This window comes from Methanoregula sp. (assembly GCF_028679125.1).
Classification (GTDB): Archaea; Halobacteriota; Methanomicrobia; order Methanomicrobiales; family Methanospirillaceae; genus Methanoregula.
Map to the genome: position 1 here is coordinate 111661 of NZ_JAJRCG010000004.1, position 55974 is coordinate 167634.

At 56.4% G+C, this 55974-nt stretch carries 61 protein-coding genes and 1 tRNA gene (1 of these 62 only partly in view); 32 read left to right on the top strand and 30 right to left on the bottom strand.

Features of this window, described 5'->3' with window-relative positions:
- The 6 genes in view from argC to LUQ43_RS04570 are tightly spaced (at most 57 nt apart) and all read left to right on the top strand, a layout consistent with a single transcriptional unit that may run on beyond the window.
- Nucleotides 1–267 carry the 3' end of an N-acetyl-gamma-glutamyl-phosphate reductase gene (gene argC, locus LUQ43_RS04545; RefSeq protein ID WP_299964409.1) on the top strand. Its footprint begins 720 nt before the window's first position, so only the last 267 of its 987 coding nucleotides appear in the window; the start codon falls outside the window, past its left edge; it ends in the stop codon at nt 265–267.
- Between the two features lie 13 nt (nt 268–280).
- Nucleotides 281–772, top strand: a complete 492-nt coding sequence (locus tag LUQ43_RS04550; RefSeq protein WP_299964411.1) for a CBS domain-containing protein — start codon at nt 281–283, stop codon at nt 770–772.
- Nucleotides 773–1930 carry a bifunctional glutamate N-acetyltransferase/amino-acid acetyltransferase ArgJ gene (gene argJ / locus LUQ43_RS04555; protein ID WP_299964413.1) on the top strand — a complete coding sequence of 386 codons (1158 nt, stop codon included), beginning with the start codon at nt 773–775 and terminating at the stop codon, nt 1928–1930.
- A complete protein-coding gene (gene argB / locus LUQ43_RS04560) occupies nt 1930–2802 on the top strand; it encodes an acetylglutamate kinase (RefSeq protein ID WP_299964571.1) in 873 nt (290 codons plus the stop codon). Before argJ ends, argB begins: the two co-directional genes overlap by 1 nt.
- Nucleotides 2803–2859: 57 nt before the next feature.
- Nucleotides 2860–3267: a hypothetical protein gene (locus tag LUQ43_RS04565; protein ID WP_299964415.1), complete on the top strand. Its 408-nt coding sequence runs from the start codon at nt 2860–2862 to the stop codon at nt 3265–3267.
- Entirely contained in the window at nt 3264–4343 is a 1080-nt protein-coding gene (locus tag LUQ43_RS04570; RefSeq protein ID WP_299964418.1) for a cytochrome c biogenesis protein CcdA, read from the top strand. Before LUQ43_RS04565 ends, LUQ43_RS04570 begins: the two co-directional genes overlap by 4 nt.
- A gap of 28 nt (nt 4344–4371) precedes the next feature.
- Here the strand turns inward: LUQ43_RS04570 and LUQ43_RS04575 are convergent, their stop codons facing one another.
- Entirely contained in the window at nt 4372–4656 is a 285-nt protein-coding gene (locus LUQ43_RS04575) for a chorismate mutase (protein WP_299964420.1), read from the bottom strand.
- 98 nt (nt 4657–4754) lie between these two features.
- Between LUQ43_RS04575 and LUQ43_RS04580 the strand changes: the two genes are divergently transcribed.
- Entirely contained in the window at nt 4755–5405 is a 651-nt protein-coding gene (locus tag LUQ43_RS04580) for a peptidase M50 (RefSeq protein WP_299964423.1), read from the top strand.
- A 204-nt stretch (nt 5406–5609) separates the two neighbouring features.
- On the opposite strand, the gene LUQ43_RS04585 is transcribed toward LUQ43_RS04580, so the two are convergent.
- From LUQ43_RS04585 to LUQ43_RS04615, 7 genes are all read right to left on the bottom strand, one after another.
- Entirely contained in the window at nt 5610–6224 is a 615-nt protein-coding gene (locus LUQ43_RS04585) for a flavodoxin family protein (protein ID WP_299964425.1), read from the bottom strand.
- A 12-nt stretch (nt 6225–6236) separates the two neighbouring features.
- Nucleotides 6237–6851 carry a flavodoxin family protein gene (locus LUQ43_RS04590; RefSeq protein WP_299964427.1) on the bottom strand — a complete coding sequence of 205 codons (615 nt, stop codon included), beginning with the start codon at nt 6849–6851 and terminating at the stop codon, nt 6237–6239.
- Between the two features lie 123 nt (nt 6852–6974).
- Nucleotides 6975–7640, bottom strand: coding sequence for a DUF5591 domain-containing protein (locus tag LUQ43_RS04595; RefSeq protein WP_299964430.1), 666 nt, complete (start codon nt 7638–7640; stop codon nt 6975–6977).
- 82 nt (nt 7641–7722) lie between these two features.
- A complete protein-coding gene (locus tag LUQ43_RS04600; protein ID WP_299964432.1) occupies nt 7723–8367 on the bottom strand; it encodes a peroxiredoxin in 645 nt (214 codons plus the stop codon).
- A 13-nt stretch (nt 8368–8380) separates the two neighbouring features.
- On the bottom strand, nt 8381–8794 hold the full coding sequence (locus LUQ43_RS04605; protein ID WP_299964434.1) for a carboxymuconolactone decarboxylase family protein: 414 nt from the start codon (nt 8792–8794) through the stop codon (nt 8381–8383).
- A 3-nt stretch (nt 8795–8797) separates the two neighbouring features.
- Complete coding sequence (locus LUQ43_RS04610; RefSeq protein ID WP_299964573.1) at nt 8798–8923, bottom strand: desulfoferrodoxin FeS4 iron-binding domain-containing protein; 126 nt, start codon at nt 8921–8923, stop codon at nt 8798–8800.
- A 124-nt stretch (nt 8924–9047) separates the two neighbouring features.
- Nucleotides 9048–9299, bottom strand: coding sequence for a hypothetical protein (locus LUQ43_RS04615; RefSeq protein ID WP_299964436.1), 252 nt, complete (start codon nt 9297–9299; stop codon nt 9048–9050).
- Nucleotides 9300–9416: 117 nt separating this feature from the next.
- Here LUQ43_RS04615 and LUQ43_RS04620 point away from each other — a divergent pair, with 117 nt between their 5' ends.
- Entirely contained in the window at nt 9417–10010 is a 594-nt protein-coding gene (locus LUQ43_RS04620; RefSeq protein ID WP_299964439.1) for a flavodoxin family protein, read from the top strand.
- Between the two features lie 22 nt (nt 10011–10032).
- On the opposite strand, the gene radC is transcribed toward LUQ43_RS04620, so the two are convergent.
- Entirely contained in the window at nt 10033–10695 is a 663-nt protein-coding gene (gene radC, locus LUQ43_RS04625) for a DNA repair protein RadC (RefSeq protein WP_299964441.1), read from the bottom strand.
- A 161-nt stretch (nt 10696–10856) separates the two neighbouring features.
- On the opposite strand from radC, the gene LUQ43_RS04630 reads away from it, so the two are divergent.
- Nucleotides 10857–11360, top strand: a complete 504-nt coding sequence (locus LUQ43_RS04630) for a rubrerythrin family protein (protein ID WP_299964444.1) — start codon at nt 10857–10859, stop codon at nt 11358–11360.
- On the opposite strand, the gene LUQ43_RS04635 is transcribed toward LUQ43_RS04630, so the two are convergent.
- Nucleotides 11357–12727 carry a LamG domain-containing protein gene (locus tag LUQ43_RS04635; protein ID WP_299964446.1) on the bottom strand — a complete coding sequence of 457 codons (1371 nt, stop codon included), beginning with the start codon at nt 12725–12727 and terminating at the stop codon, nt 11357–11359. The genes LUQ43_RS04630 and LUQ43_RS04635 overlap by 4 nt on opposite strands.
- Before the next feature lie 108 nt (nt 12728–12835).
- Between LUQ43_RS04635 and LUQ43_RS04640 the strand changes: the two genes are divergently transcribed.
- Entirely contained in the window at nt 12836–13987 is a 1152-nt protein-coding gene (locus tag LUQ43_RS04640) for a Uxx-star family glutaredoxin-like (seleno)protein (protein ID WP_299964448.1), read from the top strand.
- Nucleotides 13988–14944: 957 nt separating this feature from the next.
- On the opposite strand, the gene tfrB is transcribed toward LUQ43_RS04640, so the two are convergent.
- Nucleotides 14945–16411: a fumarate reductase (CoM/CoB) subunit TfrB gene (tfrB, locus tag LUQ43_RS04645; protein ID WP_299964451.1), complete on the bottom strand. Its 1467-nt coding sequence runs from the start codon at nt 16409–16411 to the stop codon at nt 14945–14947.
- Entirely contained in the window at nt 16408–18036 is a 1629-nt protein-coding gene (gene tfrA, locus LUQ43_RS04650; protein ID WP_299964453.1) for a fumarate reductase (CoM/CoB) subunit TfrA, read from the bottom strand. Before tfrA ends, tfrB begins: the two co-directional genes overlap by 4 nt.
- A gap of 74 nt (nt 18037–18110) precedes the next feature.
- Here tfrA and LUQ43_RS04655 point away from each other — a divergent pair, with 74 nt between their 5' ends.
- The 3 genes from LUQ43_RS04655 to LUQ43_RS04665 all read left to right on the top strand — a co-directional run bounded on the left by LUQ43_RS04655 (nt 18111) and on the right by LUQ43_RS04665 (nt 21153).
- Complete coding sequence (locus LUQ43_RS04655) at nt 18111–19511, top strand: aspartate kinase (RefSeq protein WP_299964455.1); 1401 nt, start codon at nt 18111–18113, stop codon at nt 19509–19511.
- A gap of 4 nt (nt 19512–19515) precedes the next feature.
- The gene (gene purM / locus LUQ43_RS04660; protein WP_299964457.1) at nt 19516–20553 is read left to right on the top strand and encodes a phosphoribosylformylglycinamidine cyclo-ligase; all 1038 of its coding nucleotides are present in this window, start codon (nt 19516–19518) and stop codon (nt 20551–20553) included.
- 111 nt (nt 20554–20664) lie between these two features.
- Nucleotides 20665–21153 (top strand): GNAT family N-acetyltransferase, encoded by a 489-nt coding sequence (locus LUQ43_RS04665; protein ID WP_299964460.1) that lies wholly within the window; start codon nt 20665–20667, stop codon nt 21151–21153.
- 20 nt (nt 21154–21173) lie between these two features.
- On the opposite strand, the gene LUQ43_RS04670 is transcribed toward LUQ43_RS04665, so the two are convergent.
- Complete coding sequence (locus LUQ43_RS04670) at nt 21174–21584, bottom strand: hypothetical protein (protein ID WP_299964462.1); 411 nt, start codon at nt 21582–21584, stop codon at nt 21174–21176.
- Between the two features lie 104 nt (nt 21585–21688).
- On the opposite strand from LUQ43_RS04670, the gene LUQ43_RS04675 reads away from it, so the two are divergent.
- Nucleotides 21689–22156, top strand: a complete 468-nt coding sequence (locus tag LUQ43_RS04675) for a hypothetical protein (RefSeq protein WP_299964465.1) — start codon at nt 21689–21691, stop codon at nt 22154–22156.
- A 13-nt stretch (nt 22157–22169) separates the two neighbouring features.
- On the opposite strand, the gene LUQ43_RS04680 is transcribed toward LUQ43_RS04675, so the two are convergent.
- The 5 genes from LUQ43_RS04680 to LUQ43_RS04700 form a co-directional block, all read right to left on the bottom strand.
- On the bottom strand, nt 22170–22715 hold the full coding sequence (locus LUQ43_RS04680; RefSeq protein ID WP_299964467.1) for a hypothetical protein: 546 nt from the start codon (nt 22713–22715) through the stop codon (nt 22170–22172).
- A gap of 265 nt (nt 22716–22980) precedes the next feature.
- Nucleotides 22981–23835: a hypothetical protein gene (locus tag LUQ43_RS04685; RefSeq protein ID WP_299964469.1), complete on the bottom strand. Its 855-nt coding sequence runs from the start codon at nt 23833–23835 to the stop codon at nt 22981–22983.
- A gap of 511 nt (nt 23836–24346) precedes the next feature.
- On the bottom strand, nt 24347–24883 hold the full coding sequence (locus LUQ43_RS04690) for a ZPR1 zinc finger domain-containing protein (RefSeq protein WP_299964472.1): 537 nt from the start codon (nt 24881–24883) through the stop codon (nt 24347–24349).
- A complete protein-coding gene (gene sepF / locus LUQ43_RS04695) occupies nt 24884–25252 on the bottom strand; it encodes a cell division protein SepF (RefSeq protein WP_299964475.1) in 369 nt (122 codons plus the stop codon).
- A gap of 123 nt (nt 25253–25375) precedes the next feature.
- Nucleotides 25376–25873: an RNA-binding protein gene (locus tag LUQ43_RS04700; RefSeq protein ID WP_299964477.1), complete on the bottom strand. Its 498-nt coding sequence runs from the start codon at nt 25871–25873 to the stop codon at nt 25376–25378.
- A 181-nt stretch (nt 25874–26054) separates the two neighbouring features.
- Here LUQ43_RS04700 and LUQ43_RS04705 point away from each other — a divergent pair, with 181 nt between their 5' ends.
- From LUQ43_RS04705 to LUQ43_RS04735, 7 genes are all read left to right on the top strand, one after another.
- A complete protein-coding gene (locus tag LUQ43_RS04705; RefSeq protein ID WP_299964479.1) occupies nt 26055–26285 on the top strand; it encodes an LSM domain-containing protein in 231 nt (76 codons plus the stop codon).
- 11 nt (nt 26286–26296) lie between these two features.
- A complete protein-coding gene (locus LUQ43_RS04710; RefSeq protein ID WP_299964482.1) occupies nt 26297–26479 on the top strand; it encodes a 50S ribosomal protein L37e in 183 nt (60 codons plus the stop codon).
- Nucleotides 26480–26488: 9 nt separating this feature from the next.
- Nucleotides 26489–27910, top strand: coding sequence for an amidophosphoribosyltransferase (purF, locus tag LUQ43_RS04715; protein ID WP_299964485.1), 1422 nt, complete (start codon nt 26489–26491; stop codon nt 27908–27910).
- A 97-nt stretch (nt 27911–28007) separates the two neighbouring features.
- Complete coding sequence (locus LUQ43_RS04720) at nt 28008–28787, top strand: response regulator (RefSeq protein ID WP_299964488.1); 780 nt, start codon at nt 28008–28010, stop codon at nt 28785–28787.
- Between the two features lie 193 nt (nt 28788–28980).
- Entirely contained in the window at nt 28981–29493 is a 513-nt protein-coding gene (locus LUQ43_RS04725; RefSeq protein ID WP_299964491.1) for a class I SAM-dependent methyltransferase, read from the top strand.
- 134 nt (nt 29494–29627) lie between these two features.
- Nucleotides 29628–30434, top strand: a complete 807-nt coding sequence (locus LUQ43_RS04730) for a tetratricopeptide repeat protein (RefSeq protein ID WP_299964494.1) — start codon at nt 29628–29630, stop codon at nt 30432–30434.
- Nucleotides 30435–30625: 191 nt separating this feature from the next.
- Nucleotides 30626–32335, top strand: coding sequence for a histidine kinase N-terminal 7TM domain-containing protein (locus tag LUQ43_RS04735; protein WP_299964496.1), 1710 nt, complete (start codon nt 30626–30628; stop codon nt 32333–32335).
- 58 nt (nt 32336–32393) lie between these two features.
- Here LUQ43_RS04735 and LUQ43_RS04740 read toward each other — a convergent pair.
- Nucleotides 32394–32468: transfer RNA gene (locus LUQ43_RS04740), tRNA-Met, on the bottom strand.
- Between the two features lie 118 nt (nt 32469–32586).
- Between LUQ43_RS04740 and trxA the strand changes: the two genes are divergently transcribed.
- Nucleotides 32587–33000: a thioredoxin gene (gene trxA, locus LUQ43_RS04745; RefSeq protein ID WP_299964498.1), complete on the top strand. Its 414-nt coding sequence runs from the start codon at nt 32587–32589 to the stop codon at nt 32998–33000.
- A gap of 101 nt (nt 33001–33101) precedes the next feature.
- Nucleotides 33102–34916, top strand: coding sequence for a KUP/HAK/KT family potassium transporter (locus LUQ43_RS04750; RefSeq protein ID WP_299964500.1), 1815 nt, complete (start codon nt 33102–33104; stop codon nt 34914–34916).
- Nucleotides 34917–34965: 49 nt separating this feature from the next.
- Here the strand turns inward: LUQ43_RS04750 and LUQ43_RS04755 are convergent, their stop codons facing one another.
- Nucleotides 34966–35112 carry a hypothetical protein gene (locus LUQ43_RS04755; protein ID WP_299964501.1) on the bottom strand — a complete coding sequence of 49 codons (147 nt, stop codon included), beginning with the start codon at nt 35110–35112 and terminating at the stop codon, nt 34966–34968.
- 132 nt (nt 35113–35244) lie between these two features.
- Here LUQ43_RS04755 and LUQ43_RS04760 point away from each other — a divergent pair, with 132 nt between their 5' ends.
- On the top strand, nt 35245–35880 hold the full coding sequence (locus LUQ43_RS04760) for a LysE family transporter (protein WP_299964502.1): 636 nt from the start codon (nt 35245–35247) through the stop codon (nt 35878–35880).
- 110 nt (nt 35881–35990) lie between these two features.
- Nucleotides 35991–36299 carry a translation initiation factor eIF-1A gene (eif1A, locus tag LUQ43_RS04765; protein WP_363318489.1) on the top strand — a complete coding sequence of 103 codons (309 nt, stop codon included), beginning with the start codon at nt 35991–35993 and terminating at the stop codon, nt 36297–36299.
- Nucleotides 36300–36427: 128 nt separating this feature from the next.
- Here the strand turns inward: eif1A and LUQ43_RS04770 are convergent, their stop codons facing one another.
- From LUQ43_RS04770 to LUQ43_RS04795, 6 genes are all read right to left on the bottom strand, one after another.
- Nucleotides 36428–37219: a hypothetical protein gene (locus LUQ43_RS04770; RefSeq protein ID WP_299964503.1), complete on the bottom strand. Its 792-nt coding sequence runs from the start codon at nt 37217–37219 to the stop codon at nt 36428–36430.
- On the bottom strand, nt 37206–37604 hold the full coding sequence (locus LUQ43_RS04775; protein ID WP_299964505.1) for a hypothetical protein: 399 nt from the start codon (nt 37602–37604) through the stop codon (nt 37206–37208). The genes LUQ43_RS04770 and LUQ43_RS04775 overlap by 14 nt, the downstream gene beginning before the upstream one ends.
- Before the next feature lie 61 nt (nt 37605–37665).
- Nucleotides 37666–38028 (bottom strand): hypothetical protein, encoded by a 363-nt coding sequence (locus tag LUQ43_RS04780; RefSeq protein ID WP_299964507.1) that lies wholly within the window; start codon nt 38026–38028, stop codon nt 37666–37668.
- Nucleotides 38016–38513, bottom strand: coding sequence for a hypothetical protein (locus LUQ43_RS04785; protein WP_299964510.1), 498 nt, complete (start codon nt 38511–38513; stop codon nt 38016–38018). The genes LUQ43_RS04780 and LUQ43_RS04785 overlap by 13 nt, the downstream gene beginning before the upstream one ends.
- Nucleotides 38507–39598: a hypothetical protein gene (locus LUQ43_RS04790; RefSeq protein WP_299964512.1), complete on the bottom strand. Its 1092-nt coding sequence runs from the start codon at nt 39596–39598 to the stop codon at nt 38507–38509. Before LUQ43_RS04790 ends, LUQ43_RS04785 begins: the two co-directional genes overlap by 7 nt.
- 9 nt (nt 39599–39607) lie before the next feature.
- Nucleotides 39608–40201: a hypothetical protein gene (locus tag LUQ43_RS04795; protein WP_299964514.1), complete on the bottom strand. Its 594-nt coding sequence runs from the start codon at nt 40199–40201 to the stop codon at nt 39608–39610.
- Between the two features lie 370 nt (nt 40202–40571).
- Between LUQ43_RS04795 and LUQ43_RS04800 the strand changes: the two genes are divergently transcribed.
- Nucleotides 40572–43826 (top strand): VWA domain-containing protein, encoded by a 3255-nt coding sequence (locus LUQ43_RS04800; protein ID WP_299964516.1) that lies wholly within the window; start codon nt 40572–40574, stop codon nt 43824–43826.
- Nucleotides 43827–43952: 126 nt separating this feature from the next.
- Here the strand turns inward: LUQ43_RS04800 and hisG are convergent, their stop codons facing one another.
- Both hisG and LUQ43_RS04810 read right to left on the bottom strand, forming a co-directional pair.
- The gene (gene hisG / locus LUQ43_RS04805; RefSeq protein WP_299964518.1) at nt 43953–44825 is read right to left on the bottom strand and encodes an ATP phosphoribosyltransferase; all 873 of its coding nucleotides are present in this window, start codon (nt 44823–44825) and stop codon (nt 43953–43955) included.
- A 49-nt stretch (nt 44826–44874) separates the two neighbouring features.
- Entirely contained in the window at nt 44875–46140 is a 1266-nt protein-coding gene (locus LUQ43_RS04810; RefSeq protein ID WP_299964520.1) for a DUF1015 family protein, read from the bottom strand.
- 140 nt (nt 46141–46280) lie between these two features.
- Between LUQ43_RS04810 and rimI the strand changes: the two genes are divergently transcribed.
- The gene (gene rimI / locus LUQ43_RS04815; protein WP_363318486.1) at nt 46281–46826 is read left to right on the top strand and encodes a ribosomal protein S18-alanine N-acetyltransferase; all 546 of its coding nucleotides are present in this window, start codon (nt 46281–46283) and stop codon (nt 46824–46826) included.
- Nucleotides 46827–46934: 108 nt separating this feature from the next.
- Nucleotides 46935–48533, top strand: coding sequence for an amino acid permease (locus tag LUQ43_RS04820; protein ID WP_299964522.1), 1599 nt, complete (start codon nt 46935–46937; stop codon nt 48531–48533).
- A gap of 263 nt (nt 48534–48796) precedes the next feature.
- On the opposite strand, the gene LUQ43_RS04825 is transcribed toward LUQ43_RS04820, so the two are convergent.
- Both LUQ43_RS04825 and hmgA read right to left on the bottom strand, forming a co-directional pair.
- The gene (locus LUQ43_RS04825) at nt 48797–49567 is read right to left on the bottom strand and encodes a SagB/ThcOx family dehydrogenase (protein ID WP_299964524.1); all 771 of its coding nucleotides are present in this window, start codon (nt 49565–49567) and stop codon (nt 48797–48799) included.
- 87 nt (nt 49568–49654) lie between these two features.
- A complete protein-coding gene (gene hmgA, locus LUQ43_RS04830; RefSeq protein ID WP_299964527.1) occupies nt 49655–50932 on the bottom strand; it encodes a hydroxymethylglutaryl-CoA reductase (NADPH) in 1278 nt (425 codons plus the stop codon).
- Between the two features lie 26 nt (nt 50933–50958).
- Here hmgA and LUQ43_RS04835 point away from each other — a divergent pair, with 26 nt between their 5' ends.
- The 4 genes from LUQ43_RS04835 to LUQ43_RS04850 all read left to right on the top strand — a co-directional run bounded on the left by LUQ43_RS04835 (nt 50959) and on the right by LUQ43_RS04850 (nt 55566).
- Nucleotides 50959–51888, top strand: a complete 930-nt coding sequence (locus LUQ43_RS04835; RefSeq protein WP_299964529.1) for a class I SAM-dependent methyltransferase family protein — start codon at nt 50959–50961, stop codon at nt 51886–51888.
- A gap of 99 nt (nt 51889–51987) precedes the next feature.
- Entirely contained in the window at nt 51988–52935 is a 948-nt protein-coding gene (locus tag LUQ43_RS04840) for a 2-dehydropantoate 2-reductase (protein WP_299964531.1), read from the top strand.
- Nucleotides 52936–53039: 104 nt separating this feature from the next.
- Complete coding sequence (locus LUQ43_RS04845) at nt 53040–54419, top strand: SpoIIE family protein phosphatase (RefSeq protein WP_299964533.1); 1380 nt, start codon at nt 53040–53042, stop codon at nt 54417–54419.
- Between the two features lie 187 nt (nt 54420–54606).
- Nucleotides 54607–55566 carry a hypothetical protein gene (locus LUQ43_RS04850; protein WP_299964535.1) on the top strand — a complete coding sequence of 320 codons (960 nt, stop codon included), beginning with the start codon at nt 54607–54609 and terminating at the stop codon, nt 55564–55566.
- The last annotated feature ends 408 nt before the right edge of the window (nt 55567–55974 follow it).

Below are 55974 nucleotides of genomic sequence, written 5' to 3' on the forward strand. Positions count from 1 at the left end.
CCCATGGAGCAGAAAGAAGTGGAGAAACTCTACCACGATTTCTACCGGAATGAGTATTTCGTCCGGTACCAGAAGCCCATCCTTGCAGCTGTACGCGGGAGCAACTTCTGCGATATCATGGTGGAGAGCGAAGGAAGCCGCATCGTTGCCGTCTCAGCGATCGACAATCTCGTGAAAGGCGCCAGCGGTCAGGCCATCCAGAACATGAACCTGATGTGCGGCTTTGCGGAGAATGACGGCCTGACCGGAGCCGGCATGCTGCCGTAGGGAGGAGGAATCAATGCTCGTTCAGGACGCAATGACAAAAGATCCGGTTGTCTGTACTGCGGATACCCCCCTTCGGGAGGTTGTCGCGCTCTTCCGGAAACACCATATCGGCGGGCTCCCGGTCATGGAAGGAAAGGAGCTCGTGGGGATGATCACAGAATCAGACCTCATCTCCCTCCTCGAAACCGAACGGATCTCCGATGACCTCTGGCTCCCGTCGCCCTTCGAGGTCATCGAGATCCCGATCCGGGAGTATATCAACTGGGAGAAGACCAAGCACGCGCTGACCAACATCGGCGACATGCCGGCAAAGAAAGTGATGACCCACCGGGTGATAACAGCGACCGGGGAGATGGATGTGGAGGCTGCCGCAGCCCTCATGCTGAAGGAGGGTATCTCCCGGCTCCCGGTTCTTTCGGGTAAGAAGATCGTGGGAATCGTTACGAGGGCGGATATCATCAACGCCATCGGATCTGTATATTCTGAAAAAGAGAGCAGTGAATAAATGTCGTTCAAGAGTATCTGTGCTGTCCCCGGCGTCAAAGCATGGGGTGTAAAAGAGGGAAAGTTCGGCCTTGCGCTCATTGAGGCACAGGGCACGGCAGCCGGTGTCTTTACGGAGAATCTCGTGAGGGCTGCACCGATCGAGCTGATGCGGAAACAGATCAAGGCCGGAAAACTGGAAGCGGTCATCGTCAACAGCGGGTGTGCGAATGCCTACACGGGAAAACGGGGACTTGCCGATGCCGTTACCATGACGGAGTATGCCGGATCAGCGCTCGGGGTAAAACCCACGCGGGTCGGCGTTGCCAGCACCGGCGTCATCGGCCGGTATCTCGACCTGCCCCTCATCGAGCGGCAGAGCAGGGATGTTGCGCCAAAGCTGGTCCACACAGCGGAAGCAGAGATTGCCACCGCACAGGCGATCATGACCACGGACACGGTCCAGAAGCACGCGCTCGTGAAGAAGGAAGGATTCTCAGTCGGCGGTATCTGCAAGGGAAGCGGCATGATTGCCCCGAACATGGGCACCATGCTCGCGTTCATCTATACGGATGCAGAGGTGGGGGCAAAGCCGCTCTCTGAGGCCCTGAAGATGGCGACCAAACGCTCCTTCAACCGGGTGATCGTTGACGGCGACACAAGCACCAACGATATTGCGCTCTGCACGGCAACCGGTGAAGCGGGAAAAGTAAAGAAGGCAGAATTCTCCGCAGCGCTCGAAGAGTGCTGCCGTCTCCTTGCAATGCAGATTGCCGCTGATGGCGAGGGTGCATCCAAGCTGCTGCAGGTCACCGTCACCGGGGCAAAGAAGGAAGACGATGCAGAGAAGGTTGCCCGCACCGTCATCGAATCGCCGCTCGTGAAAACGGCAGTGTACGGCGAAGACCCGAACTGGGGCCGGGTCGTGGCCGCAGCCGGCCGGGCTGGCGTGAAGTTCGATCCGAACGCGGTCTCGCTCTGGATAAGCGATGGCAGCAAGAAGTACCCGCTCGTAAAGTCCGGCGAGATCATCGCCGACCTCGTTGCCGCCAAGAAAGCGATGCACGGCAGGAGCGTGATCTTCATCCTCGATCTTGCCGCAGGAAAGGCGGAAGCGACAACCTGGGGCTGCGATCTCACCGAGCGCTACGTGGAGATCAACGGCAGGTACACGACATGATGAAACGCGAAGACGTGCTCATGGAGGCGCTGCCGTACATCCAGCAGTTCCACGGCAAGACCATCGTGATCAAGCTCGGCGGCCATGCGATGGTCGATCCGGTGGTGCTGGAGAACGCGATCCGGGATGCCGTGCTCCTGCATTACGTCGGTATCCGCGTTGTCCTCGTCCATGGCGGCGGCCCGGAGATCAGCGAGAAGATGAAACAGCTGGGCAAGGAATCTGTCTTTGTCGGGGGCCTGCGGGTGACCGACCAGGAAACACTCGAGATCGCCCAGATGGTCCTGGTCGGCAAGATCAACAAGGGCATCATCTCCCTGATCTCCAAGTGCGGTGCAAAAGGCGTCGGGATCTCCGGCAGTGACGGGAACCTGATCATTGCAAAGAAGATGGATCTCCAGAAGGTCGAGGTCGGCGGCATCCAGAAGGAAGTTGACCTCGGGCATGTCGGCGAGATCGAGTGGATCGACCCCACGCTCCTCAACACCCTGCTCGACAAGGACTACATCCCGGTCGTCTCCCCCATCGCCATCGACAAACACGGGGGCAGCCTGAACATCAACGCCGATACCGCGGCCGGTGACATCGCCATCGCCCTCCATGCCTACAAGCTCGTCAACATGACAGACGTTGACGGCGTCATGGACAAGGGCCGCACAAAAGTCTTCCATAAACTGACCGTCCGCGAGGCAAACGAGCTTCGGAACTCCGGGGCAATCGGTGAGGGCATGATCCCCAAGGTGATGTCCGTTATCAAGGCCGTGGAGAACGGCGTCAGCTACTCCCATATCATCAACGGGAATACCGAGCACAACCTCATCCTCGAGCTCTTCACCCATGACGGTGTCGGGACGATGATCTCCCTCTCCTGATTTTTTGGGGCATTTTATTAACGTATGAGTTGTTAAACAGCTTACAGGATTTCCCCTATGGATAAGACCCTCAAAATTATTGCAGCCGTCCTTGCGGTTGTCGTGGTTGCCAGTATCGCCGTGCTGGCCACCGGGACATTAACCTCGTCCCAGAAACCTGCCGCAGCCGGAGCATCTGCCGGAACAATATACTTCTTTTATGGCGAGGAATGCGTCCATTGCCACAATGTGATGCCATTCATCCTCAATATGACAAAGAAATACCCGGAAGCCGATATCCAGCTCCTCGAAGTCTGGCATAACCAGACCAACAACCGGATCTTCCAGCAGGCACTTGCTGCTGCGGGTGAGACTACTTCGGGCGTCCCCCGGGTCATTGCCGGAACAACGGTCCTCACGGGAGAGGTGGAGATCCCGGAACAGTTCGAGAGCCTCATCCAGGCCTCTCTTAAAAAAAAAAGGTGAGTGACCCGTCTCCCTCAGGGAACCTCTCTTCCGCAACGGGTTCTCCGATCGTTGTCAGCACCCTGAAGGCCGTCTATTTTTACGGTGAAGGGTGCGAGCACTGCGAGAAAGTAAAGCCCGTCATTGCCAGCCTCCGGCAAAAATATCCCGATCTGCAGGTTGAAGCGCTGGAGGTATACCATAATGCCACCAACCAGCAGCGGTTCGTTGATATGAACCGTCAGTATAACATCAGCAGCTCGGGGATCCCGGAGATCTTCATCGGTACCCGTGCGCTCGTCGGTGATGTTGCGATCAGCGGGCAGTTCGAGGCAGCGATCCTTGCCGAGAAAGCCAGGATCGCATCGTGCAACACTACGGAGATCACCCCGGTTCCGGACGGGGAGTGCGCCACCGGTGCCATATCCCTGACCCCCCAGATGGTGATCCTCCCGGCCCTTGTTGACAGTATCAATCCCTGCGCCCTCTCGGTCCTGATCTTCCTTCTCATCCCGCTCGCAGCAGCAGCGAACCGGAGAAGAATCCTGTCCATCGGCGGCGCATACATAGCCGCGGTCTTCCTCTTCCACCTTCTCGTGGGGGTCGGGATCTTCTCGGTTGTCTCCCTCTCCGGCTTCTCGAAGATCTTCTCGCTCATCGGGGGGTCGCTGGCCATTATCTTTGGTATCATCACCCTCTCCGATGTGATACGGAAGCGCGAGACCTTCTTCCTCTCGGTCCCGAAGTCCGGCAAGGGGCTCCTCTCGCACTACAGCCGGATCGCATCCGTTCCCGCTGCGTTCATCCTCGGGATACTCGCCGGGCTGCTCGGGTTCTCCTGCACCGGCGGGATCTACATCAGCATCCTTGCCCTGATGAGCCAGAGCCTGACGGTGGCGGCCGGCCTGCCCTACCTTCTCCTCTATAATGTGATCTTCATCCTGCCGCTCGTGCTGGTAACGCTCCTTGTCGCGTACGGCATATCCCCGGAGAAGGCGGACACCTGGAGGACCGAACACAAACTGGCCCTCCGGCTCGTGATCGGGCTCATCATGATAGCCCTCGGGCTCGTGATCTTCCTCGGGTGGTTCGGGTAAAATCCCGTCCCTGTTTTTAAAAAAGGTTTTATCGCAGCTTGCCTTCACCGGAGCATTGCCGCTGGCGCTCCTCGCTCATGGCAATGAGGATCTCAAAAATTTTCCGGACGGCAACGGGATCGATCGTATGATCCACTGCCTGGCGGGAGACGGATTCGAGAACCACCGCAGTTCGTTTTTCGTCATGGATGGCAATTCCCCCCTCTCTCTTGACTTCCGCCACCCGGTCTGCCAGCTCCTGCCGTTTCGCAATCAGGCGGATGATGGCGGTATCCACCAGGGAGATCTCGGCCCGCACCTGTTCGAGGGACATACCATGTACATTTCCCCGCATTTGCATAAACGTAATGCTTACGAGCCAGAACGCCAAAGCAATTAACAATAGAAAATCCATCTGATCTGGAGTCTTGTATGTTTGAACGAATTTCCCGTCGCGAGGAAGCGGATCTCTTTGTTGCCTGGATGGCAATCGCCCTCGCGTTTACCATCATCAATCTCACGCCGTACGGCATCCTCGGGCCGGTTAACCCGGTCAGCCCGATAAGCGGCCTGATCTATTTCGCGATCGCTCTTTTTACCGTAGGTATCGGGTTCATCCTCCACGAGATGGCCCACAAGTTCATGGCCATCCGGTTCGGGTACTGGGCGGAGTTCGTCAAGGACAACTCCATGCTCCTCATCGCCATCGTGATGGCGGCGCTGGTCGGCTTTGTCTTTGCCGCCCCGGGTGCAACGGTCATCTACTCAAAGGACGGGCGGAGCCTCACCCGCAGGGAAGACGGTCTCATATCGGCGGCAGGCCCGGTCACAAACCTTCTCCTCTGCGGTCTCTTTACCGCACTGTTCTTCATTGCCGGTGGGATAACGGCGCTGAAAAGCGGCAATCTGATCGCCATGATCGGCCTTGCCGGTGTCCAGATCAACGCGATGCTCGCCGCGTTCAATCTCCTGCCGGTCAGCGTGCTTGACGGGCGGAAGGTGCTTGCATGGAACGCCCTGGTATTCATTGTCCTCATTGCTGCGGCATTCGGGACGCTCGTGGCCTCGTATTATCTCCTCTAATCCCCCGCAAATCTTTTTTTCTCCGAAGAAATCATCCGGAACGATCTGATATATCAGGGACATCTCCCGTTGCGATGACGAGGAATTACCGGTGCCCTGTCACGGAGCATCGCACTGCGCCCCGTCTCCCCCGGGGACTGGTGGCGTAAAATAGGGGGTCGTATACAAAGGGAAAAATGTTTTTCAAAACCGCACTTTTTTATTTCAGATGCCCTGCTGAGTTTTCAGTTTCTCTATCTCCGCAACAATTGTCTGCCCCTTCCGGAATGCATCGGCAAGAGCCGTCGGGTGGTTTTTGATCCCCTTGTGCTCATCCATGTTGTTGGCAACGATGTTGCCATAGTATTCGAAACCGGCATCATGGAAGAGGGCGGTGAGCGACGGGTATGCCCCGTCGAAGACATTGTCCCGGTTCTGGCCGGCAGTGGAGATGAAGATCCCCTTGTGCCGGGCAAGGTGTTCAGGAGAAAATTCGAGTGTCTTTGTCACGAACCGCCGGGCCCAGAGAAACTGGCCCCGGTCAATGAACCCCTTGAGCTGGGCGGTGATCCCCATGCTGTAGATCGGGGAGGCAACGACAACGCAATCGGCAGCCATCATCCTTTCAAAGAGCGGAATGGCATCGTCCTTAACGATACATTCGCCATCCTTGTGGCAGGCATTACAGCCCCGGCAGGCCGAGTAGTCGAGATCCTTCAAGACAACCTTCTCAACCACTGCCCCGGCCGAGCGTGCCCCGTCAAGGAAACTGTCGAGCAGGGTCTCGGTGTTCCCATGCCGGTGCGGGCTTCCCGATATTCCAAGAACGGTAACGGTCATGTCAGCATCACCTCAGGCTGCGAGCCGTTTCCTGATCTCAGCGATCATGGTCTTCCCGAGCTGTACTGCATCGGCCTGTGCGGTCGGGTGCGTCCCGATTGCACCCTTCTCGTCAACATGGTTGATCATCAGGTAACTGATATCCGCATCCCTGATGTCGATCACGTGATAGAAGCACTTGACGGACGGAATGGCTGCATCGAAGACATGCGGCCAGTCCTGTCCGGCGCTCGCGAGGAATGCCCCGAGCCGTTTCCCTTTCCGTTCGGGAGGAATGACCGGGAGCCTGAGCACGTACTTCCGCGACCGGAAGACCTGCATGCGATCGATCAGTGCCTTGGCCGGGGCAGCGATGCCCATGCAGTAGATCGGGGCGGAGAGGAGAATGATATCCGCATCGATGATCTTGTCGTGATAGATATCCATCCCGTCCCGCTGGATGCATTTATTCAGTTTCTCGCAGGCATTGCACCCGCGACAGATATTGATATTTGCCTCGGTGAGCGCAGCTTTTTCCACGGAGACTTCCGGGTCCTCTGCCATCGATGCGAGCACCCAGTCGAGCAGCATCTCAGAGTTCCCGTGCCGGCGCGGGCTCCCGGCAAAGGCGAGGACCTTGATTGTCATCACTCTCTTGTTGTCATCGTGCTGTAAAAAAGATGTGGATACTGCCGGTGGACTGGTGCGGGGAGGCCCCGGCATCTTTTCGTGAAGACGTGGTTCGAGAACCTCCACCCCCCACCAACGCCCTCACTCCCGGGTCTGGTCAGCCGGCCTGCCTGTGCTGTAGTGTGCATTCCGGAACCGGATCAGCTCGTCGCAGAACTCGCCTAAGTAATCATCCATGGAGAGGCTGCCCTCTTCAAAGATACAGTCCCCCTCCTCAATGACCTTGTTGATCATGTCCCGGGTGGGGAGGATGAGATCGATCTTCACGCCGGATTTTGCCGATCCCCGGATCAGCGCCTCGCGGAAGAGCCCGATGCAGTACGCGATCCGGAACGTGTACGTGTCCTTCGTCTTTTCAAGATACCCGGCAACGCGGTCGGTCTCGATGCGGAGGAAGTCCTCGAGAATTTTTTTGTCTTTGCACTTCCCGAGCATGTACTTGTAATGGGCGTACGGGTACATTGTTTCGAGTTCCGCGGGAACGATCCCGCAGGTGCCGAAGATGACAAGATGGTACTGCGGTTCACAAAAGACCTGCGAGATTACCATCCGGATCAGCTGGTGGCTCGGGCTGGCGCTGTACGGTTTCCTCACCGCACAGGGCATGAAGATGGCGATGTCCTTGTGCGCAACATCGTACTCGTCGATGATGTACCGGTACGACTGTTCGAACTCCGGGAGATAGAATGGCGGATCCGTGAGGATCGGCCTCGTGCTGTTCTTCCCCTCCGGTTCCTGATCAGCCATCGTCTTCCATACCAGATCGCCCCGGAAGCAGATGAAACCCGCGATCCCCCGGGAAGTAAAAATAAAATAAAAATTTCCGGAATTAAATGTTCTTGTAACAGAGGTACCAGTCCTTGTACTCGTACCCCTCGCTCTGCCTCTTCTCCATCTCGGCCGCGGTCTTTGGCGGCGCCACGACAACCTTGTCGCCCGGCTGCCAGTTGGCCGGTGTCGAGACCTTGTACTTGTCCGTGGTCTGGAGCGCTTTTACAAGCCGGATGATCTCGGGCATGTACCTCCCGTTCTGGAGGGGATAGTAGATCATGGCCCGCATGATCCCCTTGTCGTCAATGAAGAAGACACACCGGACCGCGGCGGTCGTGCTCTGGCCCGGGTGGATCATCCCGTACTTCCCTGCCACCTTCATGTTCAGGTCGGCAATGATCGGGAAGGGGATCTGCACTCCCATCTTCTCCTTTATATCGTGCACCCAGCCCAGGTGGGACGAGACGCTGTCCACCGAGAGGCCGAGCAGCTGCACATTCAGCGCTGCGAGTTCGTCATGGATGGCAGCGAATGCCAGGAACTCGGTGGTGCAGACCGGCGTGAAATCCGCCGGGTGGGAGAAGAGTACCACCCACTTCCCTTTCAGGCTGGAGAGCGAGATCGGGCCGTGGGTAGTCTCTGCCGTAAAGTCCGGGGCAGGCTCGCCGAGGACCGGGAATGAAATGCATTCCTCAGATTCCATCGCGGAGTCCTCCTTACTTCTTCATCACGTCATCGAGCTGGGCCTTGCCGTACACATAGGCAGGCATACCCGAGAGAAGGAACGTGACGCGGAGCGCCTCTTCCACCTCTGCCTTGGTGACGCCGATAGCAGCAGCACCGGCAATCTGGGCGCGGACCGCATGCTGATCGCGGAGGGCGGCGGCGATCGCAATCGCGATAATCTTCTTGGTCTGCTTCGTGAGCTTGCCATCATCCCAGATGTGGTTCTCGAACTTCATCACGAGATCGAACATCTCGGGATCGTTTGTCGTCAGCTCCCTGAAGAACTTCGGGACTTTCCCGATCTGCTTCTCAAGATGTCTGAGATCTTTTCCCGTTGCCGCTGCCTTTCCGGCAACCGGCTTCTTTGCCGGTGCCTTCTTTACCATCGGTTTTTTTACTGCCATTTTTTACTCCTCCAGTTGCATGGGTTCGCCGCAGCAGATCAGTTCTCCGCCGCCGGCTTCCTTTACAACAACCACATTTCCGCAGATCTCACACCTGAAGACCTGCCCATCCCTGGATACGTTCACCATAATGACTGTGCTCCCCTTAAGGTAATTCCTGGTGCCGGGCTCTGCACTGCTGCATTCAGCCGGCTGCTGCCGGAACCCGGCACCAGTGTTCATACCATGGTACCCTGCGTGAAAAAATAAGGAATTACAGGGATTTCTTACCGCGTTTCGGCGGGTGCATTGCATCTTCCGGCGTCTTTATGTCCGGGCGGATGTGGGTCATCGGGAAGCACTGGTACTCTGCGCAGGAGCATGCCGGACATTTCCGTAAGTCCTGCTCGGTCTTGTCGAGGGTCAGTTCCTTTCCGCAGTCAATACAGACATATTTTCCCGGGCCGACCTTCTGGCCTGCACTGTAGGTCTTCTCTTCAGTCAAACGTAACACCAAACGTTCCATTCACGTGGCAGATATATATGGATTGTGTTGATACCAATCCGGGCAGCCTGATCCACTGACGGCCGGAGCGGATACCACGGGCAAAACTATATGACCTCTTTTCCCTCCAGTTGTAGTATGGCCGGCAGGATTATCGGGATACTCGGGAGCCCCCTCCCTGAGGGAAATACAGCCCGCCTGCTGGTACAGGCGTTAAACGGGGCACGGGATGCCGGCTGCACCGTGGAAACGATCGCCGTATCGAACCTCTGTTTCGAAGACTGCCAGGAGATGTTGTTCTGCAGGGATCACGAGACCTGCATCATGGATGACGACATGCAGCAGCTGTACCCGAAGCTGCGCGAGGCAGACGGGATCATTCTTGCCACACCCATCATGTTCATGGGCATCCCCGGGAAACTCAAGTCCTTCATGGACCGCTGCCAGGTATTCTACATGGCGAAGTACGAGCGGAAAAATTCCCTTGTTCCTGCTGAAAAGAGGGCGAACCGAAGGGCACTCTTCATCTGCATCTCCGGCATGAAGGTCCCGGAGGTGTTTGTCGGTGCCAAGCTGACAACAAAGGCGTTCCTCGACATCATCGACTGCCAGTACGGGGACGAGCTGCTGGTCAGCGACATGGACACCCTCCGCGATGTCACGCAGCAGCCGGTTCTCATGGAGACCGCGTACGCCAGGGGCCTGGCTCTCGGTAAGGCACTCAACCCGTAATTTGCATTCTCTCTCACTCTTTTCAGACCAGCCCGCGTTCCCGCATGCTCAGGTGCCCTGCCTTCGTCACGATCAGGTGATCGATGAGCTGGATGCCCACGAGCGATCCAGCTTCCTTGAGCTGGGCGGTGATCGCGATATCCTGGGAGCTCGGCTCAAGGGAGCCCGAGGGGTGGTTGTGCACGCAGATGATCGATGCGGCCCTGTCCGTGATCGCATCGGCAAAGACCTCTCGCGGGTGGACGAGGCTGTGATTCAGGAGCCCGACCGTGATGACCCGGTTACCCAGCACCTCGCCCGCTCCGTTGAGGGTGATGCAGCAGAAGTGCTCCTGCCGCTTGTCCCGGAGGTGGGCGACAAGAGGGAGTATGTCGTCGGGCCTCGTCACCCTCCCACCCGCAGGTTCCGGTGCAAAATACCGTCGCCCCATCTCAAAACAGGCCAGGATCTGCGATGCCTTCGTAGGACCGATCCCCTCGATTGCCCGGATATCATCGTACCTGATCTCCTTCTTCTCCCGGAGGATCCCGCATACCTCTTTTGCGAGTTCCCGCACGTCCCGCTGCCGGGTACCCCTCCCGATGATCGCCTCCATCAGCTCCGTGTCCGAGAGTGCACCGGCACCTTTCCGGGCAATCTTCTCGCGGGGCCGGTCCAGGAGCGGTACATCTCTCATCTTCTTCATCGGCAAACGGTCTCCCTCTCCTTCATTTCGGGTCCACCCTCTCGTATGATAACGATTCACTTTTATTTAATTTAAATTATCCCGTTCAATTAATGATCACGTTTCCATCCAAGTGCCTCATAAAGAATATTTAAATGACCTCTTCTCCATACCATTTCAGTATGGCAACCATTGACAATGCAAAGGAGGCATTTGCCGGCGAATCGCAGGCAAACCGGAAATATCTCGCGTTTTCCGAGAAGGCCGCCGAGGAAGGATTCAGGAGCGTGGCAACGCTCTTCAAGGCAGCGTCTGAGGCCGAGGCCATCCATGCAAAGAAGCTGTTAAAGGTGATCTCGGCGGTTGGCACCACTGCCCAGAATCTTGAAGGGGGTATCGCAGGAGAGACCGATGAGTTCACTACCATGTACCCGGGATTCCTCAAAACTGCCGAGGAAGAGAAGAAGACCGATGCGATCCTCGCGTTCACCCATGCAATGAAGGCAGAGCAGGTCCATGCCGGGCTGTACAAGAAAGCCCTTGATGCCATCAGGGCGGGTCACGATCTCGGGAGAGAGAAGGTGTTTCTCTGCCCGGTCTGCGGAAACATCGAGCTCGGCAAGGCTCCCGACAAATGCCCGATCTGCGGTGTCTTTGCCAAGCAGTTCCGGGAGATCACCCTCTAATCTTTTTCTTCGCTCTTCTCACCGTTACCGGGTGTTTCTCCGGTCTCGTTGGATCCGGCGGGTGCCGGTTCCTGCTGATGGTTTGCAGATTTGCGCCGGTGTATCCAGATTGCGACCACCAGTATTGCTATCAGGGTCGCCCACGATGCTGAATAGATCACGATGCTGGGATTGACGAGCAGGGTCTTGGGGATGTCAATCGGTGGTGACGGGGGTGTTGCAATGCACTGGAACACGACCTCGACACTGGCCGGGAACCGGTATTCTCCGTCAAAATACCGGAGGTATACCGTGGCATTACCGGAGGGGATCACACCTTCTACCGGTGTATTGTGGGTGTTCGGGAAGGCAATCGACCGGTCAACGCGTTTTGTCCCGTCTGCGATCTCGACATACCATGCGTCCGGGTATGATGAAGAGAAGAGATCGCGTGCCCCGACTACCAGTTTCGATCCCGCCGGCACGGAAACCTGCACGGTCCCGTTGGTGGTTTTGTCGGGGAACACGAAGGTCCTGGTTGCCGTCTCCCCGTTATTGAGCTGTACGGAACCGGAAACGATCCCGGGGAACGTGGCGGTTGCATTCGCCGGCGCGGCGTGGATGGTTCCCGGCTCCGCGGAGCAGAGGAACCGGTCATCCATCGCCTGGCTGTATCCCAGTGCCGTATCGTAGATCCTGACCTCATCGAGCCCGCCCTTCAGGTATCGGGGACTGACGGTGTCCGGGAAGGTCTGCGTCCCGGCATCGGCCCCGAGAAGGACATAGTTGGCATACTCGTAGTGGATGTCGCCCGTTGCATTGACGCGGTTTCTCAGTGCCCCGTCAAGATAGATCTTTGCGGTCTCGCCGTCATAGGTTCCGGTGACATGATGCCACTGGCCGGGCGTGATCCCCTCGTGCTGTACCGGCACGGTGACCAGACCGGACTTCTCCGTATTGATGACCCACCACAGGTCGTTCCCGTCTCCGAACCCTAACCAGTACCCGCCGTCCTCATACGTGGAGATCAGCGTCTGGGGCTCGAACGAGTCCACGTAGAACCAGGTGGATACGGTGATCGCCTTCGCCGGGTGGTTCAGCGATGTGTGGGGGATGCTGACGTACTCCCCGGTGCCGTTGAACAGCAGTGCCCCCCCGCACCCGCCGCTTCCGGTACGTATGGCCCCGACCGTTGTCCCGGCGTTCCCGTGGCCGGATGCATCGAGGAGCGTGAGGCCGCTTCCCTCATTGAAGTCGAGATACAGGGCCGGGTTGGCCGGTGTTCCCGCTGCAGCGGAGGCGGCATGAGCGCTGCCGGCGAGAGCCAGGAGCACGATGCCAAGGGTGAGAATCTGCCGCATCCTCCGGACGAAGGGGTCGACGTACATGGTAGTTACCAATGGTGTATTTGGATTCGGTGAAAAAGAAGATTGCGATGGAAACGGCTTTTGTCCCTGTCAGTATGTTTATATTTTCCCGGAACCTTTTACGGGTTGATGAGCAAAGTCACCGTGTATTCGACCCAGAACTGCCCGTACTGCCGGATGGCCAAGGCGTTCCTTGAGAAGAACGGCGTGTCGTACGAGAGCATCGATGTTGGTGCTGATGAGAAGGCAGCAAAGAAGATGATCGAGCTCTCGGGGCAGCGGGGAGTCCCGGTCATTACGGTGGACGATAAAGTGATTGTCGGGTTCGATGCCCGGCGGCTCAACGAGCTCTTTGGCAGCACCGCTATGCCGGATGTCCATGATGTCCTGATTGTCGGTGCCGGCCCGGCGGGGCTGACGGCCGGGGTGTACTGCTCCCGGAAGATGCTCAATACCATGATCGTCACCGAGAATATCGGGGGGCAGGCGCTGGAGTCGTGGGCGATCGAGAACTACATGGGCTACCGGATGATCTCGGGCGAGGACCTGATGAAGAAGTTCGAGGAGCAGGCGCGGATGCTCCACATCCGGCTGGAGCTGGACCGGGTCGTCTCCGCTGCACGGGAAGACGACCTCTTCGTGGTAACGACTGCTTCAGGGAACAGGATACAGGCACGGGCGCTGATCCTCACGCAGGGGAACAAGCCGAAGAAGCTGGGCGTGGCAGACGAGGATAAGTATCTCGGCCGGGGCCTCTCGATCTGCGCTACCTGCGACGGCCCGCTCTACAAGGGGAAGCGGGTTGCGGTGGTGGGCGGCGGGAACGCTGCGCTCCAGACCGCACTCGAGATGAGCAAGCTCGCAGCATCGGTGATCCTGATCGTCCGGAGCACCATCAGGGCGGACCCGCTCTATGTTGAGAAACTGAACGCGATACCCAACATCATCGTGCACAAGCAGTCGCAGGTTGCGGCACTTCACGGGGACACGTTCCTCTCCGGCATCACCATCAAAGATGAGAAGGGCGCTGAACAGGTGATCGATCTCGACGCGGTTTTCATCGAGATCGGGTGGCTCCCGAACACGGAGATGGTGGAAGGTCTGGTGGACCTGAACGAGAAGAAGGAGATCATCGTGGATATCAATGGCCGTACCAGTGCGCCCGGCATCTTTGCGGCCGGGGACGTGACCAATGTCCGGAGCAAGCAGATCATCATCGCGTCCGGTGAAGGGGCGAAGGCGGCGCTTGAGGCGTACGAGTACCTGGGGCAGCAACGCTGAAGGAACAATGGGATCGTTTGCCCGGATTTTTTTGAAATTTTTTCCGGTTTTTAGATTTTCAACCGGGCTCTTTGAGAAATAAAAAATTCGGACAGATGATTCTGGAAATGTTTTTTGGTGCCGGGATTTTCCGGAGGTGCCTGAACCCTGTTTGCAGATCCAAGGCAGGACCCCGGATGGATCCCCTCCGGGTGGGTTCAGCCCCCCTTCCCCGACAGGGTTTACCGTCGGAGAACCTTCTCCCGGGGAGTACCTCTCCTGCCCAATACCCATGTTTTTCAAATCTGGCTCTTTTTGCCAAACAGAGTCCATTTTAACCGAATTTATCCGGCCCCTGAAATTTAGGGTAACCGAAAAACTTCGTAATTCACCTAAAACACCCTGCTAATTCATTTTAAATCGCGCTATACTCGCCCGGATTCCAAATTTTTACGCCGGAGGGGCAAAACTTCGTAATTAGACCCTGTGTAATTCCACGATCAGGGAGGGGAATGAGGTAAAACACGTGTTACGGGAAGGTGGATCGGTGGATCCGGAGTGATCCGTGATCCTGGACGATCGTGCAGAAATCCGTTATAAAAAAAACCGGGACTTAAAAAAAAGGTGATTAGGTAAAGTCCACCAAAAGTGCTATAAACCTGAAACAAAATTTTCATTACCGCTCTTGGGGGCTCCGGCAAGCCTCCGCCCCCGCCGCTCGGACATCCCCCGGTTGCGATAGTGCCGTATAACCTGTACCTGTGTGTGCCCCCAATTAAGGTAATGCCGAGGCATCGCTAATAGCGCCCCGTCCCCCTCGGGGGACTGGCGGCGCAAGAGGGGGGCTGTATTTTTGTGTTCTCTGGAGCGCAAATCTAAAAAAACCTGAATTGGCTCAATACTAACCATGGGTTAGTGGTGGACTTTACCTAACCACTAAAAAAATATTTCAAAAAATCCGGACTGCCGGACAGGATCTCATCTCTTCGATCCCGCGGCTTTCTTCCGGTCCTTCTCCCGGTACCCTTCCAGCAGCACCGTAGCAATATTTTTCACCGGCTTATCGGTATGCCCGGCAATGTGGAACTCGCAGAACGGGCAGGAGGTGATGACGATATCCGCGCCGGTCTTTTTGATCTCTTCGCCCCGCCGTTTGCCAAGCGCCGCCGCCTCGTCAGGGTTGCCGGCCCGGACACCGCCTCCCGAGCCGCAGCAGATGGATGGCATCTCCACGAGATCCACGACCTGCCGGATCAATGCCCGGGGCTGGTCGCGGATGTCCTGTCCCCGCATGAGATGGCAGGGGTCGTGGTAGGTTGCCTTGATCGGGAGCCGTGCCGGGGGCTCGATGCCGTACCTGGTCAGGAGTTCGTTGATGTCGATGACCGCAAACGGGGTCTGGTAATCCTTCTTGAGCGTAGTGCCACAGCCGGCGCACATCGTGAGCACGGTGTCGATGCCCCGTGATTTGAACGTCTCGATATTGCGGCGCTTGAGCTCATCGATATACGCGAGATTCCCGGTCCGGATGAGCGGCGAGCCGCAGCAGACCTGCTCCTTGGGGATGATGACCCGGATGCCGTTCCTCCGCAGGACCTCCATGGCATCGAGCGCCGACTGCTGCTGCCGGAGATTGTACATGCAGCCGACAAAGAACCCGACCGTTGCCTTCACCGGGCCATCGGGTTCGATGACACCCGGGACTTTCTCCAGGAACGATTCCGAAGTCCGGGGGATGCTCCGCCCGGTCTCCTGCACGAGTGCCGCGACCTCCATGTGCCGGGGCAGGGAGAGTCCCCGCTTGTTCGCGTGCGCCCGGAGTTTCTCGATCGCCTTTCCCGGTATCTCAATCGACTTCGGGCAGACCTTCCAGCAGGCCTGGCAGGTGGTACAGAAGAAGAGGCCGTCCCGGATTGCATCCGGGATCCGGTCGCCGCTGTCCCGCGGGTCGAGCACGAGCCGCATCTCCTGCCGCATCGCGGTCGGGCCGATGAACTTCGTCACGTCCACCGCGGGACAGACCGAGACGCACGAGAGACACTCGATGCAGTCCTTCAAGGGTTTTATCGCATCGATGTCGGCCTTCTTCGGGAGGACGACGTCCTTCTTCGGCAGCAGGGATGCGATCTGGTCGAGCCTCGGTATCAGGTCGGTCACGAGATCCTTCTTCACGGCAAGGTTCAGGGGCTCGATCGTGATCCGGTCCTTTGCCTCTTCCATGCAGGCAAGCACCGGCTCGCCGTTCACCCGCACCGCACAGCTCCCGCACTGGCCCGAAGCGCAGGAGTAACGGTACGAGAGCGTGGGATCAAGGGTGTCGTGGATCGCGTGGAGCACGTGGAGGACCCGGGCACCGTCATTGACCTTCACGGTGTAGGACTCGACGTGCGGCCCGGTGTCCTTGTCCGGGTCAAACCGCCGGATCCGCACGGTCAGCTCCTTCATTGCTTCCCCTCCCGGATCTCGATTCCTTCACGTGCACGTGACAGGAACGTATGGCCGAAGGGCGAGTGCTCCGCATCATGGGTCTGGACGATATCGGTGCGGACGTGCGCCCCCCGGGACTCGGTGCGGAGCAGGGCGGCCCGGCAGATGAGCGAGGCGGTGAGGCACATGTTCTCCAGGATGCAGCACTCTGCAAGGTTCCGTGGCGATGCCGCCCTGATGCGGGAGGGGGCGAGCTGCTTTACCAGTGCCAGCGTCTTTTCGAGATCGCCCGCGTTCCGGAAGATGCCGGCGCCTTCCCACATGGCGAGCTGGAGTTTCTTTCTGACCTGCGACGGGTTGATGGTGCCCGCGAGGAACCGGTTCAGCCGGTCCTGCTGTGCATCGACCTGCTGCTGGTCCACGATCTTCTTCCGCGGTGCGGCTTTCCCTGCCGACTCCCCGGCCCGTTTCCCGAAGACCTGCGTCTCGGCCAGGGCATTGCCGCCGAGCCGGTTGGCGCCATGCACGCTGCCGGATACTTCCCCGCAGGCAAAGAGCCCGGGCAGGGTAGTCCTGCACTCAGACGTGATCCGGAGGCCGCCCATGATGTGGTGGGCCGTGGGGGCCACTTCCATGGGGGTCGTGCGGATGTCCACGCCGAACTTTTTGAACTGTTCGAGCATCACCGGGAGGCGGCTCTCGATCTGCTCGCGGGGCAGGTGCGTGACATCGAGGTATACCCCGCCATTCGGCGTTCCCCTCCCCTTGAGGATCTCGGTGGCGATCGCCCGTGCCACCACATCGCGGGTGGAGAGTTCCATCCGGGCCGGGTCATAGGTCTTCATGAACCGCTCGCCGTTCACGTTCTTGAGAACCCCGCCTTCGCCCCGGACCGCCTCGGTCACGAGCCGTCCCCGGGCATCGTAGGGCTGTATCGCGCCGGTCGGGTGGAACTGGACCATCTCCATGTCGATCAGTTCCGCGCCGGCCCGGTAGCCCATCGCGTACCCGTCGCCCGTACCGCTCGACGAGTTGGTGGAGATATCGTAGACTTTTGTCCCCCCGCCCGTTGCAAGGATCGTGCTGTCCGCTTTGAGGAGGACAAGGCGGCCCTTCTCGTCCAGCGCCATGGCCCCGATGACCGCATCGCCATCTTTCAGCAGGTCGATGACCGTGTATTCCTGGAGGGTCTCGACATCCGTTGCAGCGAGACGGTCAACAAGCGTCATCATCATCTCGTGGCCGGTCCGGTCGCCCGCATAACAGGTCCGGGGGAACCGCTGGCCCCCGAACGGGCGCTGGGCAACTTCATCAGCATCCGTGAAATCGAAGACCGCACCCCACTTCACGAGATCGCCCATGCGCAGGGGCGCTTCTTTCGTCAGGATGTCCACGAGCTCCGGGTCGTTGAGGTATGCTCCGCCTTTCAGCGTGTCCTCGTAATGGCCCCCGCACGAGTCCAGTTCCCGCAGGACCGCGTTGTATCCGCCTTCCGCCATCGTGGTGCACCCTCCCTTCCCCACGATGGTCTTGGAGATGAGGACGGTCTTTCCAAACTGCGACGCCTCGATCGCTGCGCGGACGCCTGCACCTCCGCTCCCGATCACGAGCACGTGGCAGTCACAAACCTCATCTGCAAGCATCTTATTATTTTGTGGTCGTATAGGTACATAAATAAATGGCACGTCAATTGGCACGGCCGAAAGTGAGAGTGAGCATGAAATATCTGATGAAGTTCGGTGGGACATCGGTTGCCGATGCCCAGTGTATCCAGCGTGTTGTCGATATCCTGGAGAAACACCGCAAAGCAGGAGACGAACTCGCCGTTGTCGTTTCGGCACAGCGTGGCGTGACCGACCAGCTCATCGCGGTCGCGACCGCCCTTCCCACCGCAAAGGACAACTCCGCCATCGCCCCCCTGATCCAGTCGCTTTCCAAGCGCCACATCACGACCCTCGAAGGGGCAGCCCCCGATTACGTTGCAGAGGTCGGGGCGGATATGGAGGAGCACCTCATCAGGCTCCAGAACATCCTCAATGCGATCTACAACCTGCGGGAACTCACTCCCCGCTCGAAGGACTATATCATCTCGTTCGGCGAACGGCTCCTCGCCCCCATCCTCTCGGCCGCCCTGCGCCAGCGGGGTATCCCCTCGTCCGTGATGGACGGGTGCGAAGCCGGCATCCTCACCACCGCACAGCACGGGGAGTCAACGTCCCTTCCGGACAGCGACGAGCGGATCAAGCGCCGTGTCGGCCCCCTGCTCGGGAAGGAGATCCCGGTGATCATGGGGTTCATGGGCTGCACCCGGGACGGGATCCTCACCACGCTCGGCAGGAGCGGCTCGGACTACTCCGCCTCCATCATCGGCGCGGGAATCGATGCGGACGAGATCTGGATCTGGACCGATGTGGACGGGATCATGACCTGCGACCCCCGGGTGATCAACGATGCCCGCGTGATGACCTCGCTCTCGTACCTGGAGGTGATGGAGCTCTCGTACTTCGGTGCGAAGGTGATGCACCCCCGCTCGATCGAGCCGGCAATGCGGAAGAACATCCTGGTCCGAGTCAAGAACACCTTCAACCCCACCCACCCGGGCACGGTGATCGTAAAGAACGGCAAGCGGGACAACCGCGTAGTCAAGGCCCTCACGTACATCGACAAGGTCTCGGCGATCAACATCAACGGCGCCCAGATGATCGGCAGGCCCGGCGTGGCAAAAGCGATCTTCACGATCCTTGCCGACAACGAGGTGAACGTGCTGATGATCTCGCAGGGTTCGAGCGAGGCGAACATCTCGCTGATCGTTGACGAGACCCATGTCGCTGCCGCGGTAAAAGCTCTCGAAGAGCTGAAGAAGAAGTGCGTTGTCCGCGAAGTCTCGCACAACAATGATGTCTGTGCGGTCGCCGTGGTCGGGGCCGGTATGGCAGGGGCGCCTGGCACCGGTGGGCGAATCTTTACGGCACTCGGGAAAGCGGGTGTCAACGTGATGATGATCTCTCAAGGGTCGAGCGAAGCGAACATCTCGTTTGTCGTGAGCCAGAACGACGGCCCGCGGGCGGTCCGGGTGCTCCACGACGAGTTCCATCTCTCGGAGGAAAGCGATGAGTAAGACCATGGCAAAGAAACCTGCTGCAAAGAAAATGCCGGTAAAGAGACCGGCAGCGAAGAGCGCCTATGCCCGGGCCGGTGTGGATATCGATCTCGAAGCAACGGCGATCAGGGCCCTGATAAAGAACCTCAGCTACAGGCGGAAGGGGAAGGCGAAGATGATGGGCGCGGTCGGCCACTTCGCCGGCCTGATAGATTTCGGGGAGCAGGCCCTTGCCCTGACCACGGACGGCGTGGGCACGAAGATGCTCGTTGCCGATCAGCAGCAGGACTGGAGCACGGTCGGGATCGACTGCATTGCGATGAACGTGAACGATCTCTACGTGATGAACGTAGAGCCGATCGCGTTTGTCGACTACATTGCGACCGACAAGCTCTCCATCGACAAGATGGCCCAGATCGGGATCGGGCTGAACGAGGGCGCAAAGCAGGCGAACATCGATATCGTTGGCGGGGAGACCGCGTCCCTCAGGGGGCTCGTGAACGGCCTCGACCTTGCCGGCACCTGTTTCGGGATGCAGAAGAAGGATAAGATCATTTCTGGCGACAAGATCAAGCCCGGAGAGAAGATCATCGGCGTCCCGTCAACGGGTGTTCACAGCAACGGCCTCTCGCTCGCCCGGAGTGTTGTCGAGAAGTACGCGGGCTACGACAAGAAGTTTGTGGGAAAGAAGACCTTCGGGCAGGAACTCCTCACCCCGACCCGGATCTATGCCGAGAGCCTGAAGGTCGCAGCGACCTGCACGGTGCACGGCATGTGCCATGTCACCGGTGGCGGGCTGCTCAACTTCAACCGGCTCAGCAAGCACGGGTTCCGGTTCGATTCGCCCATCACCCCGCCCGCCATCTTCGGCTGGATCCAGAAGGCCGGGGATATTTCTGCGGTCGAGATGTACCGCACCTTCAACATGGGCATGGGGTATGCGTATGTGGTGCCGAAAGCGAGTGTGGCGTGCGTGCTGAAGATGGTGCCCGGAGCTCAGATAGTTGGGGAAGTCGTGAAGGAGCCCGGGGCGTTTTTGGGCGATCTTGAGATAACATAACCGAACGATCTTTTTTTAATCCCTTTTGGTATACTGCGTGGACCCGGCCGAAGGAGGCAACTCTTCAGATCGCAACGAATTCATACGAGAAACGAGAGAAGATTCTCACTCATGGTAGAATTTTCCCCGGTCAAGGACACCGATCTGGCAGCGATCCTGGAGATCTATAATCACTATATCCTGAATTCAACCGCGACATTTCACAGCGAGAAATTGTCCAGAAAAGATCTGAAAGAATTTCTCTTCATCTCCCATCCGAAATATCCATCATTTCTGATAAAGGATAATGACGAGACGATCGGGTATTGTTTTTTGACCCAGTACAAAAAGCGGCAGTCATACGACCGGTCTGCTGAACTGAGTATCTACCTGAAACCGGAATTCACCGGCAAAGGTATCGGCCCGGCTGCCCTGGGCCATCTTGAGGCAGCCGCAAAAAAGGCCGACATTCATGTGCTGGTCGGGACCATCTGCGGGGAAAACCAAGCAAGTATCCGGCTGATGGAAAGGGCCGGCTTTTCGAAGTGTGCCCACCTGAAAAACATCGGTGAAAAATTCGGAAAGGTTCTCGATGTCGTGGTGTACCAGAAAGAGATCTGAATTCCCATTAATTGAGAAAATTATTTTCCGGTCCTTGTTTTCCCTGCTTCATCCGCCACAACCCCAGCCGCGATCACCATGGCCGGAATTACAAGATATCTCAAACCGATCTGCGCTGCATAATCCGGCAGCGTCATCCCCAGCAGCCCGACGAGCACGATCAGATCCAGCACCCAGTTGGCGAGCAGCCAGACCATGCCGGTGACAACCGCCTCGCGTGTGTAATTCTTTTCAACCGGCCGGAAGCACCAGATGATCAGGATCGCGGCCGTGATCGATCCGACCACGATCATCAGCGACTTGAAGAGCTGTTGGTCGATGAGCAGCCCGTCTTTTCCATAGAACGGGATGGCGCAGACGAACGGGATGAGCCAGGTCAGGAAGGCGCCGATGAGACGGCGGCGCCAGATCGTATCGAATGTGAATGACAAGAGGAAACACCTGTGCTCAATTTCTCACCCTGCCGGACGATGAAGATGGAGGATTCGATCCGGAGCAATCGGATCGTTGTTGAAAATTTTTCATTACGATCACGATGGCAATTGAAAATTTTTTCCGGATCGATCGAACCCTGATGAAATTTTTTTCAGCAGACTTTGATGAAAATTTTCGGTCGGATCTCGATGTGCCATTCAAAAAGATCTTTGACGCTCCCGGGGCCTTTGCCCCCGCCGCGTGGGCGTCCCCCGGTTGCGATGATGCCGCATTACCCGGATACCATTTTGTAAAATATACGGAACAGGTAATTCCGGGACATCGCAAGCGCCCACGCCCCCTCGGGGCGGGCTGGCGCAAGGGGGGCGGATCTCCCTCGAAAGAATCTCCCACCGTCGAAAGACCCGATCCGGACCCCCTGTTTCTGTCCGAAATCAAGACCCCGGTCCATCCTAGCCTGAGTTATGCCCCTGTATTAGCGCTATTTGCGGATCATTTTTTACGACGTGAAAATGGTGAAAAAAGGGTACTTAGTCCCTCATTTTTCCGAATTAGGCCCTCATTTTAGGGTACTTAGTCCCTCACCTCTTTTCGGCAGGGGGATTCTCCGACGGTGATTCTCCAGAACAAAGGGGTGGGGATGCACCCTCTGAAAGGGGTATTTCTACCGACGGTGGGATCATGCCTCTGTCGGATCCCCCGACCCCGGTTCCCTCCCCTCCATTCCGGGTAACCGGTACTTCAGCTGTACCGGCATTCCCGTTAGCCGGGCCGGCAGTTCCCGGCTCACCGCTCTGCTGGATCTCTTCGAGCCCCGCAGTGGTCAACCGGAAGAAGCGGTAGGTCCCGTGCTTGGAGTAGACCCAGAGTTCCAGCCGGATCTGTTGCGATGGCGGGAACAGCCGGAGCTCGGCAATCATCCTGCGGCACACGAACTCGATCTCGCTCGCCGGCGCAACAATCTTTTCAATGCGCATGACCCGGACAAAGATCACGAGCATCACGGCCCGGATAAAAAAATCGCAGACACTGTCATGAGCGTACGTGACCCGCATTACGCAGCCGCGTTTCCGTGCAATCGCGACAGCATCATTGATGCCCCGCGTTGCCGGCCGGCCGCGGTTCATGGATGGGGCCTCTGTGGTTTGCTGGTGTTGATCATGGGGAGTGCTCCTGTGACGGGTGGCTGCGTGAATCAGTGATCGTGCCGGAAAATTTCATTGTGAGCGTAAGATATTGTATTATTTATTTTCGTAAGATAGATTTGGTTGGATCAATAACGTGATCAGAATCGCGATTGAAAATGTGAGCCGGTTTTACCAGACCTTGATGAAAGATTTGAGCGGCGGAGGTGAAGTTCGAGAGGGTGTAAAAAATATTTGAATATTTCAATCACTTATTTTGTTCTAATAAAAATCCAAGAGACAATCCTAACGTTTCAGATAATCCACCATTGACTAATTGAAAGAAAAACATTTTCTCTCTTCCATCTTTCTGAATTTCAACTCCATTATCATAGCAATTATAAGAAATAATTTTATTAAGTGGGATATTGGTTCCCTTTTGGCCGATAACCGGATGAAAAATTAATCTGGTATTTGTTAAAATTAGGTGTCCTCTTGATTTTTCGACTAATCTATCTTCTTTAACCATATGTCCTCGATAAGCCCCCACGCGATAACTTACTCCTTTTGCTACACGGAAAGAAAATCCATGTGATCCGCCAACATATCCAAGGTTAACAGATTTCATCTCTTTCCAAAAGGCAGTTGTAGCAAAATGTGCGGTCTCATTTTTCTTCAATACAATGGAGGCTGAATCTCCTTCAAAATGGACTACTGGGAGCTTTCCTTCATTTCGAATCATGTAAACATATTGATATGGGAGAATACGTTCATCATACTTGACATCCTCATTTGACAGATTCAATTGTTTTTGATAAGTGATCAGAGATTCAAGTTCGCCTTTGTCCAATTCTTTATCATTAGAAAAATTTTCCCATATTTCAGAAAAAATGCGTATTTGATCAGATTTGTGTGATTTCTTTAAAAAATCCATTTCAGGATCGGTAAGCGTTTTAGTATCAATAATTGTGTTTTTGATTCTAGTCAAATCACTCTGATATTGTGCTTCAATTTTTGCCCGTTCCGCTTTTTCTTTTGCCAAACAGGTATCACAAAGTTCTCTTCTTGAGAATCGTTGAAAAAAAGAAAATGGTGTACCACAATTTTTACAGAAGTTTGACATTTCTAAACCTCTATTTATTATAATGTCTAATTTTGATTGATGCTATAATATTTTTACTAATTTTATCGCAATCCCGTTAGAATCACAAATTGTGAGTAAAATTGCTCTCGCAATAGACGCGGCTAAAAATTTTAAGGGGATGTATTACGTTCTTTGGGGCTCCGTGCTGCTACACCCCCGCTGCGTAGGCATCCCCCGCGTTGCGATGACCCAGTCTTACCAGAACATATCATTCATAGGATGTGTTCTTGTTCTCTCACTCCGAGGCATCGCAACTGTGCCCCGTCCCCCAACGGGGGATTAGTGGCACAAGAAGGGGGCATCTGACTGATAATTTTCTCCACTCATCATCCAGCCGTACGCAGAGTTCACCACATCATCCATACAATTGCACGGTCCCTCCTTGTTGGGGGATCGCACGGGTACAGATCACTCGCGACAACGTCCCGTCACCGGAATACAAAAACAAAAAATCGTTCACTCAAAAAAAAGACGTGTCGGGTTTCCGCACCTACTCGTCTTCCGGCACATACTTTTCCTTCGTAACGCCATCGGCAATAATCCCGCTGTTGCCGCTCGGATCCTCAAGAATCAGCGTGATGGGGAACGTCCCGGTCTTCACCCGGGCAATATCCGCGAGGAGAGCGGTTGCGTTCTCCTTCTCTATGTCCGTGCCCCAGCGGAAGGCCCCTTTCACGACCTCCACGATCCGGTCGAGCACGCCCTCCACGTTCGAGACAAACCCCTGGCAGACGGGGCCGGGATCGATCCGGACGCCCAGTTCCGGGATCTCGATGCTGGCGCTCATGCTCCGGATCACGCGGACCGAGAGGTCGTCTTCTGTATGGATGGCCAGCGTATACCGCGCCGGCTCGTTGTGTTTTAAGAGCTGCGTATCGACGAACTTGTACCCGCACGAAGGGCAGATGGCGGAAATGATGAGGATATCGGAAAAATAAGGAATATTTTCTGTCTTATACAGGTATTCGATATCAGTATTGCAACAGGGACACGGACCCGGGACGACTACCTTCGTTTCTGCCTGCACTTATGCTCCACCGATCTTGTCGCGCGAGATCTTCACTGACATGGGGGTCAGCACCACGTAGCGCTGGTCGCCAAGGCCGATGATATCGCCATTGACATCCTTTGCCACTTCTTTTAGGTCCTTTAAGACGCGCTCATAGGAGATCTTGTCCATCTTCAGGCGGGAGATATCGACAATGACGATGTTGCCCGAGTAGACCTCGTCCTTGACGCGGGGGGTATCCTTGAGGTCGCTGATTGTCGCGATCTTGACGAGAAGAGCGGGGCTGCCGCTTCCGCGTTCCTCGTACGACGCGAGATCCAGTTCCATATAATCGTCGTCAGAGTGCGAAGCGCTCTTGCCAAGGAGGGTGTCTATGATCTTAACCATAAAAAAACTGTATGGTGAAAATTATTTAATAGTATCTATTTTCGGGCCACCGGATAGGTATTTCCTCCAAAAAAAAGGGCAAATCTGCGGTTTTTCCGCGCACTGGCCCACTATTTATCCGGGTCAGATTTCCATGTTCCAGATCTCGTCACCGACGTGATGGAACTTTTTGACCATTTTTCCCGCAGTTCCGGCACGCAGATCGGGCGCATCAAAGAGGGCAATCCCGATGGCAAGCGCCTTACCGTGCCGCTCATCGACGATCTGGACCGGGGCATTCGCCTTCACGTCATCCGTGCACGAGACGATCCCGGGGCGCATGATATCCGCGCCGTTCACCACGTACGGGATGGCGCCGGCATCGACCACGACCCGCCGCTCCGGAAAGGGGCACTGGAGAGCGCCCTTCAGCGTCGGGAAGACCCAGTCCTCCGTGGCCATCAGCATCGGCTTCTTGTTCACCATGAAGAGCGAGACATTCGCCGTGGTCTCAAGGACCTCGATCATCTCTGCGTGGAAGAGGGTTGATGACGGTCCGATCTGTTCTGCAAGGCGCGCCAGCAGGTCCTGCGCCTGGCTCTTCCGGATCGAATGGCGCTTCTTAACGACAATCTTTTTCATGGTTCTGCATCAACATTCAGAGCGCAGGCATGAAAAAAATTTGCATCCCGTTGAAAAAAATGCCTCTTTTGGCAGCAGGTCTCCTTCAGGAAACCTTATTGCTCTCAGGGGTCTACGGTATGTTTAAGTGATCCGCTCGCACATATATGTTACTCCAGAGCGATGGTAACAGGGTATTATTATGACCAAAAGGCCGTTGGATATTTTGGATCTGGTGCTGAACCGTCAGCCCGTTATTGTATCTCTCAAAGGCGGGAGAGAAATACGGGGCGTTCTCCAGGGATATGATGTACATATGAACCTCGTCTTAGACAAGGCCGAGGAAGTTGAGAACGGGCAGGTCCAGAAAGTAGGCACGCTCATCGTCCGTGGGGATAACGTAATTTATATTTCTCCATCACTCGAGCAATAAGGTGAATTAACATGACGAAAGGCACTCCATCAATGGGTAAGAGAAACAAGTTCTCCCACATCGCCTGCCGGCGCTGCGGGAAGATTTCGTTCCACGCCCAGAAGAAAGTCTGCTCTTCCTGCGGTTTTGGCAAGAGCACGAAGATCTCCAACTACAAGTGGCATTCAAAGCGACCAAAAACAGTAACGCATTAGAGTTGTACCATGTGTGGAATCGTTGGCATCGTGGATGCTGGCGGTGTATCAATCCAGCTCTACTATGCCCTGTACGCGCTCCAGCATCGCGGTCAGGAAAGCGCGGGAATATCTACATTTGACGGCACCCTGCTTCACAAATTCAAGGGAAGCGGGCTGGTTGCCGATGTTTTTTCCCCATCTGTTTTATCCGATCTGAAAGGTATGGTCGGTATCGGCCATGTCCGTTACCCGACAACCGGGTCAAACCTTCCCGAGAATATCCAGCCGCTGAACTTCCAGTTCCAGGATCATTTCATCTCCATTGCCCACAACGGGAACCTGGTCAATACCGGTGAGCTCCGGTCCGAGTACGAGAGTGCGGGCCAGATCTTCACGACCACGACTGATACCGAGGTCATTGCCAAGATCCTGATCGATGCGATCAGCAACGCGGGATCGGTCGAGGATGCGGTCAGCCGGTGCATGCACAAACTCGTAGGCTCCTACGCGGTGACCATCCTGATCGACGGGGTCATCTACGGTTTCCGGGATCCGCTGGGCATCAAGCCCTTCTGTATCGGGAAGACCGAGCACGGGTACATGCTCGCCTCCGAGAGTGTTGCCATAGATGCGCTGAGCGCGAAGTTTCTCCGGGACGTGAAGCCCGGAGAACTGATCCGGATCGATGCGGATGGTGTCCGGTGCATGCAGATCGCGGTGGCAGGAAAGCGTGCCCACTGTATCTTCGAGTACATCTATTTTGCCCGTGCCGACTCGATCATTGACGGCGTGCTTGTCTACGATGTCCGGAGAACGATCGGCCGGAAACTTTTCGAGGAAGACCCGGTGAAGGCAGACTCGGTCTGTTCGGTCCCGGACTCCGGGACGGCCTATGCGATCGGGTACGCGGAAGGGTCGAAGATCCCGTTTGTCGAATCTCTCATGAAGAACCGGTACATGGGGCGGACGTTCATCATGCCCACGCAGAAGGAGCGGGAGAGGGCGGTCCGGATCAAGCTCAACCCGATCCCGGGCCACCTGAAGGATAAGTCCGTGGTGCTCGTTGACGACAGTATTGTCCGGGGTACGACCTCGAAACGGATCATCGAGATGATGCGGGACGCCGGCGCCCGCGAGATCCACATGCGGATCGGCTCTCCCGCGATCAAGGCGCCCTGCTACCTTGGCGTGGACATGCCCACCCGGGGGGAGCTCATCGCGAGCAACAAGAACGAGGACGAGGTTCGGAAGTGCATCACGTCGAATACGCTCCACCATATCTCGCTCGATGCACTCACTGCGGCGATCGGGTTCGACCGCGAGAGTCTCTGCACGGGATGTCTCACCGGCTGTTACCCGCTCCCGATCGAAGGCGAGAAGGCAAAGACCTGCCAGATCAGTTTCGTGGACGAGACCGTCCAGTCCAAACTCGGGGCGTTTGAGGCATAGGCCTGCAGTTTTGCGGGATTATTGCCCCGATTTTAAAAAACCTTTAAACAATCAGAGATTGATAGTTTTGGAATAGCACGAACTTTTTGTGATACGCATGGCCCCTCCACCCCGCATCCTGATCGTTGATGATGATTCGATCATCACCCATCTTATCTCCACGATGCTCCAGAAGAAGGGGTATACCGTTATCGGGATTGTCACGAAGGGAGAGGAGGCGGTGATAAAAGCGGGGGAGCTGCACCCCGATCTCGTGATCATGGACGTCGGCCTGTCCGGGACAATGGACGGGATAGACGCTGCCCATTATATCTTCCAGCTCTTCCACTGCCCTGTCCTGTTCATCACGGGTATCTCGGATGAGGAGCGACTCGACAAGGTGAAGTACTCCCGGCCCTATGGGATCATCTTCAAACCGTTCACCATGATCGAGATCGCGACAAACGTAGAACTCGCCCTGTACAACCACACCAACCGGGTCGGGGCCAAGAATGAGTTTCCCGCGGGCGACCCGAAGAAGCTGGCCGATGTGCTGGAAGCCGTTATCGTGACGGACCGCCAGGGCCGGATCATCTATTACAACAATTATGCGGCGTGGTTCATCGACATTCCCAAAGAGAAGATCCTCATGAAGTACTGGAGGGAAGTGCTCATGCTCGTCCACGACCAGAGCGGCGAGCAGCTCAAGGATCCCATTGCAGAGGCCGCCAAGAACCAGACCGGCGTTGTGCTTGACACCCATACGGCGGTTGTGACCACCACCGGTAAAAACAGGAAAGTGCGTGTCTCGGTCCGCCCGGTCAAGGACGATCACGAACGGTTCCTTGCCGTCCTCTTCTCCATCAAGGAGAAGACGCCCAAACCCGGTGGTGTCTGAACACTGTTTTTTACGGCTGGCAGATCTTCATGGAGAATAATATCAGGTACGCGTTCAACCGTTTCGCACAGGAGATGCCCGGCGGGAGCATAGTATTCCGGATCTGCGGCAGTTTTACACTGCTGCGGTCTGGGCAGCAGAGTCCGGAACACCGGAGCCGGAGGTCCTCGATATCGGGGCGGGCACCGGCCTGATGAGTGCGTACCTGCTCGAAAAGTTCCCGCAGGCGCACCTGACGCTCATTGATATTGCTGAAAATATGCTGGAGATGGCCCGGCAGCGGTTTTCCGGCCGCGATCATACCCGGTATGTGGTGAGCGATTACTCCACGGGCGATCTGGGCGGACCATACACCATAGCCTGCTCGGCCCTCTCGATCCACCACCTCGATACCGAAGACAAGCGCCGTCTTTTCAGGCGAATCTATGCTGCACTCGCACCGGGCGGGATGTTCGTGAATGCGGACCAGGCGGATGGCGAGACCCCGTACTTCCGGGAGCGGTACCTGGAGTACTGGAACGCATTTTTCAGGACCGACCCGATGACGGCATCGCAGCAGGCGGAGATCATGAACCGCCGCGACACCTTTGATAAAAACGAGAAACTTTCGGACCAGCTGGTGTGGCTCCGGGAGGCCGGGTTTTCAGATGTGGATGTTGTGTACCGGAACCGGACATTCATGGTGACCGTGGCAAGGAAGAACTGACCGTCCCGGCGTCCCCCCACCCGGGAAATAACGGATGACCCTGCATACGCCGGTGGAAAATCATGCCTGCATTTTTTCTGACATCCGCATGACTTTATTATCTCCGGTCAATACCTATCAGACAGTGACCATTCATGACACCAATCCGACGTTTCCTGATAATCACGCTGCTCCTGCTCTGCCTGGTCCTTCCCGCAGTGAGTGCTGCCGCCTCCACGGCCGCTATTTCATCGGCCCCGGCAGTGACGACGGGTGTTCCCCCGTATAATGTCTCCGTCTACCTCGTCGACACCCGGGCAGCGGTTCTCGGGGAGAACTGGACCGAGGTCATACGAGTTACGACGCGCGGCCTCGCATGGTACCCGGAGAATGCCGATCTCCTCTGCCAGCAGGGATATGCCTACCGGAAGACGGGTCAGTACCAGAAATCTGTTGACACCGTGTCGCAGGCCATCCCGCTGGATCCAAAACCGGTCCGGTATGCGAACCGGGGATACGGGTACCTCGCGCTTGGCAATGATACCGCCGCCCTTGCTGATGCTGAGGCCGGCATCGCCCTCAACGCGACCTACCCGGTAACCTACGGGGTAAAAGCCCTGGCCATCAGTGGCATGGGGAAGAACCCTGAAGCCCTTGACGCAATCGGGACCGCTATCGCCCTCACACCCGATAGTGCCCACTACTGGCATGTAAAGGGGAGGATCCTGGCCGCTGAAGGGGACTGCGCCGGTGCCGCAGCAGCACTGGAAAAATCCATTGCGCTCGATCCCACGTACACACTGCCCTACCCGGGCTTTGGCAGTGCCGGTGAGAACCTTGCAGACCTGAACACTGCCTGCGCGAAGACAGCATCCCCGCAGGCGACAGCAAAATCCCCTCTCGGATGGATAGCGGTTGCCGGTGTTATCGGGGCAGTGATCGTAGCTGGTTCCCGGCGCTGAAGCGGTCTGCAAACCCGCCCGGCCGTGCAGGATAAGATCAAAACTGTTTTTTATCATGATGGAGAGAGTCACCAGATAACGAGTCTGGCATCTCCCGACCGGGCCGGATGTTTTCTGCGCACCTCCGAACTTCCCGGTAATGAGGGTGACTCCGGTAAGGAGCGGCTGCCACCACCCGTTCCGGTAATCCCATGGATATCATCACGATTCTGGTATTTTCCTGCCTCGCATCGGCAATCATTACATACGGTCTTGGCATTTCGGTTTATACAAAAAACCCGAAATCACCGGTCAACCGCCTCTTCCTTGCTGCAATGCTGACTGCATCCTTCTGGGCAGCCGGGGAGTTCCTCATCTGGCAGTCCACCGGCCCGGACGAGATCCGGTTCTGGCTGAAAGCGAGTTCCATCTGGCCGCTCGTTCTCGTTCTCACCCTGCATTTCGTTCTTGCCTTCACCCGCCACCCGCTTTCAGAACGCCGGAACCTGAAGTACCTCATTGTCTTTCTCTATATCCCGGCTGTTATCATCTCCCTCCTGGAGATCTTCACCGAACTGGTTTTCACCGTCACCTACCTGCCCGGCCGGGGCTACATCTATATTCCTGCAGTGGGCAGCCCCGTCTATTATGCACAGGCGGTCATGTTCTTCTGCCTCTCGGCATTTTTCCTGTATATCTGCATCTCATCCTGGAAGAACGAGGAGAAGAAGAGAGAGCGCGAGCAGATCCTCCTGGTGATGCTCGGTGTCATTCCCATCATGTTCTCCGGGATCATCTCCGTCCATCTCCTCCCCTACTGGGGCATCCATATCCCGAACCTCGTCTTTCTCGGGTTCGTCTGGTTCTCCCTCCTGATCACGTCGGCAATCATCTGGCGCGGGCTCTTCATGCTGAGCATCACGAGCGCGGTGACCGATATCATCCAGACCATGCCCGACAGTCTCATTCTTGCGGATGAAAACGGCCGGATCCAGGTCTCCAACCGGTCAGCAACTGCCCTGTTCCGTGAAATATCCCCGGACATAAAAAACCAGGTGATCGGCACGCTCCTTCCACGGCAGAGCGGTGAAGCCATACAGAATGCGATACGGGATCGGAGCACATTTACGGACATGGAGGTGGTTCTTGACACACGGGATTACCGCGTTGTGAGCATTGCCGGATCCCCGGTTATCGATCCTGACGGGAATCCCGGGGGCATTGTCCTGATCATCCGGGATATCACCGGCCGGAAGGCCACCGAGCGGGCACTTCGGCTGGTCAATGAGAAGCTCTCGCTCTTAAGCCAGCTGACACGGCACGACATCAACAACCAGATCCTGGCCCTGAACGGGTACCTGCAGCTTGCAAAAGAGAAGGCGGGTTCACCCGGCCAGGAACGGTATATCGCTGCCAGTATGAGGGTTGCCGGGAAGATCGAGAGCCACCTCCGGTTTTCCCGGCAGTATGAAGAGATCGGAAAACACGATCCCGTCTGGCAGCCTGCCAGGGGGCTGATCGAACAGGCAATCAGCGATCTTGCTCATGACGGGGTTGATATCCACGTCAATGTCCCGGTCGTGGAACTCTATTCGGATCCACTCACCGAGAAAGTATTCTACAACCTGCTTGAGAATGCCCTCCGGCACGGAGGGGACCACCTCACCACGATCCGCATATCTGCCGCAGCAGCCGATGGGGACCTGGTTATAATATTCGAAGACAATGGTGCGGGGGTTGCAACAGATGAGAAAGAGCAGATCTTTGCCCGGTTTTATGGGAAAAATACCGGCCTGGGACTTACGTTCTCCCGGGATATCCTGTCCGTAACCGATATCCACATCACCGAGACGGGGGTTCCGGGAACGGGGGCGCGGTTTGAGATTCGTGTACCTCCCCAGTCCTGGCGTTATGCCGGATAAATCGGAAAAACTCCATATCCTGACATGACTGTACCGGAGAAGACATTATCAAAAGAAGTAGCGAGGAATGGATTTGAACCATCGATCTCCGGGTTATGAGCCCGGCGGGATATCCTGACTACCCTACCTCGCTTCCTATCTATGGTCAGGACTATAATATAGTCGGCATCCGTTGATATACTTTACTCACCTCCCTCTGATAGGGGTATTTCCGCTAGGATTAAATCGGACGGCACCGGTATATTGAAACCATGGATGATGATCTCGTACGGTTACGGGAGAAACGGATGCAGGAGATGACAGAGAAGATGCAGCACGGTAAGAAGGGCGGAGTGAAGAGCAGCGTAGAACATATTGACGAGATGCACTTTCAGCAGTTCGTGACCACCAACCCGTTTGCGGTCATCGACTTCTGGGCGGAATGGTGCGGCCCCTGCCAGCGGATCGCCCCGATCATGGAGGAGCTCTCGATCGAGTTTTCAGGGCGGGTTGCATTCGGCAAGTGCAACACCGATGACAACCGGCGCCTCGCCATGCAGTTCAACATCGATGCGATCCCGGCAATGATGCTCTACTCCCGCGGCCAGCTGGTGGACCGGATCATCGGGGCATACCCCAAGGAAGCGATCCGGGAGAAGATCGTCCGGAAGTTCGGGCTCGATTAATCTCTTCTTCCCCGCGTGGTCATCCCCCGGCCGGCAGGTGAACCTGCACGGCGGGGACATCATCAAAAGGTTTACCCATTACCGGCTCTTACTATGAGGTAATGGGCGATACGGGCAGTCCCTCATCGAAGATTATCAAATCACTCGGCCTCGTCTTTGGGGATATCGGGACAAGCCCCATCTACACGATCGGTGCCATCCTCCTCTTCCTGCTGCCCACCACCTTCAACATCTTCGGGCTCCTCTCCCTGGTCACGTGGACCCTGCTCATCATCATCACGGTCCAGTACATCTGGCTCGCCATGTCGCTCTCCGACAAGGGGGAAGGGGGAACCATCGTGCTCAAGAATATCCTTGACACGCTGTTAACGCCCGGCATCGCCGCATCAGCGGTCTCCGTTCTCACAATCATCGGGGTCGCCCTGTTTATCGGCGATGGTGTGATCACACCCGCCATCAGTATTCTCTCGGCCGTGGAAGGCATCCTGCTGATCCCGGGATTTGAGGGAATCGACCGGTTCGTCCTCCTGCTCATTGCAGCCTCTATCGCCATCGGGCTCTTTTATATCCAGCGCAGGGGAACCGATCGCGTTGCCTGGACCTTTGGTCCTGTCATGACGATATGGTTTTCGGCCCTTGCGGTTTTCGGCGTCATATCCATCATCGGGGCCCCGCAGATCCTCTTTGCCTTAAGTCCCACCTATGCCATCGAGTTCATCCTCTACAATGGCTGGGCATCGCTCATCGTGATGTCTGCGGTTATCCTCTGCGTCACCGGGGGGGAGGCGCTCTATGCCGACATGGGTCACCTGGGCCGGGAACCGATCATCAAGGGCTGGGTCGTGGTCTTCCCGGCGCTCGTGCTCAACTATCTCGGACAGGGCGCCTTTGTCATCATGACCGGCGAGACCCATAATACCCTCTTTGCGATGATCAACCATATCAGCCCCTTCATCCTCATCCCGTTCCTCATCTTAAGTATCTGTGCCACGGTTATCGCATCGCAGGCCATGATCTCCGGCATGTTCTCCATCGTGTACCAGGGCATGATGACCCGGATCATCCCCAAGATGAGGGTCGAGTATACCTCCCCCGAACTCCGGTCCCAGATCTACATCGACGCTGTCAACTGGATGCTCCTTGGCGCCGTGCTGCTGGTGATCTTCGAGTTCCAGTCGTCGGAGAACCTCTCGTCCGCGTACGGCCTTGCCGTTTCGGGCTCGATGACGATCTCTGCTATCCTGATGACGATCATCTTCCTGAAGAAAGGCTCGCTGGGGAAGATGCTCATTGCCGGCGTCCTCATCCTGCTGGACACGATCTTCTTCATCTCAACGCTCCTGAAGATCCCGCACGGCGCCTACTGGTCGTTCTTTATCGCCATGATCCCGCTCATCGTCATTGTCACGTTCATTCTCGGCCAGGAGAAACTCCATACCCTGCTCAAACCGCTCCCGCTCGAGGAGTTCCTCCCCCGCTATCGTGAGTGTTACGCGAACCTGCACAAGATCCGGGGGACCGCGCTCTACTTTATCGGGGATATCCGGTATCCCTCTCCCTACCTCCCCCAGGTCTTCTTCCAGAACGAGATCATCTACGAGAACAATATCCTCGTCTCCATTGCCATCACCGAAAAACCGTTCGGGGTTTCTACGGATTTCGACACGGGTGTAGCCCCCGGGCTCCATATCTTCCGCATCTCGTGCGGGTACATGGAGATCGTGGACGTGGTCAAGCTGTTGCAGGAGAAGGGAATCGACGAGAAGACGATCTTCTATGGTATCGAGACCATCGTCTCCGACAAGGCCATCTGGAAGATCTATGGTCTCATCAAAAAGAACACGCCGCCGTTCATCCAGTTCTATTCCCTGCCCCCCGAGAAGATCCACGGCGTGGTGACAAGGGTCGTGATGTGATCCTGCGGTGATTTACAGGAACGATGCTGTACGGTTTCCCGATCCTGCCTTAAATGCAGCCCACTTGTTTTCCTGAATCTTCCTGAGGCAAGAGCGGCCACGGGCCGATGGCATTCCCGTGGCCGTCTGCCCGGACCCGGCGCATCGCCGTCTCTTCGTGGTTCTTGTTGCACACCGGCGTTGTGGATTCCGTCATGGGTCTCTCTCCGCAATTACCCTCCCCTGATCCCTGCCGGCAGGTATGGGGATTGATCCCGTTTGTGCTATCTTTGATGCAACATTGATGTCGGGGGACGGTCAACAGGTAAAGCAGCAAACCGGGTGTTATGTGGATGCCAGCATCGTGATCCAGGGAGTCCTCGTCGGTCTCATCCTTGCCGTACCGGTCGGTCCCCTCTCCCTTATGTGTATCCGGAGGACCCTCTCGGAGGGCCGGCTCCACGGGATCCTCTCCGGTATCGGGGTGACCGCTGCCGATGCGGTGTATGCCCTTGTAGCGTTCCTCGGTCTCACTGCCATCTCCGGCCTCATCATCTCCCACGTGCTCTTCCTGCGGGCATTTGCCGGGCTCGTCCTGATCGCGGTGGGCCTGCGGATCATCTTCTTTCTTCCTGACGGGGAGAGTGAAAAGACCGGGCAGGAGAGTTATACCAGGGACTTTCTCTCGATGCTGACGCTGGCCATCGCCAGCCCGATGACGCTCCTCTTCCTCATGGTGACCCTTCCCGGTTACGGGCTGGTCTTTGGCGGGACGTCGCTTTTCGCAGCCGGGGAGTTTGTCGCGGGGTTTGTCCTCGGGTCTGCTGCATGGTGGGTCATCCTCTGCGGGGCGGTGGGATCGCTCCGCTCCCGGATCAGCCCGAACATGCTCGTCCTGATCAACCGCATATCCGGTCTCCTCATTGTCTGCGTGGGCGCCGTCATGATCAGTGAGCCGCTCCTCATCCTGGCAGGTCTTTTTTAGTCCATAACAGCCAGCGATTCCCGTTCCCGGCAACGAATACTTATATTTTCTTTTGCGCCAACAATTAAGCACGTAATTTCTGTTACAACCGGGTTTAAGGAGAGATTCCGCTGACAGACAATACACCGGGTGCACCCCCGGGCGATGAGATCGTCCGGGTGAAGCTGCCCCAGAAACGCAACCGGGAAATGTTCGGCAGTGCTGAACTGATGATGGGAGCAAACCATATCCGCATCCGCTGTTTCGACGGTGTGACAAGGATGGGCCGGATCAAGGGAAAGATCAAGAAAAAAGTCTGGATCCGGGAGGGGGATATCCTCATTGTGATCCCGTGGAACTTCCAGGACGAGAATTGTGATATTATTTACCGGTATACCGGGCCCCAGGTGGAATGGCTCAGACGGAATAATTATCTCTGATTTTCCCACGCAGTTTTCATCGGGTAATTAGCCGCTTTTTTCATTTTACCCTCACCGCACAGTTTCTCCAGGACGACTCCGGATCCAGGCTCCTGAATCGGGATATGCGAAAAAAAAGTATTGTTTATTCAGAGAGATTTGATGAAAACATCGTATTTTTTAATGGCAAGGGTGGCTTTCCGTGAAGAATCGAAGGGAAGGCGATATGTGGAAGTACCGACCTTCTCCATGTTCAGGCTATTAACAAAGTAATTGTTCCATGCTGTGGAATAATCAGCATTAGGGTCCGGGGCATATTCTACAACGACCTCATCACCATCAAGCGGCACATACTGGTAACTGCTCTCCCCCAGCGCCATCTGGACAGTCCCAATCCCTTCCCGTGACATAAAGGTTGTACTGTTGATGGAGATCAGGTTGATGACCATCGTGTTGGAGGTGCTGTCATAGAACCACCGCGGTTCGGCAATCATCACGGATCCCGTGTTCAGGCGCGGCCGCTTTAAAACAGCACCATTCTGGAGTGAGATATCCTCCTGTGCGTTCTCTGACTCATACCGGAGATCGCCCGGGTGGAATTCCTGAACATACACTTCAGAGGTATCTGCGTTGTACAGGGTAATCGTAGAGATTGCCGGGGTACTGCTGGCGTTATATACGCCCAGTGTTCCCCCACCAATTTTCAGGGAGGTCTCTTTGTACGGGACGGTCTTGTACGCAAGGCTTTTGATATCGTTTTGCAGTACGATCATGTTCTTCTCCATGATCTGCTCATCGGCACTCACCTGTTGTTTCATGAGCAGCGGGTAACCATACAGGGTCACCATGCCGATACCCACGATGACCAGCGTCAAGATGAGCATAAACCCGATCGATTCGGATACACCGCACTCCGGTGCATGCCTGTTATGTGAAATCATCGTCAAATCCTCCGGAGTCATAACTGATCCTGTTCACCCCGGCGCCGGATGTGTTTCCGCCTGCCCGTTTGGATGAACCGATTCCTGCGATAGCAATGCTGGTAACAATATTCCCCCTCATGATCGTGACCTTCTGTGCCGAGAGATCTTCAGATATATCCACCACGTACGACTGCCCGGCAACCGCGTCCGGTATATCGAAGTTCGAGGAGAGATTGCCTGTTTCCGGTGCAATGGCATAGGTGTCGACAATTCGGGTGGAGACCCCGTTGCCGATGTCGGTGAATGCCGAGTAGGTGATGGTTTCGGCCGGGCCGACCATGAGGGTGCCGTTCACCAGCAGCATAATAACAACGAGCAAGGCCAGGAGGACACCGGATATCATGATATACTCTATGAGGTTTGCCGCCCCCCGGTCATTACTCTCCCCCGGAATTCTGTCATACCTATGAAGTGGTATAGGTCTCATTGTACGCCGCCACCCCGTTGTTGTAATGAATATCAATATACGTATGTGTCGTGCTTGATTTGGCCGAGAAATCAACCGCCGCGTTCTGGCGGCTTAAGGAAAGGATTTTGATCTCTCTCTGCACCCTCTCTTTTTCCGTAGTGTCAGTAATTGATTCCGACGCTATGATGACCTCCCGCACTCCACGGATATCGTTCTTGGGAAATTCGGACACTGCTTCTGCTGTGGTCTGGCCGACCACCGTGGACTGGTTGATCAGGATTGCAAGGAAGAAGAGGCTGAAGCTCACGATAAAACCCATCAGTACGATCCATTGCGCATCATCGTTCAGTCGCGCCATAAGAGCACCTCCACCAGTGCGGCATGCCGGTCCCCTGTTGTTCCGGGCAGGTTCTTTTCGAGGATCACCCACCGGGAGACATGCACGGCATGCTCGGTGCCGGTGAAGGGACGGGCTGATCGGGCAAAAAGGGTACTGTTGATACTGTCATCCGAACGGACATAGGTCAGGTTTGCCTGGAACTGGATAGTATCCTGTCTCTCACCGGTTGTGGCATTGGCGGTACTGAGGAACATACTGGTGAAACCGTCGGCATTACCACTCTCGATAATCTGCGTGAGGGGACTTTTTCCGGTTGCATTGGGGGCTGTATCCATCATGGTGAGGGCATCTGCACCGATCACCTCCAGCTGCATGTCGCTGATATGTGTGTCGCCAGGGGTGTAGATGGACGTGCTGTTGACCACGAAATAAGCGGTGAGGAGCAGGATCAGCCCGGCAGCCACTCCCTCGATGGTATAGAGCTGGCCGTTCTCGTTCACCATACCGCCACCTCCAGTACGCCATCGTGCAAGGAGGGGGAGGTCAGGTGCGTCGCAGTATAATTGTAATCATAGGGGGAGGTCAGGGTATTATTGAGGAAGGTATCCTCACTCCTCAGACCGAAGGTCAGGTTGATGTAGATTTGAGAATTTGTGTTGATATTTTTGAAGAATCCCGGTTCAAAGACCAGTGTTACGTTGTTCCGGACATCGACCGGCGGGGAGACCGGTGTAGCATTCCCATCCTCGTAGACGAATGCCGCATACTTGGCGGGGGGCGTGAACGGGATGCGGCTGGCCTGTCCTAAGGGGAGATAGGAGAACGTGACTGCAGAGAGATTGTATCCTGATGGAAGGCCGGTTGATTTTGCCGGGACGTTTTTATTAGACCGGGTCTCATCCAGATCAGTAATATTGATCATGATTCGATCGGTGGGTGTGGAGATCCGGTAGGCGGGATCCCTGACTTCCTCGTACAGGAGTCTAGTATTGTTCAGGACAATGGAGAAGTCATGGCGGGAGGCTGTGTCTGTGTTGTTATACTTGAACTCCTTGATCACGGCCTTGTCAATCGTTGCGTTGCTCCCCTGCTTGACCTTGACATCCCTGCGTATGTACCCGTAATTATCCGGAATGGGTTCTCCTACCGACTGTACCTGCTCCTGGCCCTCGTACTTCAGGGAGATATTGAACCTGTACGGGTAATCGCCAAAAATTGCCTTTGCATGGTAATCATCGGGGTACGTGAATGCCGTTGTGCAGAAGAACCGGTCTATCTTGTTCCTGTCAAGGATATTGGGCGTCTCACGGGAGACGGCAAGCCCGAACCGAGCTACATCGACCTTTTCCGACTGGAGCTCCCACGGGAATTTGCCCTGTGGCCCACCAAATGCAACCGTTCCTGCCGCACCCGGGTCCTCGACCAGGATGACGCCGGTCCGGTATGCAACGGCGTCATAATCGATTGTGTTGGCCCGGATTCCCAAAAAGAGCCCCGGTATCATGGTTGCCACCCAGATGAAGGCGAGCATAAAGATGGTGAAGCCTGCCAGGAAATCGATCGACAGGGTGCCCGTATCGCTTGCCATGGGAATTTCTCAATGCTCCTGTCCCGTTGTTGCGTCAAAGGCCAGGGTCCGCTTCCCCAGTCCGTCGGTTACCGTCAGCGTATACGTGCTGCTGGAGAGTTCGAGTTGCACGTCGGTGGCGTTCTGCTGCCGGAAGATGGTCGCGGTGTTTTTGGCAACGAGCTCACCCGGTGTCAGGATCGCGTCCATGGGAATTGCCCCTGTACGGGAAGTTCCTATTCCCCGTGTGACGGTCTCGCCGTATTTGCCGTCATACGTGACGAGCGTTGTTCCGCTCTGTTCCTGTACGATGAATCTCCATTTCTCTGCAGATCCTCGCTCGTCCAGCCCGCTTCCCTGAATAGCGAGGATCCGGAGTTCCTGTGTGGCATTCCCCGAAGTACTGTTGACCACACCCACCCCGGCACGCGAGAGGCGTTCCAGCGTGCTCTCGAAATTAAAGGTATCGTGCGCAGGTGCCCGATCGGATGAGAAACCCACATCGATCGGTGTCGGTGTGGTAATATTCCGGGAGCCGGCACCAGGAGCCGTGCTGCACCCCGCTCCTGCCACGGATCCTAGTATCATGACCGAGATGACCAGTGCCCAGATCCCTGTACGCATGACCACTCCTCATGGGTTATTGGCTGGGAGTGGCATATAAATATTCGGAAACCCATATCCGGCAGATTTTACCGTTCCGGTGAATCATAACGCAAACCTGACGAATGATCAGGCAATACAGGATATTTTGCTATATCCCGACGGGACACGGGGGGAAATGGCATTCCTGGATAAAAAAGATTATGATCCCAAGAATCCCCCAACCAGAATGTTTCGACTGGGATTGGCGGATCCTGCTTCGCGGGTCCTCGCCTCCCCCATCCATCCCCATTATTCCGTCGATTTTGAAATCAAACTGATATTCTTGTGAATTTTAGGATATATACATTTATATACTACAGATAACCATACTTCCCCAACAAGGTATGGTATGATAGTGAAACGGGTACTTCTGGCTGGTCTGGGACTGCTGCTGCTGGTGGGGACAGTTGTTGCCGTGGACCTGTCTGCCTCCACAATATCCAATAGCAACTCATGGCTCATCGCGAACGATGGTACCGCATCAACGGAAAATGTATCGACCATTACGGTTCAGGTTCTCGATGGGCTATCACCGGTGAGCGGTGCCACGGTGGGTTTCTCGCTCTCAAGTCCTCCGCTCGGGGCGCTGTCCTCGTCGTCCGCCACCACAGGATCGGACGGGCTTGCTGTAACGAAATTCACCACGGGTGCAGCCAGCGGCGATGTAACGATCACTGCCGAGCTCTCGTATAATGACGGGAGCACTACTTATACCCGGACGCTTATGACCGTCCAGCAGATCGATCACGGAACGCCGCATATCGCCAATTATGAGTACCCCTCGCAGGGAACCGTCGGGAGCATTGTCCATCTCAATATCACCTACTCAGACCGCTACACCACGGTTACGGGCACCGAGCTGGGCAACCGTATTGACAACCGGAACACCTCGGATCCCCATACCGTCATGCTCACCGGCCTGGGAACCAATGGTTCCGGTTTCTGGAACGGGGCAGAGTATGTCTCTTCCCTCACCATGGCGCCGGACAACGAAGGAAACGTATCCGTTGATATCCGGCTCTCCAATTCCGCGGGATACAACAACATCGGCGTGACCGGAATGGGCAGTGACCTCGACAAGTGGCCGCTCGAGATTGTTGGGGTGTCGCTGGACGATCCGGTCACGATCACCCGGATCCCACCTGCTCCCACAGAATGGCCGGCGGACGGCCAGCATGTCTTCCACCTGTATTATTCCGTCAGCGATCCCTACGGAAACGGCCTGGACGGGACCGGGATCTGGATCAACTCATCGGTGAACGAATCGTACCTGGCTACCACATCGAACGGGGGAATCGCATATGCACGGTACGGCCCCAAGGATATCTCGGGGACTTACACGATCACGGCCTCCTCGGTGAAGAATACCAGCATCATCTGTACTGATACCGGGACAACCGGGTCCTGCATCCAGACGGTGAAGTATACCAGCATGGAGCCGGTGAACATGATCCTGACCGCTAGCCCCCAGACCATGGTCAGCCTGGATGTGGATGCAGCATCCAAGGCAACGATACAGGCGCGAGTTATCGATGTTGCCGGGAACCCCGTGGAGAACCAGGTCGTCTCCTTCACCAATACCACGGAGAGCTACCCCGGTGCACCCAATGGAAAATACAATATTATGGCCGAATCCTCGATCTCGGCCACAAGTGCCACAACGGACCACAACGGATTTGCAACCATCATATTCACTCCCGGTTCATTCCCGGGTATCGGGGAACCGGGATACAATGCCACGGCAACCGGCAGGAAGACGGTGACTGCCACCTGGACCAACGCGGCCGGCACGATCACCAAGACCGGGACGGTGACGTTCCTCTGGAAGAATTACCCGTACCTGTCGGTCACCACGCAGATGGATAACAGCAGTGTCAATGTCGGGGAACCTATCCGGCTCACGATCACCGTGTCGGGGAACGGTGCAGCACTCCAACCCCGGCCAATTGACGTGGTGCTCGCTCTCGACCGGTCCGGGAGCATGCTGGAGAATGCCACGGCACTGGAGGACAACATGGTTGTTGCGAAGTCTGCTGCAAAAACATTTGCCTCCTGCCTGACCTACGGTAAAGATCGGATCGGGATTGTATCTTTTGGAGATACTACCGATGACAACGGGTGGGCAAATCTGTCCCCGACATATACGTATGACAGCTGGTATCACAGATACGAATGGGACTGGGATAACGTGTATTGGGCATACTACTGGGTCGCACGTGATGGCACAACAAACTATCCGTCATACGAATGCGGATCGAATTGCCCCTCCTCCTCGTCCTCCGGTTATTCCGCTACATCTGCACATCAGCTGTACCTGAACCAGCATTACAACAACGGCCTCAACAAGTACTATGGCTCGAATATGTCGAGTGTTGATCTGGCCTTCGGGTTCAACCCCCTCACCAATGTGAATGACGCGTTGAACGGCATCGTTCCTGCCGGGGGAACGCCGACCCGTGAAGGGATCTATACCGCAGTAAACCAGTTCGATTCATCATCATCCGGCCGGGTTCGGGCAATCATCCTTCAGTCTGATGGAGATTACACATCCGGGCACAATCCCGAGGGTGGATCGGGCAATACAAACCTTGGAACCGGGGTCGGGACTGGCAGTGTCATTACCTATGCAAACACCAGCAAAATCGCCATGTATGTCATCGGCATTGGTGTGGACTCTGCTACGGAGACGAAACTAAAACGTTATGCTGCAAACGATGCCGGTAAATATTACAGCGCATCTGATGTCTCGGAGCTCCCCGAGATCTACAAACAGATTGCCGGGGAATTGAACAAGCAGGCCGGCGGTGCAACGACCCTGAACCTGGAGATGGGAACCCTTACCGTGAACGGGACCGAGCAGAACTCGTTCGATTACCTGAACTATACTGCCATCCCGCTGGGTGGAAGGGGGTTCGGGGAGGGCCGGCCAAGTGACTCCACGTATGTTACCATGTATCATGCCAATCCCGACAATTCCCTTGTCCAATACTACAATTATACCCGGGACGACCGACAGAACTGGACCTCCACGTCACGGAACATGAATTTCAACATCGGGACCATGAAACTCAACGACACGTGGCAGACCTCCATGGTCTTCAACGTGACAAAGAACGGAACCATTGTCCTGTTCGGCCCGGACAGCGGGGCCTCGCTCTCCTTTACGGACTCGTCAACGAATATCACCCAGAGCCTGACCCTGGATGCCCTCACCTTCTCCAGTTACCTGGAGACGGTGGATGTGGGTTTCAAGACCGCGGATCTCTCCCTGGGGAACCTGAAGAATATTACCAACCCGGATCCGTCAATATTGACGATAACGTGGACCACCAGATATAACGGTATTTACACAGCAAAGGAGACAGTCCAGTACCTCAGTTCGGAACCCGGGTCACAACCGGTAACGCTCACGGAATTGGAGTTCTCACCCTCCGCATCGGAGGTAACGAAAACATTCGATATCGATACCAGCACCTGGACGGAGGGGGCCACTTACACCATCAGCGTCTCGGCACTTGCGAGAGATGCGGCGACTCCCCTGCCCCTGACGATGTATCATACTATCCCGGTTTCTTCGGGGAAGACCTTCATCAAACTCGAATAATTTTTCCCGGTTCGTCTGCCAATATGCCGTGCAGATTCCTGTCATTCCCGGGTGAGATGCAGGCTTTTGGATAATTACCGGAAAGAGACACGGTAAATTGGCTGAATAAAAAAGTGACCGGCCGTATCACGGCACGATCTTCGAGATCGGTATCTCGAGGATATCCTCAGCCCCGCACTTCTTCAGTTTCGGGATGAGTTCATTGACCGTGTGCTTCGCAACAACGGTCTGGATGCTGTAATAATCGATCCCGTGGAGCCGGCTCACCGTCGGCGTCTTCATGGCCGGCAGGGTGGCGACAAGGCGCTCCATGGATGCGGTCGGGACGTTCATGGTCAGGAGCACCTTGTGCCGGGCCTCGATGACCCCGAACAGCAGGGTCCTGATCTCCTCGATCTCCCGGCGCTTCTCGGTGTCCGCCCAGCTCGCCCTGTTGGCGATGATGACCGTGTGCGACTCCATGATCTGCCCGATGATCTTGAGCCCGTTCTTGCGGAGCGTTGTCCCGGTCTCGGTCAGGTCAACGACAACGTCCATCAGGTCGGGCACCTTTGCCTCCGAGGCGCCGTACGAGTGGAAGAGCTGGACCGGGACCTTCAGCTGCTCGAAGAACCGCTTTGTCAGTTCCGGGTACTCGGTTGTTACCCGGCTGCCCGGCCGGATCTGGCTGACATTCTCGATGGGCTCGTCGCGGTGCACGGCAACCACGATCTTCACGTTGCCCTCGCCGGTCTTGCTGTACGAGAGGTTGGCCACCTCCACGACATCGGAGCTGGTCTCCTGCACCCAGTCAAGGCCGGAGATGCCGATGTCGAAGTAGCCCTTGTCCACGTAGGTCGGGATCTCCTGCGGGCGGAGGATCTTGATCTTGCCGATACGGCTGTCAGCGATACGGGGATTGTAGTCGCGGTCCGTGCGCTTGACCTCAAGGTCAGCCTCCTTGAACAGCTGGAGGGTCTGCGCCTCAAGGCTGCCCTTCGGGAGTGCGATGGTGATCATACCATACAACGTCGCTGTAAAAAGAGATGAATAGATAGGATTTGTTCCCCTAGTCAAAGGAGTGGATGACGAGTCCGCTCAGCAGTTTGGGCTCGAACCACGTGGACTTCGGCGGCATGATCCCGCCGGCATCTGCAATGGAGAGGACGGTCTCGACCCGGACCGGCTGCATGGCAAACGCGAGCTTGTAGGTCCCGTTGTCCACAAGGTTCTCCAGGTCGGCAACCGGGCGTGCCCCTCCCAGGTACTGGAGCCGTGCATCGCCCCGGGGATCAGTGATCCCGAGCATGTCCTCCAGCACGTGCTTCTGGAGCACGGCAACATCGAGGGTCACGATTGGGTCTGCACCGGCTGCCCGCGGCCGGGTGCATTCGTACCATTTCCCCCCGAGATAGAGGTGGACAACGTGATACTTCGCGGCATCCCTGATCGCGGGCGGGATATTGAAACCTGTTCCATCGACTTTTCCGTACGGCCGGACCGTAAACGACTCCCCGAGTTTTTTCAGGAATGATTCGGGAGTAAATGTGCCGAGATCGGTGAGGAGGCGGCTGTACCCGTGGATCTTCACCCGGTTGTGGGCGAAGATGACCCCCAGGAACCGGCAGATCTCCGGATCCGGCTGTTTTCCCGATGCAAGGATCCGGTCGGCAAGGTTCACCGAGGCCTTTGCCCGGTGGTGGCCGTCAGCGATGTACAGGGCGGGGACTGCTGCAAACCTGCGTTCGATCATATCGAGCATGGCCGGGTCAGCGATCCGGAATATCTGGTGGATGCCTCCCTGTTCCGTGCGCACCTCAGCAACGGGCGGCTTGTTTGCCGCAACCTGGGATTCGATAACCGAGAAGAGATCGTCCACGTCGCGGTAGAGGAGCACGACCGGCCCGTTGTGGGTCCTGACCGCTTCGATGTGCCGGGTCCGGTCCTCCTCCTTGTCATACCGCGTCAGTTCGTGGCGGCGGATGTTGTTCTGCCGGTAGTCATCCACGTCAAGGCAGCAGCAGAGGCCAAGGAAGGTGTCGCCGTCCTGCTGCACGCGGTACAGGTATAATGCCGGCGAGGAATCCTTCTTCAGCAGCCCGTCTTTTTCGAGCGCAAGGAACATCTCCCGGGCCCGCCGGTACACGCGTTCGTCATGGGGGGGAAGATCGGGGAGTTCCGCATCGGACCGGCTCACGCGCAGGAAACTCTTCGGGTTCTTTTTTATGATCGCCCGCGTCTCTTCGGCCGTCACTACATCATACGGCACAGCCGCGATATCCTGGGCCGCCGCCGGTACCGGCCGCACACCTGCAAAACGATAAATCCTCACCATACCCGTCACCCCGCCCGAATCGTACGTTACGTGCTCTCATACTTGTGTGTAATCCCATATATACCGGAGTCTCATCCCTGCAAGCTGCGATTACCTGCGGCTTTCAGGATATCGGTAGAGCATCTTTTTGGAAAAACACTATGTCATCCGGGCTCTTATGGTACCAGCATACCTGCCGGAAGGCAGATGGTGACTGCCCCATGATCCGACCCCACGACATAGCTCTTTACCCGTTGCCCCTGATCCGCCGGGCAATGCCCTCGGATATCGCGGCGATCGTGGAAATAGAGAAGGAGTCGTTCATCGACCCGTGGGAGCAGTCGGTTTTCCTTGAGGCGCTGACCTACTACCCGACCACCTACTTTGTTGCGGTCTGTGACGGGGCCGTGGTGGGTTTTGTCGTGGGCGGCCTTGAGGATACGGGGGAGAACATCTACGGGCACCTCTGCAACCTCGGCGTCAGCCCGCGGTACCGCAGACGGGGAATTGCAAAGCTGCTCGTGAACCGGGTCGAGCACCAGTGCGCCCTTGAGCTTGCCACCGGTGTCCAGCTGGAAGTCCGGGTATCCAATACCGGGGCACAGCGGTTCTACCAGCGTATGGGATACCGCCCGGTGTTTGGTATCGACCAGTATTATGCCAATGGCGAGGACGCCCTGGTCATGATGAAGTGGTTCCGCTTCTGAGCTGCCCCTGTTTTTGATTCCGAAGTCCCGTTACCAGGATCAAATAAAACGGTTTTTCTTTTTCAGGCTGCATATATGAAAGATCACGCCTGAACGAGTGAATGCCGTGTGAAAAAGAACAATGCCTCCCTGAATACTGCCGGCACTGGCAGCGAGGATTCCGTGTTTCCGTTCCCTGATGCCGAGCGCCAGCAGCAGGATCTTCATGAGAGCAAAGCAGCACATCACCGCCCCCATGATCCTCTCCCGCCCCAGGGCGAGTTCGGTCTCAGCCGCGGCATTCAGCCGTGGATGGCCAACCTGATCGCCATCGGCGGCATCATCGGGTCCTGTTATTTTCTCGGGACGGGGTATCTCATCTCCCAGATGGGCCCGAGTGTCATCCTGCTGTATGCCCTTGGCGGCCTGATCATCTGGACCGTGATGCAGTCGTTTGCCGAGCTGCTGGTCAATGTTCCCCGACAGGGAAACTTCATCAGCTATTCCGCGGAGTTCATCTCCCCGACCTGGGCGGTCGGCACCGGCTGGAGTTACTGGTTCAACTGGTGCGCCTACATCCCCTCGGAAGCCGTGGCGGGCGGCATCATCATGCATGTCTTTGTGCCGCAGGTCCCGGTCGTCCTCTGGGCGATCGCGTTCCTGATCATGATCACCCTCCTGAACCTGGTCCACGTAGGGGGGTTTGGCCTGGTGGAGAGTTCGCTCGCTCTTGTCAAGATCGCGCACAACGTCATCTTCTGTGTTGTTGCAGCACTCATTGTCCTTGGTCTCATCGGGTCTGCGGGGTTCATCGGGACGAGCGTGGTCTTCCCTCCCAACACCAGCCTGTACGATGACATCTTCCCCGCGGGTGCATTCATCCTTGTCGCCAACATGGCCCTGATCCTCGTGAACTTCCAGGGCTCGGAGATTGTGGGCCTTGCGGCAGCCGAGACCCAGAACCCCGAGAAGACCGTGCCCAAAGCCTGCCGGCAGGTTGTCCACCGGATCATCCGCGTCGATATCCTGCCCATCCTCCTGCTCATCCTCATCATCCCGTATGCCGATGCGGGTCTGAGCGACAGCGTCTTCTCGACAGCGCTCTCCATGTACGGGTTCCAGGAGGCTGCGGCGGTTCTCTCGTTCATCGTCCTGACGGCAGCGTTCTCCTGCGCCAACAGCGGGTTCTACGGGGCGGTCCGGGCGCTGTACGGCCTCTCCCTTGAAGGGATGGCACCCAGATTCTTCTCGAAACTCAACCGGAACTGCGTGCCGATGGTCGGGACGCTTGTCACGCTTGCCTGCTGCTGGCTCGTCCTCTCCCTCTGGTGGTTCACCAACGGTGAAGGCCAGCTCTATATCTGGCTCCTCTCGGTTTCGGCGTTCACCGGTGCGATCTGCTGGATCTCCATCTGCTGGGCGCAGGTCGTATTCCGGAAACGCATCCACGAGCGGGGATATACGGATGCCGATATCATCGCCCCGGCCCCGCTCTCCCCGTGGATGCCGGTACTGGTCGGTGTTGTGCTGGAAGTAATAGCCCTGATCGTGCTTGCGTTCAACCCGGAGCTTGTCGGGTCGCTCTACCTTTCTGTTCCCGTAGTATTTGTCCCGATGATCATGTACTGGCTTGGCCGGAAGACCGGAAAGATCAAGGGGTTCAAGTACCTCAACCGGAACGAGAAATCGTTTGACGAACTCTTCCCGGACAGGAATGCAAAGCAGTAACCCCCGGTGAGACTTCTCATAAATGATGTGCCGGATATCCGGCACTCTCCGTTTCCCTGTATTTCAGCTGAACAATTTCTTCGTGATTGTCGATGGGCGGGAGGAATGGTCAACATCCGGCCAATCAGTTCGCCGGTTCAATGAATCCCCTCGCAATCAAATCCTGTCGGAAAAAAATGCATCGCGATCCCGATCGCGAGTGAAAACCGGTTCCAGCTCCATCAGAACCCGATGGAATTTTTTTACCGGAACCTGAAAAAAAATTACTGGTCTGCCGGGTATGCAGCGGTCACCGCATAGACCACATGGTTATTGCCTGAGAGCCCCAGATGCCCGTCGACTGCCGTTGCATTGAAACCCGTGAACGGCACACCTGCCATGCCCCGTGATGTCTCCATCAGGAGAATATTCTGGACCACATGGCCCGCTTCGAGGCAGAGGTTCCGGAGCACATCATCGGAAGAGGACATCCGCTCTTTGAATACCGTAGTGTTCCCGCTCACGATGATCGTGACCGGGGCTGACCGGACCTGCTGCTGGCCGATTGCAGAGAGAACCCTGTCCTTGCCCGCCGCATCCAGATGCCGGCTGAGGCTGTTGGTTTCAGGAACGTACGTGTAGACCCCCGGACTCACTCCCGTGACATTGCTGACCGCCACGTACAGGGTGAGCGGGTAGGTGTGCATTGCTGAGGGAGCGGTCCGTTTCCCGGATGCTGTGTCCGTGATACCCTGTGCGCTCCAGAGGATGAGGGAGAGGTTCCCGATGGATATGGATTCATTCAGGTATGCCCGCGAGGAGCGCCGGTGTTCCAGCGCGTAATCGAGGGTGCCGCCCGTAGTGTGATCCGGTGCGGGGAGCGTTACCTGTCCTTCTGTGGGAGCCAGCGTTGCGGAAACAGTGGGCAGGGTCTGGTGCGTGCTGCCTGTGGTAAAGAAGGGTGCTGCAATGAAGATGGCTGCAAGGGCAACCACGATCACGATGACGGCAATTACTGTTTTGCCGGATAAAAACTGCTGCGTCTTATCGGTCATGAGTATCGTTCCTGTACTCTCCCGTCGTTGCCGGAAGCATGGCGGGTCTTACCGTTCAGATATGATAAAAAAGGGTATTGTATCTTCTTATCCGCGCCCGAGCTGCTGGTGGGCGCGGGCAAGGTGCTGGGCAGCAAGGGCACCGATGAGGGAAAGTTCACCGGCAAGGACGCCTGTACCGATGATCTCGCCGAGTTTCTTTGCATTGGTCCCGGGTGGGGTCCCGCTGCCGGCAACACCGAGGAGTTTCAGGCATTCCTGCTGGGTCTCGACGCTGGTTCCCCCGCCGACCGTCCCGACAGGAAGGGAGGGCAGCGTGACGGCAACGTAGGCACCGGTCTCCGTGAGGTCAACGGTCGTGATGCAGGTGCCGCCATCGATCGCGTGCGCCGCATCCTGACCGCAGGCAATGAACATCGCGGCCACGACGTTTGCCGCATGGGCATTGAATCCCATGGAGCCGGCCCGGGCAGAGCCGACGAAGTTCTTGCGGTAGTTCACCTCGGCAAGGGTCTTTGCATCGGTCTTTAAGATCGAGCCGATCTGTTCGTGGGTGAGGGCAACCCCGGCGACAACGCTCCGGCCCCGGCCCATGATACCGTTGATAGCAGCGGGTTTCTTGTCGGTGCACATGTTGCCCGAGAGCGCGACGAGGCGAGCCCCGGTCGCCTGCGCGATCAGGTCGGCAATTTTTGCGCTCGCGATGGTCACCATGTTCATGCCCATCGCGTCCTTGGTATCGAATTCGAGCCGGATAAAGACGCTTGTGCCGGTGACGAAGGTGACAATGCCGGTCAGTTTCCCGTGCGAGGTCGTACTCTCGGCCGCATCCTTCAGTTCGTCGCGGTGTGCGGTCACCCAGTCGCAGACCTGCACAGCATGGACAATGCTGTCGGTTGCAAAGACCGGTGCCCGGGTCATGCCGTCATGGAGGATCCTGACATCTGCCCCACCGGCTTTCGTGATCGCGCTGCACCCGCGGTTGACCGATGCAATAAGCGCGCCCTCGGTGGTGGCGAGCGGGAGCCAGTACTTCCCGCTTGCATATCCCCCGTTGATGAGGACCGGCCCGGCAACGCCGACCGGCACCTGTATCGTGCCGATCATGTTCTCGCAGTTGCGTTTGACCACGCGGTCGACATCGATTGAGAAGATACCGATGTTCTCGAGTTTTGTACCGGTCTCCTGCTCGATGAACCCGCGCCGGACCCGGATCGCGTCTATGGGAGAGAGTTCCTTCTCCAGTTCGTACATTTTCAAGGTGCCGTCTTTGAGTTTTGCCTGAAGAATGGTATCCCCGTTCCTGTCCTGACCCGACTTTGCGCCATTGCCCTGCCCGGTGCGGCGCTCCGCATCATCAGCCATGATTAATGATTAGCACGTATACTGTTATGATAAGCGTGGTCGGTAAGACGGTCGGCCAGTGGGGGATCCGGGTCCCGGCACGGCAGGGGGAGGGAATGCGGCAGGCGCTCATACGGGATGGCGCGCTCGATTCCTCGCTGAAGCTCCTGCGCGAGGGAACCGATCTTATCCTGCCCGTCCTTGAAGAGCGCGAGGGTGCAGCGTGGTTCGGGTTCGAGGCCCACCCGGGCCGTGAACCTCTTCCCCGGCACGAGCTGGTTGGCGGGATTGCCATCATGCAGGAGAACGATCGCGGCGGGGCAGAGTTGTTGCTTGCATCCCGGCCATCGCTCCACACGATCGTATTTGCCGAGGGGGAGGTGCACGGGGAGTACCGCACCCGGGAGTTCACCGTACTTGCCGGAGAGCAGACGACACGGACCACGGTGATCGAGCACGGCCACACGTTTGCCGTGGACCTGGCCGGTGCCTACTTCTCGGCCCGGCTCTCCACCGAGCGCCAGCGTATCCTTGCGCAGGTGCAGGCAGGGGAGGTGGTGCTCGACATGTTCGCCGGTGTCGGCCCGTTTGCGATCACGCTTGCGAAACGGGCGTCCCTGGTTGTGGCATCGGATCTCAACCCGAAAGCGATCAGCCTGATGCTGGAGAACCTGGTACTGAACCGGACAAAGAACGTGCTGCCGCTGCTCGCGGATGCCCGGCACCTTGACCGGGTCCTGCCCTGGAAATTTGACCGGGTGGTGATGAACCTCCCGCTCTCGGGCACGGGGTTTTTGCAGGAAGCGTTCCGGCTCGTAAAGCCTGGCGGAACGATCCACTTCTATTCCCTCGTCTCTGTTGAGGGAGAGCACACCGCCCGGATACAGGAACTCGGCGGCACGGTGCTTGCGGAGCGGGTGGTGCGGTCGTACTCGCCGGCACAGTGGCACGCGGTGTACGATGTGCGGGTGTCGTGATCGTCTCAATTGAGAATCGCCCCTCCCCGATGGATACACCACGGTCTTGTATTTTCATCCATGAAGGTTGATTACCAATGAGATACGATATTTCACCTCATGGTGCACCCGGCAAGAATACTCGTTCTTGGTGCCGGAGCGGTGGGACTTCCGCTGGCAGCTAAGTTGTCCCGGGTTGCGGACGTTGTAGCGGTGACACGGGAGCGATCTGCCCGTGCAATATCCAGCCAGGGACTTGCGATCAGTGGTGCATGGGGTGATGAATCAGACCACTTCACCTGCGTCAGCGAACTGGCCGGGGAAGAGGATTTCGATTATATCCTGATCACATCGAAATCACAGGATACCGCGGGCATCTGCCGGCACTACAAGGACCTGATCGGATCCTGTGATGTCGTAAGTTTCCAGAATGGCATCGGTAATGAGGAGACGATCGCCCGGTATTCCGACCGTGTCATCGGTGGCGTTGTCCTGACCGGATTTGTCCGGGAAGGGGACCGGGAGATTCGCATCACGGCCAATGCAGGACCCATGCAGATCGGCCGGTTCCCGGATGGATGTGATGCCGGCGTCCAGGGTCTTGCGGATATCATGACCCGGGCAGGCATTCCTGTTGAAACCACGGATCGCATCAAAGGGAAGCTCTGGTCAAAGAACCTGATCAACTGTTCATTGAACCCGCTCAGTGCCATCACGGGTGTCACGTACGGGGAACTCAAAGAGCCCTCAAGCTGGCAGATCATCGAACACCTGGTACGGGAGATCTACGCTGTTGTACAAGCGGATGGAATCCACCTCCAGTGGCCCGATCCGGATACCTTTCTCGGGTACCTGCACGGTGCCCTGATCCCCGTGATGGCCCGCCACACGTCGTCCATGCTGCAGGATATCCTGCACGGGCATCCGACCGAGATCGATTTTCTGAATGGTGCTGTTGTCACCTCAGGCAGACAACTCGGGATTGCCACACCCTGCAACGCCGTCATCTCGGACCTGATCCGGTTCCGGGAGTCCATTGCTGCCGGTCCGGTTGAGTCGTCTCACTGAAGCGGTGCACGATACCGCATTTTTATCGCCCCGTTGTTTTCCCTGTCTGCGGGTGCGTTTTTAAAGCGCGGACTTTTTCCCCATGAAATTCATACAGGTGGAGTATGGATACGGGTATTCTCGAAAGTCTCCTCACGCTCTTTCAGATGATATGTGTCATCATGATCTTTGCCTACCTGTTCACCCGGAGCCGGTACTTCATCGAAGTGTTTGAGCACCGGGCCACACTCGTCACGAAGATCATCCTGGTCCTCTTTTTCGGCCTGATCTCCGTGTACGGGTCGATCAGTAAGATCGGCCTGTACGGGGCAGTCTTAAATGTCCACGATCTCGGCCCGATCATTGCCGGTCTGGTCTGCGGGCCGTTTGTGGGTCTTGGGGCCGGTATCATCGGTGGAGCATTCCGGTTAACGCAGGGGGGGCCGTACATGTATGCCGCCGCCCTTGCCACCATCGTTGCCGGTCTCCTGGGTGGCCTGGTCTACCTTGCCTATAAAAAAGAGTTCATCACCACCGGAAAAGCGGTTCTCTATGCCTTCCTCATCGAGATCATCGTCTCGGTCATGCAGATAGCGATGGCGACACCCCCGGAACAGGTCGTCAATGTTGCCCTGTTTGTGGCCCTCCCGATGATCATCATCGTATCCGTGGCCGTATTCATCTTCTCGAAGATCATCCACAATATTCTCACCGAACGGAAGATCCTGGCCGAGAAGGAGAAACTGGAGTCCGAGATGGCGCGGAAGAACGCGGAACTCCAGATCGCAGCCGAGATCCAGAAGAACTTCCTTCCTGAGATCCTCCCGCGGACCGAAGGGTTCGATATCGCGGCAAAAAGTATCATGGCAAAGGAGGTGGGCGGGGATTTTTTTGATGTGATACCGCTTGAAGTGATGCCCATCAACTCTTCCCGGACCGGGATCATGATTGCCGATGTATCCGGTAAAGGAGTCCCTGCCGCCCTGTTCATGGCCTTATCACGGATCGTTGTCCGGGTTACTGCAACCTGGTTCAAGAAGCCGTCCGAGGTGATATCTTTTGCAAATCCCATCATCGCGAACAATTCAAAGACCGGCATGTTCGTCACCCTGTTTTACGGTATCATTGACAAAGAGGCCGGGACGCTGACCTATGTGAATGCCGGGCACAATCCCCCGATCGTGTTACGGCAGAAGACCGGGGAGATCGAGGAGCTCAACCTCACCGGTATGGCAGTCGGCGCCATGGATGATGCCGAATATACGCAGGAGGAGGTCCCGCTCGCTGTCGGGGATATCCTGGTCTTATACACGGACGGCATCACGGAGGCACAAAATGACAAGGAAGAGATGTTCGATGTTCCCCGGCTCATTGAGACGATCCGGAACAACCGCACTTCCTCATCGCAGGTAATTGCGGATGAGATCATCCGCTCCGTCTTCTCGTTCAGCGACACGCAGCCCCAGTTTGACGATATCACCCTGATGGTGGTGAAAGTCACCTGAAGATCCGGTGATCGGCCCACTCCCGGCGAACGGGCCGGGCCGGTGTGCCGGCATCAACTGGTAACCGGCTGAAGACAGAGACCCAGAGATTTTTTTTAACGCTATCTGCCAGCGGGAATACCTCCCATGTGCGGGTTTTAATGTCACATGAAGCGGATCTGAGTATTCATCAGTGAGGTGGAATCGATTGGATAATCCGTGGAAACCGGCTTGTATTGCCTGTGCTGTTCTGTTTGTGATCGCGCTCGTTCTCGGCATGAGCGGGGCATTCAGCAGTTTTTCTGACTCATCACTGTTCAGTTCCTCCGTAAGCAAGGAAGCAACCGCACAGAAAATGGTTGATTTCATCGGTGCGAATTACCTGGCTTCCGGTGTATCCGCCCGGCTCGTCAATGTCTCGGAAGAGAGCGGGGTGTACAAAGTCGCGATAGAATATTCCGTGTCCGGGGACAAACAGGTCTCCTCTGTATACATGACGCGTGACGGGAAACTCCTCTTCCCGACTTCGTACCCGACGACCGCCCGGACAACGGCTGCCATCACAGCACAGTCTGTGGAGCAGAGTTGCTCTGCCCAGTCAAAGCAGGAATCCGCGCTGCTCGAAGCATTTGTTGTCTCCTCCTGCCCGTACGGCACGCAGATGCAGCTGGTTCTTGCAGATGTTGTCGCAGGCGTCCCGGATCTTGCAAAGAATATCAGGGTCCGGTATATCGGACAGGTATCCAACGGGACCATCTACTCCATGCATGGATCGAATGAAGCAGCAGAGAACCTCCGGCAGATCTGTATCCGCGAGGAGCAGCCGGACGCCTACTGGCAGTACGTCTCCTGTTACATCAACTCGTCTTCATCGGCGGAATGCATCAAATCCACTGGTATTGATCTGACCCGGCTCACCAGTTGCACAACCGACCCGGCAAAGGGAATCACCTATGCAGAGAAAGATTTCGCCATCGCAGATTCCTACGGTGCAACAGCGTCTCCCACCCTGATCCTGAACGGTGCGAAAGTCAGCGAGTTCAACTTCGGGGGCCGGAACCCGGAGGCACTCAAGACGCTGGTCTGCTGCGGGCTCTCCACGCAGCCTGGTTCATGTACGACAACACTGAGTAATGTTTCGGCAAGCAGCTCGCGGGGGAACTGTTGAAAATAATTTTGTAAATATTTTTTAAATTTTCCCGGTTTTGACCGGAGGGTCCTTGCCGGAATTTTTTTTACAAACCGTTTTAAATTTTTTCGAGCTGAAATTTTTCTGAAATGATTTCAAAAAGGTCCGGAATTTTTTTTCAAACGGTTTTCAAAATTTTCCCGGCCCGGCCACAACAACCCGACTCTGGTATTCCCCACTTCACGCCATCAACCGCTCCCGGATACCCCACTCCCAAAACCCTGGTTGATACGAAACTCCAGGTGTTTTTCTATAAACAGGGGGTCCGTTAGATGTTCTTCGACGGGAGGAACAGTTCTCCGATGTGAAACCCCTCATTTCAGGGGATGGTTCAGTCTTGTAAACTCTCTAAAAATTATCTCCACGTAAAAAGCCCCGTTTGCCAAA

Excerpts from the sequence above, each read along its gene's own strand:
- LUQ43_RS04610 (WP_299964573.1), bottom strand. The coding sequence starts at position 8,923 with ATGGTGAACGTATCCAGGGATGGGCAGGTCTTCAGGTGTGAGATCTGC.
- LUQ43_RS04700 (WP_299964477.1), bottom strand. The coding sequence starts at position 25,873 with ATGAAAAAGATTGTCGTTAAGAAGCGCCATTCGATCCGGAAGAGCCAG.
- trxA (WP_299964498.1), top strand. The coding sequence starts at position 32,587 with ATGGATGATGATCTCGTACGGTTACGGGAGAAACGGATGCAGGAGATG.
- LUQ43_RS04790 (WP_299964512.1), bottom strand. The coding sequence starts at position 39,598 with ATGGCAAGCGATACGGGCACCCTGTCGATCGATTTCCTGGCAGGCTTC.
- LUQ43_RS04685 (WP_299964469.1), bottom strand. The coding sequence starts at position 23,835 with ATGTCAAACTTCTGTAAAAATTGTGGTACACCATTTTCTTTTTTTCAA.
- LUQ43_RS04800 (WP_299964516.1), top strand. The coding sequence starts at position 40,572 with ATGATAGTGAAACGGGTACTTCTGGCTGGTCTGGGACTGCTGCTGCTG.
- LUQ43_RS04665 (WP_299964460.1), top strand. The coding sequence starts at position 20,665 with ATGGTAGAATTTTCCCCGGTCAAGGACACCGATCTGGCAGCGATCCTG.
- LUQ43_RS04565 (WP_299964415.1), top strand. The coding sequence starts at position 2,860 with ATGGATAAGACCCTCAAAATTATTGCAGCCGTCCTTGCGGTTGTCGTG.
- LUQ43_RS04845 (WP_299964533.1), top strand. The coding sequence starts at position 53,040 with ATGGATACGGGTATTCTCGAAAGTCTCCTCACGCTCTTTCAGATGATA.
- LUQ43_RS04605 (WP_299964434.1), bottom strand. The coding sequence starts at position 8,794 with ATGGCAGTAAAAAAACCGATGGTAAAGAAGGCACCGGCAAAGAAGCCG.
- LUQ43_RS04680 (WP_299964467.1), bottom strand. The coding sequence starts at position 22,715 with ATGAACCGCGGCCGGCCGGCAACGCGGGGCATCAATGATGCTGTCGCG.
- LUQ43_RS04775 (WP_299964505.1), bottom strand. The coding sequence starts at position 37,604 with ATGATATCCGGTGTCCTCCTGGCCTTGCTCGTTGTTATTATGCTGCTG.
- LUQ43_RS04705 (WP_299964479.1), top strand. The coding sequence starts at position 26,055 with ATGACCAAAAGGCCGTTGGATATTTTGGATCTGGTGCTGAACCGTCAG.
- LUQ43_RS04595 (WP_299964430.1), bottom strand. The coding sequence starts at position 7,640 with ATGGCTGATCAGGAACCGGAGGGGAAGAACAGCACGAGGCCGATCCTC.
- LUQ43_RS04640 (WP_299964448.1), top strand. The coding sequence starts at position 12,836 with ATGAGCAAAGTCACCGTGTATTCGACCCAGAACTGCCCGTACTGCCGG.
- LUQ43_RS04755 (WP_299964501.1), bottom strand. The coding sequence starts at position 35,112 with ATGACGGAATCCACAACGCCGGTGTGCAACAAGAACCACGAAGAGACG.
- LUQ43_RS04575 (WP_299964420.1), bottom strand. The coding sequence starts at position 4,656 with ATGTCCCTCGAACAGGTGCGGGCCGAGATCTCCCTGGTGGATACCGCC.
- purM (WP_299964457.1), top strand. The coding sequence starts at position 19,516 with ATGGCAAAGAAACCTGCTGCAAAGAAAATGCCGGTAAAGAGACCGGCA.
- purF (WP_299964485.1), top strand. The coding sequence starts at position 26,489 with ATGTGTGGAATCGTTGGCATCGTGGATGCTGGCGGTGTATCAATCCAG.
- LUQ43_RS04675 (WP_299964465.1), top strand. The coding sequence starts at position 21,689 with ATGGCAATTGAAAATTTTTTCCGGATCGATCGAACCCTGATGAAATTT.
- LUQ43_RS04620 (WP_299964439.1), top strand. The coding sequence starts at position 9,417 with ATGGCCGGCAGGATTATCGGGATACTCGGGAGCCCCCTCCCTGAGGGA.
- LUQ43_RS04730 (WP_299964494.1), top strand. The coding sequence starts at position 29,628 with ATGACACCAATCCGACGTTTCCTGATAATCACGCTGCTCCTGCTCTGC.
- LUQ43_RS04550 (WP_299964411.1), top strand. The coding sequence starts at position 281 with ATGCTCGTTCAGGACGCAATGACAAAAGATCCGGTTGTCTGTACTGCG.
- LUQ43_RS04710 (WP_299964482.1), top strand. The coding sequence starts at position 26,297 with ATGACGAAAGGCACTCCATCAATGGGTAAGAGAAACAAGTTCTCCCAC.
- LUQ43_RS04825 (WP_299964524.1), bottom strand. The coding sequence starts at position 49,567 with ATGACCGATAAGACGCAGCAGTTTTTATCCGGCAAAACAGTAATTGCC.
- hmgA (WP_299964527.1), bottom strand. The coding sequence starts at position 50,932 with ATGGCTGATGATGCGGAGCGCCGCACCGGGCAGGGCAATGGCGCAAAG.
- hisG (WP_299964518.1), bottom strand. The coding sequence starts at position 44,825 with ATGATCACCATCGCACTCCCGAAGGGCAGCCTTGAGGCGCAGACCCTC.
- LUQ43_RS04840 (WP_299964531.1), top strand. The coding sequence starts at position 51,988 with ATGGTGCACCCGGCAAGAATACTCGTTCTTGGTGCCGGAGCGGTGGGA.
- tfrA (WP_299964453.1), bottom strand. The coding sequence starts at position 18,036 with ATGCTTGCAGATGAGGTTTGTGACTGCCACGTGCTCGTGATCGGGAGC.
- LUQ43_RS04590 (WP_299964427.1), bottom strand. The coding sequence starts at position 6,851 with ATGACAATCAAGGTCCTCGCCTTTGCCGGGAGCCCGCGCCGGCACGGG.
- LUQ43_RS04725 (WP_299964491.1), top strand. The coding sequence starts at position 28,981 with ATGAGTGCGTACCTGCTCGAAAAGTTCCCGCAGGCGCACCTGACGCTC.
- rimI (WP_363318486.1), top strand. The coding sequence starts at position 46,281 with ATGTCATCCGGGCTCTTATGGTACCAGCATACCTGCCGGAAGGCAGAT.
- LUQ43_RS04795 (WP_299964514.1), bottom strand. The coding sequence starts at position 40,201 with ATGCGTACAGGGATCTGGGCACTGGTCATCTCGGTCATGATACTAGGA.
- LUQ43_RS04630 (WP_299964444.1), top strand. The coding sequence starts at position 10,857 with ATGGCAACCATTGACAATGCAAAGGAGGCATTTGCCGGCGAATCGCAG.
- LUQ43_RS04580 (WP_299964423.1), top strand. The coding sequence starts at position 4,755 with ATGTTTGAACGAATTTCCCGTCGCGAGGAAGCGGATCTCTTTGTTGCC.
- LUQ43_RS04780 (WP_299964507.1), bottom strand. The coding sequence starts at position 38,028 with ATGGCGCGACTGAACGATGATGCGCAATGGATCGTACTGATGGGTTTT.
- LUQ43_RS04835 (WP_299964529.1), top strand. The coding sequence starts at position 50,959 with ATGATAAGCGTGGTCGGTAAGACGGTCGGCCAGTGGGGGATCCGGGTC.
- LUQ43_RS04600 (WP_299964432.1), bottom strand. The coding sequence starts at position 8,367 with ATGGAATCTGAGGAATGCATTTCATTCCCGGTCCTCGGCGAGCCTGCC.
- LUQ43_RS04720 (WP_299964488.1), top strand. The coding sequence starts at position 28,008 with ATGGCCCCTCCACCCCGCATCCTGATCGTTGATGATGATTCGATCATC.
- sepF (WP_299964475.1), bottom strand. The coding sequence starts at position 25,252 with ATGGTTAAGATCATAGACACCCTCCTTGGCAAGAGCGCTTCGCACTCT.
- LUQ43_RS04635 (WP_299964446.1), bottom strand. The coding sequence starts at position 12,727 with ATGTACGTCGACCCCTTCGTCCGGAGGATGCGGCAGATTCTCACCCTT.
- argJ (WP_299964413.1), top strand. The coding sequence starts at position 773 with ATGTCGTTCAAGAGTATCTGTGCTGTCCCCGGCGTCAAAGCATGGGGT.
- argB (WP_299964571.1), top strand. The coding sequence starts at position 1,930 with ATGAAACGCGAAGACGTGCTCATGGAGGCGCTGCCGTACATCCAGCAG.
- LUQ43_RS04770 (WP_299964503.1), bottom strand. The coding sequence starts at position 37,219 with ATGATTTCACATAACAGGCATGCACCGGAGTGCGGTGTATCCGAATCG.
- LUQ43_RS04655 (WP_299964455.1), top strand. The coding sequence starts at position 18,111 with ATGAAATATCTGATGAAGTTCGGTGGGACATCGGTTGCCGATGCCCAG.
- LUQ43_RS04810 (WP_299964520.1), bottom strand. The coding sequence starts at position 46,140 with ATGGTGAGGATTTATCGTTTTGCAGGTGTGCGGCCGGTACCGGCGGCG.
- LUQ43_RS04785 (WP_299964510.1), bottom strand. The coding sequence starts at position 38,513 with ATGGTGAACGAGAACGGCCAGCTCTATACCATCGAGGGAGTGGCTGCC.
- LUQ43_RS04750 (WP_299964500.1), top strand. The coding sequence starts at position 33,102 with ATGGGCGATACGGGCAGTCCCTCATCGAAGATTATCAAATCACTCGGC.
- radC (WP_299964441.1), bottom strand. The coding sequence starts at position 10,695 with ATGAAGAAGATGAGAGATGTACCGCTCCTGGACCGGCCCCGCGAGAAG.
- LUQ43_RS04615 (WP_299964436.1), bottom strand. The coding sequence starts at position 9,299 with ATGGAACGTTTGGTGTTACGTTTGACTGAAGAGAAGACCTACAGTGCA.
- LUQ43_RS04735 (WP_299964496.1), top strand. The coding sequence starts at position 30,626 with ATGGATATCATCACGATTCTGGTATTTTCCTGCCTCGCATCGGCAATC.
- tfrB (WP_299964451.1), bottom strand. The coding sequence starts at position 16,411 with ATGAAGGAGCTGACCGTGCGGATCCGGCGGTTTGACCCGGACAAGGAC.
- LUQ43_RS04585 (WP_299964425.1), bottom strand. The coding sequence starts at position 6,224 with ATGACCGTTACCGTTCTTGGAATATCGGGAAGCCCGCACCGGCATGGG.